Here is a 55553-nt window from a genome sequence, read left to right on the forward strand (position 1 = left end):
ACCCAGACGTATGGCCAGACCTTTACGGTGCCCGGTGGGCAGACCGCCGTCAGCAGCTTCAGCTTCAAGCTGGCGACCGTCCCGGCTACCGCAACCTTCCGAGGTGTTTTGATGCAATGGAACAGCGGCACCAACCGCGCGACCGGACCCGTCCTGTACCAGAGCGGTGATGTCACCACGACGGGTGCAACGGTTCAGGATGTGACGTTCACTATACCGGGATCCGCCCCAGTTACTGCAGGTCAAACCTATGTGATTTTTGCATCCACCGTGAATAGCGCCGGGAGCGGGTCCGGTGGCTGGAGCATGACCAACTCTGACGTCCTGCCCGGTGGACGCCTCGTTTACCAGAACGCAGGGTCACAATCAGACTGGACGGGGACGGGTTGGTTTGGTTTAAACGGCAATGACTTTGGCGTCACTGTAAACTTCGGTCCGGCGCCCGTGCCGACCCTGTCGGAATGGGCCATGATCCTGTTCGGGCTGATCCTGGCAGGCGGAGCCGCGCTCTACATCCAGCGGCGGCAGTTGATCGCGTAACCAACTTCGCTCCCGGTTTGGAACGGCCCCGCTGGCGACGGTGGGGCCGTTTGTATGTCTGATACCCACCCGTAGCGGACATCGGCCATGCCCGCTTGCGGCCTCCAAAAGTCAGCAGTTGACGACTTACTCCACCCTTACGCCTTGAGCCGCGACCGAACGTCGCCATATTGCGGCGACGGCGCTTCGGCCGCTGGGGAGACGCGCCGAATGCCGCCGGTCATCGACATCAAGGGCCTGAGCAAGACCTACGCCTCCGGGCTGCAGGCGCTGAAGCCCACGGACCTCCAGATCGGCAAGGGCGAGATCTTCGCCCTGCTGGGCCCGAACGGGGCCGGCAAGACGACGATGATCTCGATCATCTGCGGCATCGTCACCCCCTCGACCGGCACTGTCACGGCCGACGGCCACGACATCAAAAAGGATTACCGCCAGGCGCGGATGAAGATCGGCCTGGTGCCCCAGGAACTGACCACCGACGCCTTCGAGACGGTGCTGGCCACGGTGACCCTGAGCCGGGGTCTGTTCGGCAAGGCGCCGAACCCGGCCCATATCGAACAGGTCCTTAAGGACCTCAGCCTGTGGGACAAGAAGGACTCCAAGATCATGACCCTGTCTGGGGGCATGAAGCGCCGGGTCATGATCGCCAAGGCCCTGAGCCACGAGCCCGACATCCTGTTCCTGGACGAACCGACCGCCGGGGTGGACGTCGAGCTGCGTCGCGACATGTGGAACCTGGTGCGCCGCCTGCGCGAGAGCGGCGTCACCATCATCCTGACCACCCACTATATCGAGGAGGCCGAGGAGATGGCCGACCGGGTGGGCGTGATCCTCAAGGGCGAATTGATCCTGGTGCAGGACAAGACCGAGCTTATGAAGAAGCTGGGTAGGAAGACCCTGACCCTGAACCTGCAGGACCCGCTGGAGCTCCTGCCGCCCGAACTGGCGGAGTGGCATCTGACCCTGCGCGACGAGGGCAACGAGCTGGAGTTCGTGTTCGATTCCAACGCCGAGCAGACCGGCGTGCCCTCCCTGCTGCGCAAACTCTCGGACCTCGGCATCGCCTTCAAGGACCTGAACACCCGCCAGAGCTCGCTGGAGGACATCTTCGTCAGCCTGGTCCATCGCGACCCGGTCGCCGCCAGCACCGGAGCCGCCGCATGACCTTCAACGGATACGGCGTCTGGGCCATCTACAGGTTCGAGATGGCGCGGGCGCTCCGCACCCTGTGGCAGTCGATCGTCACGCCCGTTATCACGACCGCCCTATATTTCGTCGTCTTCGGCTCGGCCATCGGCAGCCGGATGACCGAGATCGACGGCGTCCCCTACGGCGCCTTCATCGTGCCCGGCCTGATCATGCTGAGCCTGTTCACCCAGTCGATCTTCAACGCCTCGTTCGGCATCTATTTCCCGAAATTCACCGGCACGATCTACGAGCTGCTCAGCGCGCCCGTGTCGCCGTTCGAGATCGTCCTGGCCTATGTCGGGGCGGCGGCGACCAAGTCGGCGGTGCTGGGCCTGATCATCCTGGCGACCGCATCGCTCTTCGTGCCGCTGCAGATCCTGCACCCGGTCTGGATGCTGGCCATCCTGATCCTGATCTCGACGACCTTCAGCCTGTTCGGCTTCATCATCGGCATCTGGGCCCAGAGCTTCGAGCAGCTGAACTTTATCCCGATGCTGGTGGTGACGCCCCTGACCTTCCTGGGCGGGTCCTTCTATTCGATCCACATGCTGCCGGAGCCTTGGCGGACGATCACTCACTTCAATCCGGTGGTCTATCTGATCTCCGGATTCCGCTGGAGCTTCTACGGGACCGGCGACGTGCCGATCGTCTGGAGCCTCGTGGCGACATGCGGATTCCTCGTCGCCTGCCTCGCGGTCGTCGGGTGGATCTTCAAGACCGGCTATCGGCTCAAAACCTGACGGAGATGACAGATGACGGCTGCGACCTGGAACGGGGTGGTGATCGCCCGCTCGGACGATACCGTGGTGGTCGAGGGCAACCACTATTTTCCGCGTGACGCCGTGGATCCGGCCGTGTTGAAGGCCTCGACGACCACCTCGATCTGCCCGTGGAAGGGGACGGCCTCCTATTACTCGCTGGTCGTGGACGGGAAGGAGAACAAGGACGCCGTCTGGTACTATCCCGAGCCAAAGTCCGCCGCCGTCGAGATCGCCGGTCGAATGGCTTTCTGGAAGGGCGTCGAGGTTCGCTGACGGTACGGTCGGCTAAACTTCTGGCATTGGACGCCCCCGTCGTTCGCCGCTAAGACGCCTGCCATGTCGTCCGAGACCCCTCCAGGCCCCGCCGAAAACCGTCCGCCCGAGCCGTTCGTGCGTGGCCGGATCGTGTGGTCGCGCCCGCCCCGGCCCGTGTTCCGCGTCGGTCCCCTGCCGCGGGTGGCCCCGGCCCCGGCGGCTCGTCCTGTCCGACGGTCGGGCGCAGGCATACTGACCGGCTCGATGATCCCCCCGGCCCGGGCTGCGTCCCCCGCCGCCGGGGTCCTCCCGGAAGCACCGGTCGAGCCGGTCGTTGAGGCCGTGGCTCCCCAGCCAGAGCCGGTCGCGCCTGAGCCTGTCGTCGAAGCCGTCGCTCCCGAACCCGAGCCGGTCCAGGCCGCGCCCGAGCCGACGCCCGCGCCGCACGAAATCGTCATCGAGCCGGAGCCCGCCGTCACCGTGCCGCCGCCGCTCTCGACCGAGGCGAAGCCGGCCGCCAGGCCGCGCGAACTGCCTTCGGTGGTCGTGACCCCGGCGATCTACGCAACCATGGGCGCGGCCATGCAGAAGGTGGCCAGGGGCGACCGCTGGCCGATCGTCGCGGGTGTCGCGGCCCTCGTGGTCATCGGCGGCTTCATCTGGCTGGCCACCCTGCCTGCCCCGCAGCCCGTCGCTCCGGGCCCGACGCCTCTGGTTGCCGATGCCGCGCCTCCCGTAGAGACGACGGTGGTCGCTGAGCCTGCACCCGGGATCGAGACTGCGGCGCCGGTCCGCGCGACCTCCGCCCCTGCTCCGGCTGCCGCCGCGCCCGTGACGGCCCCGCCGCGCCGCCCGACCCAGGCCGCGCCCGTCGTGGTGGCGCCGCCCGCGCCGGTCGAGACCGCGCCCCGGCCCGATATCCAGACCGCGCCCCTGGTCGTGGAGCCGCCGACCCCGGCCGCGCCCGCGCCGGCGGATCCGGACGCACCCGTCTCGACCGCGCCCCAGCCCTTGAATCAGGGCCGCTGAACCAGGGCCTCAGCGCTCCGCCGCGCGGTAGGGCAGGTAGCCCCGCTCGACCATGCGGCGCAGGCCTTCATAGGCCTCCGACAGCTCCTCATAGGCGGCGCGCATGCCCGACAGCTTCGCCGCCTCGGCCGGGCCGATGGCCTGGCCCGCCTCCGACAGCCTCAGCGCCTCGGCGATCCAGCGCGCCCGCGCCGTCGCGGCGGCCACCGCCAGCCGCTGGAAGGCCGCCGGCTCGGTATGGTTGGCGCCCAGCCCCAGGACCTGCGGGATCACCTCCCGGTTGGAGACGAAGGCGGCGTAGTCGATCTGTTCCAGATGCCCGCGCAGCCTGCGCTGCTCCTGCGGGTCGCTGTCGCTGGGCTCGAAATGATCACGGCGGATGCGGCTGCTGGACGTCATCATGCTGGACACTCTGGTCCTCCTCGGGCGGTATCCCTGGGGCCAGCCTGCGCCAGACCGGTTAACGCCGCGTCAGCAGGCGGGGCCGGTCCGGCGCGGTCCAGCCGGGAGGCAGGGGCTCGGCCCATCCCTCGGGCGCGTCGTCCGGGGCCGGGAAATAGCCCGTCGCCGAGCGGTAGCCGAGGATGTACCAGATCTCGATCAGATAGCCGTGCAGCCGGGTCTGGTCCGCCGCCGGCCGTTTCGACGCCGCCCCGATGGCGATCCCCAGCCGCCCGGCCACGTCCGAGGCCTCCAGCGGCCCGTCGTCCTCGGCCAGGATGTCGTCGATCACCCCATCGACCCAGGCCGACAGGGTGGCCCGGTTCTTCGGCCCCTTCGGCCCGGCATAGGTCCCGTCGGCGTGGAACTTGTCCTCGTCGCGCAGGGCCTGCAGCCGCGCCCGGATCTCGTCCCCCAGCATCGCCCGCTCCTCATAGAGCGGCTCCGCCTTCGGTTTCCACAACCGCCACACCACCCCGCCGACGGCGGCGGCGAGCAGGACGAGGGTCGCCAGGATGCGCGCATAGTGAGCCATCCCCCATCATAGCCAGCGCGCCGCCCTGTGCTAGGCTGCTCCCGCGTTTGGACCGGGGGGGACGATGACGCTGCCACAGGCCAATCTGTTCGACTATTTCTCGGCCTTCGTGTCGGTGGTCCTCGGCCTGGCCGTGGCCGACATCGCCCACAGCCTGCACAGGCTGCTGGTCGCCCGGAAGCGGGTGAACTGGAGCCCGTTGCCGCTGCTCTCGGCCCTCGTCGTCTTCACCCTGATCATCGCCTATTTTCTCAGGCTCTGGGACAAGGGCCTCGGCATCACCGAGATCAGCTTCTATCGGGTGGCGGTCGAAGCCGCCTATGTCCTCCTCCTGTTCCTCGTGGCGGCGGCGACCCTGCCGGACGAGATCCCGCCCGAGGGGCTCGATCTGCAGGTCTGGTACATGGAGAACCGGGCCTATCTGTTCTGGCTGGCGGCTGTGGTCCAGGTCTGGAACCTCGTCGACTTCGTCCTCCATTTCCCAGAGCACGCGGCCAAGGGCGAGGCCGTGCCGATGGGCGACTGGATGGCGGTGGGCCAGGCGATCGGCGCCATGATCCTGACCGTGGTCCTGGCGCGCAGCTCGCGCCGGTGGCTGCACGGGATCGCCTTCGTCGGCATCCTGAGCCTGGCCCATTTCGGCTTCCGGGACTTCGCCATCGGCTACGTCCCGGACTGAGCCTGAAAGACTGGCGCTCCCTCCCGGCGCCCCCATATGCAACATGAACCGTTGCGGAGCCCGTCATGACCAAGCCCCTTCACATCGACTTCGTCTCCGACGTCGTCTGCCCCTGGTGCGTCGTCGGCCTCGGCGGGCTGGAGACGGCCCTCGACACGCTCAAGGCCGAGGGCATCACCGCCGAGATCGCCTTCCAGCCGTTCGAGCTGAACCCCGGCATGGCGGCTGAGGGCGAGAACGTCGCCGAACACATCGCCGCCAAATACGGCTCCACCCCCGAACAGTCGGCCGCCAACCGCGCCATGATCACCGCCCGCGCGGCCGAGGCCTGGCCCGGATTCGAGATGAAGATGGGCGCCGACAGCCGCATCTGGAACACCTTCGACGCCCACCGCCTGCTGGCCTGGGCCGGCGAACAGGGGCCGGAGCATCAGAAGGCGCTCAAGGCGGCCCTGTTCCGCACCCATTTCACCGACGGGAACAACCTGACCGACGCCGGCGTCCTGACCCGGGCCGCCGGGGCCGCCGGTCTCGACCGCGCCGGGGCGGCCGAGGTGCTCGCCTCCGGCCGCTACGCCGCCGAGGTCCGCGCCGAACAGGCCCTGTGGCGCAGCCGCGGCATCAACTCGGTCCCCGCCGTGGTCGTCGAGGGCAGATACCTGATCTCCGGCGGCCAGCCCGCCGCCGTGTTCGAGGAGGCCCTGCGCAAGATCGCGGCGGAACAGGCGGCGGCCTAACCCTCTCCCCTTGCGGGAGGCGTCGATGCGGCTGAGAATCTTGAAAATGGGCATGTGTGGACCTCTCCGTGAACACGGATAGGGATCCATAGACCTCATAGAAATACAAGCAAAAGTAGTATTCATCTCACCCGAGCCGACGCGGCAGGTCCATGCTTTCGTGCAGGAGGTGGACGATCTCGACCCTGGCATCGTCGAAGCGGAAGGCCACGACGTGGCGGGGTTGGCCGACCCGGTCGGCGGGGGCGATGCGCTGGCGGCTGTGGCGAACGGGGTAGAGGCGGAGGTCGGCGGGGATGCCGCGAAGCGTGCTGACGCCGGGCCGGGTCGGATTCTCGGCGATGTCGCGATAGGCGCTCTGGATCAGGAGGCGGTAGCGATCCGCAGCGGCGGGTCCGAACTGGGCTTCGCTGTGGCGGAGAATTTCTTCGGCTTCCAGATCGGCCTCACGTGAGACGTCGAGCCGTCTCACCCCACGCGAACGCGCTTCATGACGCCGTCAAAATAGGCATCCAGATCGGTGATCTCGATACCCTCGCCGCGATCGAGGCCGTCGATGGCCTTTTTGAGCTTGGCGTTCAGGCGAGCGAGCCTGGTCTCATCGTCCATGTGGTCGGTCGCGCGTTCGCGCAGCAGGTCGACGGCGTCCGCAATCACCGCGTCCCGGTCGCGGTAGGCGCCGGAGGCGACCTGTTCCTCGATGAAGGCGTCGAGCACGGGCGGAAGGGTGAGGGCTGGGTTCGCCATGGGCGGAGGATAGCACACTCCTCCCCCGTTGGGGGAGGTGGCTCGGAGCGCAGCGGAGAGACGGAGGCGGCCGGGCGCGCGACGGGTGGCAGAATGGCTGGCACCGCATCCGTGTCGGGCCCCCTCCACCCCCGCGCAAGGGCGCGGCGGTCCCCGTCCCCCGATGGGGGAGGACTACCGCCCCTTCTTGAACCGCTCCTGCGCCTCCGCCTGCGCCTCCTTGCGCCACCGCTTCGGCGCTGACGCATCCACGTCCTGTCCATCCCCGGTCAGGATCTCGTTGGCGAACTCCAGGTCGAGGAGTTTCAGCTTCTTGATCTCGTCGCGGAGACGGCCGGCCTCCTCGAACTCCAGATTGCTGGCGGCCTCGCGCATCTTGCCTTCCATGTCCCGCAGCGTGGCCAAGAAATTGTTGCCGACGAAGGGGCGGCTCTCCTCCTTGACGCCTGTGGGGACCAGGACGCGGTCCTTCTCGTAGGGGCTGGCCAGGATCTCCTTGATGTCGCGCTTGACGCTCTCGGGCGTGATGCCGTGTTCGAGGTTGTAGGCCTCCTGGCGCTCGCGGCGGCGGTTGGTCTCGGCCATGGCGCGCTCCATCGAGCCGGTGACGCGGTCGGCATAGAGGATGACGCGGCCGTCGACGTTGCGGGCGGCGCGGCCGATGGTCTGGATCAGGGAGGTCTCGGAGCGCAGGAAGCCCTCCTTGTCCGCATCGAGGATGGCGACCAGGCCGCACTCGGGGATGTCGAGCCCCTCGCGCAGCAGGTTGATGCCGATCAGGACGTCGAAGGAGCCCAGGCGCAGGTCGCGGATGATCTCGATACGCTCCATCGTGTCGACGTCGGAGTGCATGTAGCGCACGCGCACGCCCTGTTCGTGCATGTACTCCGTCAGGTCCTCGGCCATCTTCTTGGTCAGGACGGTGACCAGGGAGCGGTAGCCGGCGCGGGCCACGGCCTTGACCTCGTCGATGACGTCGTCGACCTGGTTGCGGGTCTGGCCCGAGACGGGTCGAATTTCGACCGGGGGGTCGATCAGGCCGGTCGGGCGGATGACCTGTTCGACGAAGACGCCGCCGGTCTGTTCCATTTCCCACGGGCCGGGGGTGGCCGAGACGTGGACCGTCTGGGGCCGCATCGCCTCCCATTCGTCGAACTTCAGCGGGCGGTTGTCGATGCAGGAGGGCAGGCGGAAGCCGTACTCCGCCAGGGTCGACTTGCGGCGGTAGTCGCCCCGGAACATGCCGTTGATCTGGCCGATGGTGACGTGGCTCTCGTCGACGAACAGCAGGGCGTTGTCGGGGATGTATTCGAAGAAGGTCGGCGGGGGCTCGCCGGGGCTGCGGCCGGTCAGCCAGCGACTGTAGTTCTCGATGCCGGCGCAGGAGCCGGTGGCCTCCATCATCTCCAGGTCGAAGCGCACGCGTTGTTCGAGACGTTGCGCCTCCAGCAGTTTGCCGTTCTCGATCATCCAGTCGAGCGTCTCCTTGAGCTCGGCCTTGATGCCGCCGAGCGCCTGGTTCAGCGTCGGGCGCGGGGTGACGTAGTGGCTGGCGGCATAGACGGTGACCTCCTTCAGCTCGGCGGTCTTCTTGCCGGTCAGGGGGTCGAACTCGGCGATCGACTCGATCTCGTCGCCGAACAGGCTGACGCGCCAGGCCCGGTCGTCGAGGTGGACGGGGAAGATCTCGACCGTGTCGCCGCGTTTGCGGAACATGCCGCGGTCGAAGGCGACGTCGTTCCTCTTGTACTGCAGGGCGATCAGGTCGGCCCGCAGCTTTGACTCGTCGATCTGGTCCCCGACCTTCAGGTCGAAGGTCATGGCGGTATAGGTCTCGACCGAGCCGATGCCGTAGATGCAGGAGACCGAGGCGACCACGATCACATCGTCCCGCTCCAGGATCGACCGCGTCGCCGAGTGGCGCATCCGGTCGATCTGCTCGTTTATGGATGAGTCCTTCTCGATATAGGTGTCGGTCCGGGGAACGTAGGCTTCAGGCTGGTAGTAGTCGTAGTAGCTGACGAAATACTCGACCGCGTTGTCGGGGAAGAAGCTCTTGAATTCGCTGTAGAGCTGGGCGGCGAGGGTCTTGTTGGGGGCGAGGATCAGGGCCGGGCGCTGGGTCGCCTCGATCACCTTTGCCATGGTGAAGGTCTTGCCGGAGCCGGTGACGCCCAGCAGCACCTGGTCGCGGTCGCCCTGACCGGCCTGGGAGACCAGTTCGGCGATGGCGGCGGGCTGGTCGCCGGCGGGGGTGTAGCTGGTCTCCAGCCGGAAGCGATTGTTCTGGCGGCCCTTGAGCGACTTCGACGGGCGGTCGGGACGGTGCGGGACCCAGTCGCCGGGCGAGGTCGGCGCCTCCTCAGGCGTCAGGCGCGGGCCGGTGACCGGCGCGAACATCGGCATGTTTTTCATCGCTCTGGGCAGCGGTGCGGTGTCGTCGCGCAGGAAGGCCGACGGCGCCTCCGCCACGCCCTGGTTTGGGATGTGGACGGGCTTCTTGATAACGGGCGCCGAGCCCTTGGGGGTCGAAGAACGGTTCATGAACGGAACTTAGTGCGCGAGGGGAGATGTCGCCAGTCAACGCGCGGGCGGCCGATGCGGATGCTGACAGCAGGCTGTCAGCAGAACCGGGCGGCGAATCCTGTCAGTTTCGGGTCATGCCCGGAACGTCACGCCTCGCGGTCGCCCTTCTGCTCGTCGTCCTGTCCGGCTGTGGCCGTCTGATCCCGAACACCGTCCCGCCGTCGGGCTACACGCCCTACGCGCCGGCGCCGAACCCCGGGCCGTCGGTCTATGTCGCGCCTGAAGCCGGAGTGATCGATCAGCCGATCGACAGCGAGACGCTCGGGCGAGTGCAGCGGGCGACGCAGACCCTGGCGCAGTGCGAGGCGGAACTGGAGGCGGCGCGGGTGACGTTCAGTCCGACGCCGGACCGGGTGAACTCCGAAACCTGCGGCCTGACGGCGGCGGGGGTGCTGGGGCCGGACATGGGGACGACAGCCCGGATGGCGCCGTCCGATGTCACCATGACCTGCACCCTGGCGGCGGCGGTCAGCGTCTGGCGGCGTCAGTCAGTGGAACCGGCGGCGCGCGAACTACTCGGCTCGGACGTGGTCGAGATCGACCACATGGGGGTCTATGCCTGCCGGGGCGTGCGCACCGACGCGGGCAGCACCTCCCGGGCCAGCGCGCATTCTCGGGCGGCGGCGCTGGATTTCAGCGGCGTGCGGTTGAGAGACGGGCGGCGGATCACCGTGGCGGGCGACTGGGCCTCAGGCACGCCCGAATCGCGCTTCCTGCACCGTATCCGCGACGAGGGCTGCCGCATCTTCGGCACGGTCCTCAGCCCCGACTATAATGCGGTCCACCACGACCATCTGCACCTGGAGGCGGAGAGCGGGCGATTGTGTCGCTAGACGTCTGAGGCGGAAAAGCCCCGCTCGGCCGGGACCGGGCGGGGCTTCGTCGGTTGGACGGGTCGGGGCCTAGCGCCGAACGCGCGCCTGGACCTCGAGTTCGCCCAGACGGCGGTCCAGATAGGCCGTGTCGTCGCTGGACGGACCGGTGCGGGAGTAGGCGGCCTCCAGACGGGTCAGGTCCTCGAACTGGACCCGAATGGCGTCCTGCTGGCCGCGCGGCAGGGTGTAGAGGGCGCGTTCGATGGCGGTCAGGCGATCGCGCGGAGTCTGCTGCCAGCCGCCGCCGTTGCCGGAGTTTCCGCCCGGGACACGAGCGTCGATGGCGTCGAGGCGGGCCTCGATGTCCTGGCGCTCGCGGGCGCTGAGACCGTCGCGCTGGAAGCCGACCTCGACCGAAACAATGGCCGCGTAATCGCTGCGCAGGCGCGTGGCTTCGGTGCGGGTTAGCGCGCGGGCGCGCACGGCGGAGTCAACGCGAGCATCGAAGTCCGCCCGGCCGTCGGCGGCCGACTGATAGCCGCCGATGTCGTCGCCGTAGCCGCCGTCCTCGAGCGCCGAGGTCAGGGCGTTGTAGCGGGTGGTCAGGTCCTGACGCTCCTGGGTCGTGAAGCGCCCGTCCTGGCCGTAGCGGGCCTCCAGTTGAACAAGGGCGTCATAGTCGGTGCGAATTCGATCGGCGGACCAGGAAGACAGTGAGCCTGAGCGGACCTGGGCGTCGAGGCGGCTGTTGAAAGTGGTCTGCTGGGCGCCGAGCGCGCGACGCCCGCGGCTCCATTCGGCGTCGATCGAACCGGACGTCTGACCACCAAACAGGTTCTGCAGGATCTGGCCGAAGACTTCCTGGCCGGTCGGCTGCTGTGAGCCCGACTGGCCATAAGGCGTCTGGGCCTGGGCGAGAGGGGCCATCGAGAGAACGACGGCGCCTGCCGCCAGGGCTGTGAAGGTCTTGATCGAAGTCATGGGGGTGCTCTCCGGCGGTTTCGCCTGTCTACGGTCAGCAGAACGGCGGGCGGCGGTTAAGGTTGCAGTGCGGCTCACCTGCCGCGATACGACAGACGCCATGGCCGCCCGCGTGCTACGGGTCCGGGCATGACCGATCAGCCCGACCACACCTCAACGCCCTCGACCGACGGTCCGGTGGGAGAGACGCCGGCGCAGAAGGCCTTGCGGCTGAAGACCGCGAAGCTGGACGCCCGGCCGAAGCCGCCGCGCGGCGGGCGGTTCCAGCGCGACCAGGCGGCCGGGGTCACGCCGGGCGCCAACCGGCCGTGGACACACAAATAGGGGTTCTCCACTCGCGGTGACGTTGTCCGATTCCCGCGAGACTCGCTGAACGAAGCGCCTCATCTTCGCCGTGAACAAAAGGAGATCACCATGAGCGCCGCCTCGACCTTCCGCGGCCTGCACGCCTCGGGTCTGCTGATCCTGCCCAACGCCTGGGACGCGGCCTCGACCGCCCTGTCGATCGCGGCAGGGGCGAAGGCGGTGGCGACGACCAGCGCGGGCGTGGCCTGGGCGCTGGGCTGGCCTGACGGAGCGACGCCGCCGGAGGCTGAGTTGCTGGGCGCCCTCGCGCGGATGATCCGGGTGGCGGACGAGGTTCCGGTCAGCGCGGACGTCGAGGGCGGCTTCTCCGACGATCCAAAGGGGGCCGCAGTCTTCGTGCGGCGGACTTGGGAGGCGGGCGCGGTCGGGATCAACATCGAGGACGCGGACGGGACGGCGGAGGCGCTGGCGGACAAGATCGCGGCGGTGCGCGCAGCGGTGGGGCCGAACCTGTTCATCAACGCCCGCTGCGACCTTTGGCTTCGGGGTATCGGACCGGTCGAGGCGCGGCTGCAGGAAGCGGTCAGGCGGGCGGCGCTGTACCGCGCGGCCGGGGCCGACGGCCTGTTCATGCCGGGCGTGACTGATGCGGACACGATCACGGCCCTGGTGGATCTGGGCCTGCCGCTGAACCTGCTGGCGCGGCCGGCGCTCCCGGATGCGAAGGGGCTGGAGGCGCTGGGCGTGCGGCGGCTGAGCGCCGGGTCGAACCTCTCCGCAGCGGCCTATGCGACGGCGGACCGGCTGACGCGCGGTTTCCTGGCGGACGGGGACTCGAAGCCGCAGGCGGCGGAAGCGATGGACTATGGCGCGCTGAACGCCCTGATGCAGCCGTGAGGCTGATCGCGTCCGGGATCGCCTCGCCGATCGGCGTGCTGGCGCTCGCGGTTGACGAGGCCGGCCGGTTGAGGGGCGTGTCGTTCGGTGACGGGCTCGGGCGGGCGATGGGGCGGGATTATCCCGGCGTGGCGATGGACGCGGGCGAGGCGCCGGAAGCGATAGCGCGCCAGCTGGCCGATTACTTTGACGGTGACCTGCAGGCGTTGATGCGGATCGACTGGGCGCTGGACGGGTCGGTCGCGGGTGAAGGGTTCCAGGCCCGGGTCTGGCGGGCGCTGTGGGAGGTCCCGGTTGGCCAGACCCTCTCCTATGGCGAGATGGCGAGGAGGGCCGGGGAGCCGGGCGCGGCCCAGGCGGCGGGCGCGGCCCTGAACCGGAACCCGATCCCGCTGGTGCTGGCCTGCCATCGGGTCGTGGGCGCCGATGGAGCGATGGTCGGGTTCGGCGGCGGGCTGGAGCGCAAGACCTGGCTTTCGCGGCACGAGGGGGCGCTGCTGATCTGACCGCTTGACGCCGTGTAACCTATAGGTGATATGTAACCCTAGGGTGACATGAACCGGAGGCGGAGATGACGGCGATGGACGACAGGGAGATGCGGAAGGAAGCGCGGGCGCGGCGCAAGAAGTTCGCCAGTGCCCTGGCGACGATCATCCTGGGCGGCCTGATCGCGGGCGTTGGGGTCGCGATCGGCCTCTATCGCACCGGCGAGGAGGCGACCGTGTGGGGTGTAGCGGCGGGTGTCGGCGTGGGGCTGGCGATGGGCGGCCTCTTCATGGCCTGGATCATGCGGCCGGGCGCCAACGGATGGCGAACCGAAACTGAACCGTTGAAGCGTGACCGACTGCAGACCCAACGGGCCCGTCAATTGTGGGTCTTTCCCATGGTTGCGATCCTGATGCTGACCCTGGCCGCATGGTCGACCGAGGACATCCTGTCGGGCCGGGGCGAGTTGAGCGACTTTCTGATGATCGGGCTGCCCGTGCTCTACGCCTGGCTGATCCTGGCCGTGACCATGGGATGGGACGGCCAGTCGCGGAAGAACCGCCGCTTTCTCGAGGACGAACTGACCCAGGTGCTAAGGGCGCGGGCGATGATCGCCGGCTTCGTGGTCCTGATGGCGGGGGCGACCGTCGCGCTGGGGCTCGGCGCCTGGCGGCCGGAGGTCGGAGTCGCCGCCCTGCCGTTCGCGCTGACGGCAGGCGCCGTCGCCGCAGGCATCCGGTTCGCATGGCTGGACCGTGAGTTCGGCAAGGATGGGTGATGCCCGGCTGGGGTCTCGCCTCAAGGCGGTTCGGACCGCCGCCGGCCTGACCCAGGCCGAGCTGGCCGAGCGGGCCGGTGTGTCGCGCAAGACAGTCAATACGGTCGAGAACGGCGTGTTCGTTCCCTCGACCCTTTTGGCGCTCGAGCTGGCGCGGGCGCTCGATACGACGGTCGAAGGGCTGTTCTTCCTCGCTGATTGAGGTGTGGCCGAGCTTTCCGACCCCGCTCCGCAGCCTTCTCAGACATTGAGCGCCCGTCCTGGAGAAAGCGGGGTCGGTCGTCCGCTTGACTTCCTCACACAGTATGTCGCATACACTGTGTGTCGCACACTATGTGACGTAAGGGCCGGGCCGCGTGACGATCGACGCTGAACTTTTCGAGAGCATGCGGCTGGAGCTGCGGCGAGGGTCACTGGTGCTGGCGGTGCTCGCCTGCCTGCGGACCGAACGCTATGGCTACACCCTGCGTCAGGCCCTGGCCGCCGACGGGCTGGAGATGGAGGAATCGACCCTCTATCCGCTGCTTCGCCGACTGGAATCGCAGGGGCTGCTGCTGAGCGAATGGCGCGAGGAAGAGAAGCGCAAGAAGCGCTTCTACGTCCTGTCCCCGATGGGCGCCGCGATGCTGGAACGGCTCGCCGGCGAATGGCGGGGCATCAACGCCTCGCTCGACAAGATTCTCTGACATTTTAAGATTGAGGGGCAAGACCATGGACATGGTGGAACGCTATCTGGAGGCTGTCGCGGCGCAGCTGTCGGCGGAAGAACGCGACGACATCGTCGCCGAACTGCGCGACCTGATCCTGAGCCGCGTCGAGGCGCAGGAAGAGACGCTGGGCCGGTCGCTGACCGATGACGAGCGCGAGGCCATCCTGAAGGAGATCGGCCATCCGCTGGTGGTCGCCGCGCGCTATCGCAAAGGGCCGGATTCGCTGATCGGACCGGAGCTGTTTCCCTACTGGCTCTACGGGGTGAAGGCGGGTCTTCTGATCCTGCTGGTCGTCTCGGGCATCGGCCTGTTCATCCGGCTGATCAGCGGCACGGCGGACGCGGGGCAGGACATCGCCCAGTCGTTCCACGGCTTCTTCGGTTCCGGTCTGACCCTGATCGGGGCGCTGACGCTGGTCGGGGCGATCATGGAGCACTACGCTATCCGGCCGAAATGGCTCACCGACTGGCGGGTCAAGGACCTGTCGGCATTCGGCCTGTCCGACCCGTCCTGGTGGGGCGCGAGCGTGAAGAGCGCGAGTGACAGGATAGGCGCGGGATCGGGGTCGGGCCTGCGGCCGATGTGGCGCACCCGGGCGATGCGGGGTCGTCGCGATTTCCAGGCGGAGGCGGCTTTCTCCTTCCTCGCGGTCGGGCTGTTCGTCCTGTGGTGGGTCGGGCTGGTTCACTTCCCCGGCCTGAGCGTCATGCGGATCGACGGCGACCTGGTCTCGGTCTCGCCGGCGCCGATCTGGGCCGTGCTGTTCGTCCCGGTGCTGCTCTATGCCCTGGGCCAGATGGGGATCGACCTGTTCACCCTGATCCGGCCGCAGGCGGCGCGGATGCGGGCGGTGCTCGCCATCCTGGTCGCGGTCGCCGGCCTGTGGCTGACCTGGAACATCTTCGAGGCGGGTCACTGGTTCACCCTGAGCGTCGGCGCGGAACAGGCGCGGATCGCGGGGGACGGGGTGCTGCTGGACTTCGACCGGCTGCGCGAGCTGCGCGAGGGCGAACGGGACCTGACCGGGGTGGCGTCGACCCTGTCGCTGATCCTGACCTGGGCCCTTGCGATCAGCGCGGTCAGCCTTGTCTACACGATCGTCGCCAACGCCTGGCGCGCCGTGCGAGCGTAGGGACATGTCCGAAAACCGCGAGACTTCCCGCCGGAGAAGGCCCATCTCTGTGGCATGGAAACGACGGCGAACAGTCTGGATCAGGAGGCCTGCTATCGGGCCGTGCTGACGCGTGACGCCCGGTTCGACGGACGGTTCTTCGGCTGCGTCAAGACGACGGGCATCTACTGCCGCCCGGTCTGTCCTGCCCGGACGCCCAGGCGCGAGAACATGATCTTCGTGGTCACGGCGGCGGCGGCCGAGGAGGCGGGCTTTCGCGCCTGCCTGCGCTGTCGCCCCGAGACGGCGCCCGACATGGGGGCGTGGCGGGGCACGTCGAATACGGTCAGCCGGGCCCTGGCCCTGATCGAGGCGGGGGCGCTGGACGAGGCCGACGTCGACGCCCTGGCCGGACGGCTGGGGGTCGGCGAGCGCCAGCTGCGGCGGCTGTTCAAACAGCATCTGGGCGCGGCGCCGGTCAGCGTGGCCCAGACCCGGCGCGTGCTGCTGGCCAAGGCCCTGATCCACGAGACCGACCTGTCGATGGCGCAGGTGGCGCATGCGTCGGGCTTCGGCTCTGTACGGCGGTTCAACGAGACGTTCCAGGCCCTGTACCGCCGCCCGCCGTCGGCGCTGCGTCGCCGGGCCGAACGGCCGCCGAGCGAGGGGGTGAAACTGAGCCTGTCCTGGCGACCGCCCTATGACTGGGACGCGATGTTCGCGGCGCTGGCCGCGCGCGGGGATCGGGTCGACGGGCGGATCTGGTCGCGTGATCTGGTCAGGGATGTCGATGGCGCCGACGGCTTCGTCACGGCCACGCCGGGCAAGCCGGGACGGCTGGAGATCTGCCTCGAGGCCAGCGACCTGAAGGCGCTGCCAGGCGTGCTGGCGCGGGTGCGACGGGTGTTCGACCTGTCGGCCGATCCCGAGGCGATCGGGCTCCACCTGTCGGCGGACCGGGTGCTGAAGCCGCTGGTCGATTCGCGGCCCGGCCTGCGGCTGCCGGGCGACTGGATCGACGCCGGCGAGGATGCGCCCAGCGACAGACTGAACGAAGCGACGCTCGCGGACCGGGCGGAGCGGTGGCGGCCTTGGCGGGCCTATGGCGCGCTGCACCTGCGGATGGCGGGACTGACGGCGGCCGATCTGATGGAGAACGACGATGACAACTCACGACTCTGGCGCGCAGCCTGAGACCCTGACCCTCGACCGGATCGCGACGCCGGTCGGCGAGGTGCTGCTGGTCACAGATACGGACGGCGCTGTGCGGGCGCTGGACTTCGCCGACTATGAGCCGCGCATGATGCGGCTACTTGGCCGGCATGCGCCGGATGCTGACCTCGTCCCCGGCCGGGCGCCCGAGGCGGTGCGCGGCGCGGTCGAGGCCTATTTCGCCGGGGACGCGGGGGCCCTGGACGGGCTGAAGGTCAAGACCGGCGGCACCGATTTCCAGCGGTCTGTCTGGGCGGCGCTGCGGGCCATTCCGGCCGGCGAGACGCGCAGTTACGGTCAGCTGGCGGCGGCGATCGGATCGCCGAAGGCAGTGCGGGCGGCGGGGCTGGCGAACGGCCAGAACCCCATCGCGGTCATCGTGCCCTGCCACCGGGTAATCGGGGCGAATGGTACGCTGACGGGCTATGCCGGAGGTCTGGAGCGCAAGCGCTGGCTGCTGGCCAACGAAGGCGCGACCCTCTGAGAAGTCAGGCCGCGCTGACCTCTTCCGCCACGTCCGGTTCGACGGCGTTGAGCGCGGCGGCGATGGCGGCGAACAGGGTCTGGGTGGTGACGGGTTTGGCCAGGTGGCCGTCGGCGCCGGCGAGACGACCGGCTTCGACATGCTCGGACATGGCGTTGGCGGTCAGCATCAGGAGCGGCGTGCGGGCGAGGCCGCGCTCGGCCTCGAGGGCGCGGATGGCGGCGGTGGCGGTCAGGCCGTCCATGACGGGCATCTGCATGTCCATCAGGATCAGGTCGAAGCCGCCTCCGGCGCAGGCGTCGAGCGCCTGCTGGCCGTCCTCGACGGCGATCAGGGTCGCTCCGGTCGGGGCCAGCAGCACATCTATAACCTTGCGGTTGGCCGGATGATCGTCGGCCAGCAGGATGCGCAAGCCCTCCGGCGAGGCGTCGTCCATCGCGCCTGCGACCGCCTCCTCGACCACAGCGGCGGGCAGGGGCAGTTCGAACCAGAAACGCGAGCCCGCGCCCGGGGTCGACTCGCAGTCCAGTTCGCCGCCCATTAGCACGGCGAGGTCACGGGAGATGGCGAGGCCCAGGCCGGTGCCGCCGAAGCGCCGGGTGATCGAGCCGTCGGCCTGCTGAAAGCGGGTGAAGATTCGGGCCCTCTGCTCCGCGTCGAAGCCGACGCCGGTGTCGGTGACGGAGAAGCGGACACGATCGTCGCCGACCGGCTCGACGCGCAGGGTCACGGCGCCGGCGCTGGTGAATTTCAGGGCGTTGGACACGAGGTTGGCGAGGATCTGGCGCACGCGGACGACGTCACCGACGACCGTCCGCTCCAGCGTAGGGTCGAGCTCGACGACCAGGGTGACCGGGCTGCCCTCGACCCTGGAGCTCCACAGGGCGGCGATGTCCTTGACGGCATGGCCGAGGGCGAAGGGCGCGGTCTCGATCGTCACCTGACCGGCTTCGATCTTGGCGCTGTCGAGGATGTCGGAGAGCAGCCGTTCCAGGGTCACGCCGGACGAGCGGATGATCTCGACCATTTCGTGCTCGGCGTGCTCGAGGGGGCGGCGCGACAAGGCGTCGGCCATGGCCACGACGCCGTTCAGAGGTGTGCGGATCTCGTGGCTCATATTGGCCAGGAACTCGGACTTGGCCCGGTTGGCATCCTCGGCGCGGCGGCGGGCGAAGCGCAGATGGCGGGTCAGGCTCCACTGGCGGAACAGCAGGGCGGCGGCGCTGAGGAGGAAGACCACGCCGATGCCGACGATCCAGCGCTGGCTGTGAATGACGTCGGCCTGGAGCGCGGTGTTGGCGCGGGCGGTCTCCAGCTGATGGCGGCGCTCCCGCAACTGATTCCGCATCTCCGAAGTGACCTGGCCGATACCCTCGCTGAAGCGGCGCGTCTGCTGAAGGGATTCTTCTTCCGAATGGCGGCGAAGCAGCTCGAAGGCCTCGCGCGATCGCCCCTGGGCCTGTAGCAATTCGGCCTCGGCATGCAGAACCCGTGACAGGCCTTCTTCGCGAAACTCGCCCGCGGCCTGGCGACGATGAATCTCGGCGACGTCGCGCCGCGCCCCGTTCACGTCGCCGGTGCGGGCGCGAGCCATGGCGCGGAGCGGCAGGATGTGGGGGGCCAGGAACTCGGCCGCGCCCAAGCTTTCGCCATACGGCGCGAGGCAGCGCAGCAGCCGGGATGGATCATCGGCGCCCTGCGCCACCATAGCGCACAGGTTGGCGTCATAGACGGTCAGACCCTCCACCCCTGCGCGCGTCGCCAGGCGGTGGTGGACCGCAAACAGACGTTCGGCCAGGGGCTGGTTGCCGACCTGAACCTCCATGCGGGCCAGGTTGTAGACGGCGTCGAAGTCGGGCCGGGGATAGGCAGGATTGCTGTAGTCCAGCTCGAACCGACCGAAGGCGTTGGTGGCACCGCGGATGTCGTTCAGCTTCATCAGGCCGATGCCGGTCACCTCCCACAGACCCGCGCGCGCCGTGTCGGCGAAGGCGTCATTCTCGGGGATCAGGCTCATGGCTTCGTTGAGCAGGTTCAGCCCTTCGCCGAGGCGCCCCTGGTCCATCAGGGCCAGGGCGTGGATGCGGGTAGCGTGCGCGCGGACGAACCAGTCTGATTCCGCCCTGGCGATCTTTTCCATCTCGACGGCGGCGGCGTCCTCGCCCGTGTCGTAGCGGATGGTCAGGGCGTTGAGATAGGCGATCTTCGTATAGCGCGCGTCGCCCTGCAGGCCTGCGGCGGCGGCGAGCTGCAGGTTCCACCGCGTCGCGCCCTCGAAATCACCCTGGTTCAGGCTGGTCCAGACGACGTGGTAGAGCCGGTTCAGCCCCTCGCGACCGGGCGTGCGCAGGGCCGTCTGACCGAAGGCTTCGAGCTGGGCGAAGGTCGTGGCGCCGGCCCGGCGCTCGACAGCAGCGGCCAGGGCCAATGGATCGCGAGCGGCCGGGTTCTTGGCGAGGACCAGAGTCGGCGCGGCCACCAGCACGGCGAGACCGAGCAGCAGGGCTTTGAACAACAGGGGTAAGCAACGGAGGAGCACGCCTCAACGTGGCCCAAAGGTGTTTCGCAAGCTTTAGCGCCGGGGATAGGGTCTTCACGTACCGTCGAGGAACAGCCGGCTGGCCGGATTGTCGGTCTCGTCGACGTAGGGATAGCCGAGCGTCGCGAGCGCGACGTTCAACGCCGGCCGTTCGGCGGGCGGCACCGAGATGCCGGCCAGCACCCGGCCGACATCGTCGCCATGGTTGCGATAGTGGAACAGGGTCAGGGCCCAGGCCGGCTTCAGGCTGTTGAGGAAGCGCAGGAAGGCGCCGGGACGTTCGGGGAATTCGAACCTCAGGATACGCTCGTGCGGCAGGCCGGTGGCGCGGCCGCCGACCATGTGACGGACGTGCAACTTCGCCGCCTCGTTGTCGCTCATGTCCTCGACCGCATAGCCGTCGCCGCGCAAGGCGGCGATCAGGTCGTCCTTCTCGTGCGGACCCTGTTTGATGGCGACGCCGACGAAGATGTGGGCGCGGCCCTCGCCCGACCAGCGATAGTTGAACTCGGTCACCGACCGGCCATCGAGCGCCGACAGGAAGCGGCTGTAGACGGCGCGGTCGTCGTCCATGGCGACGGCCAGAAGCGCCTCCGTCCCCTCGCCGATCTCCGCCCGCTCTGCGATGTGGCGCAAGCGGTCGAAGTTGACGTTCGAGCCCGAGTTGATGGCGATCAGGGCGCCATCTTCGGCCGTCTCCGGATGGGCGGCTGCCCAGGCCTTGAGGCCCGCGAGGGCGAGCGCCCCGGACGGTTCGGCGACGGCGCGGCTGTCGTCGAAGATGTCCTTGATGGCGGCGCAGATGGCGTCGTTGTCGACGGTGACGATCTCGTCCAGCAGGTCACGGCACAGCCGGAACGTCTCGGTTCCCGCGCGGCGCACGGCGACGCCGTCGCAGAACAGACCGACCTGATCCAGGGTCACGACCTCGCCCGCCTCGATGGCGGCCTTCATGGAGGCGGCGTCGACCGGCTCGACGCCGATGACCTTCGTCTTCGGTCGCAGGAACTTCACAATGGCCGCGACGCCGGCGGCCAGGCCGCCGCCGCCGATGGGCACGAAGATGGCGGCGATGGGCTCGGAGTGCTGGCGGGTGATCTCCAGCCCGACCGTGCCCTGTCCGGCGATGACGTCGGGGTCGTCGAAGGGGTGGATGAAGACGGCGCCGGTCTCGGTCGCGCGGCGGCTTGCCTCGGCAAAGGCCTCGTCGAAGGCGTCGCCGTGGAGAATCACATTGCCGCCCAGCGCACGCACGGCGGCGACCTTGATGGGCGGGGTGGTGACCGGCATGACGATGGTCGAGACCGCGCCGCGCCGACTGGCCGCGAAGGCGACGCCCTGGGCATGGTTGCCGGCCGATGCGCAGATGACGCCGCGCGCCAGCTGGTCCGGGCTCAGTGTGGCGATCTTGTTGTAGGCACCGCGGATCTTGAACGAGAAGATCGGCTGCAAGTCCTCGCGCTTCTGCAGCACTGGCCGGCCCAGCCGCGCGGCGAGGCGCGGCAGCGGGTCGAGCGGCGTCTCGATCGCCACGTCATAGACTCTGGCGGTGAGGATGCGGCGGAGAGTTTCTTGCATGATGGATGGGCTTGGAGGCGACTTTGCGGAGGATATTTCTCCGTCATAGCCGGATCGCGGCAGATGTCGCCCCAAAACCGTCGCGACCCACTTCGCATCAGCGAACGATGGCGCGCGCGGCACAGACTGGAAGCCTGCGCGATTCCGTCACGCCGCACGGCTCGGGTCGCGATGACGGAGATCGTGTCAGCCTCTTGCATCCCGGGACGACAGGCCTATCTTAACCGCACTTATGCTAATGTTGAGCATAAGTCATTCGGGCGGTGTCGCCTAGGGAGATGACGTCGATGGCGCACGCAGCCCAGACCTTGGGGATGTCGCCGGAACTGGCCGCCGAGACTGCCCCTGTCTGGGAGAAGGTCAAGGCGTTCGTCACCCCGATGGAGTGGCCGGTCCAGGCCCAGCTGATCCACGAGATCAACCTGCTGAAGAAGGAGCGGGACGCCGTCATCCTGGCCCACAACTATATGACGCCCGACATCTTCCACGGCGTCGGCGACTATGTCGGCGACAGCCTGGGGCTGGCCAAGGAGGCCGCGCGGTCGAACGCGAAGGTGATCGTCCAGGCGGGCGTGCACTTCATGGCCGAGACCTCGAAAATCCTGAGCCCCGAGAAGACCGTGCTGATCCCGGATCTGAAGGCGGGCTGTTCGCTGGCCGAAGCGATCACCGGCGCCGACGTGCGCCTGATCAAGCAGAAATATCCGGGGCTCCCGGTCGTCACCTATGTGAACACCACGGCCGAAGTGAAGGCCGAGACCGACATCTGCTGCACCTCGGCCAACGCCGTTCAAGTGGTGGAATGGGCGGCCCGGGAATGGGGCGTCGATCGCGTCATCCTGATCCCCGACGAGTTCCTCGCCCGCAACGTCGCGGCCCAGACCAACATCGGCATCATCGCCTGGAAGGGCCGCTGCATCGTGCATGAGCGGTTCACCGTCGCCGACATCGCCGAGATGCGCGAGGCCTATCCGGGCGCCCAGATTCTCGCCCACCCCGAATGTCCTGAGGACGTGCTCGCGGCCGCCGACTTCGCCGGATCGACGGCGGCGATGACCGACTATGTGATGTCCAGAAAGCCGAAGCAGGTGGTGCTGATCACCGAATGCTCGATGGCCGCCAACATCAAGGGTGACGTGCCGGAAGTGAACTTTATCGGCCCGTGCAACATGTGCCCCTACATGAAGCGGATCACGCTGGAGAACATCCGCGACTGCCTGCGCGACATGAAGTTCGAGGTCACCGTGCCGGAAGAGATGATCGCGAAAGCCGCGCTCGCCGTGCAGCGAATGATCGACCTGCCTCCGCCCGCGATCCCGGCGCACTACGACATGGTCAAGGCGAAGCACCATGTCGCGGTGGAGCTGATATGACGGATGGCCCCTGGGGATCGCGCGACGGTTCCACGCCGAAGCCGGTCGAGCAACCAACGACCGCAGTTCCGCAGTCCAGCCCGGGCGCGCCGGTCATCGACAAGGGCCAGAGCCTGCCGTGGGCGATCGGTTCGACCCTGCTGCTCGGCGGGTTCATCTGGTTGATGAGCGGCAGCTGGGTCGTCGCGGTCGCGGCGATCTTCGGCCTGTTCGTGCACGAATACGGTCATGTTCTGGCGATGAACCGGCTCGGGATGGGGCCGGCAAGGATCTACATCATCCCCTTCCTCGGCGGGCTGGCGCGAGGTCAGCGCAATCCCGAGAGCGAATGGCACGGGGTGCTGGTGTCGCTGGCAGGACCGGCCTTCGGCCTGCTCGCCGTCCTGCCCGCCGTCGGCCTGTGGTTCGCGACCGGCGATCAGGAGTGGATGCTGGGCGCCTTCTTCATCGCCATGATCAATCTGGTGAACCTGGCGCCCGCGCCGCCGCTGGATGGCTCCAAGGCGCTGGGACCCGTGCTGGCCCGCATCGACCCGATGGTCGAGAAGGCCGCCCTGATCGCCATTGGGGCGCTGGCGGTCTGGTGGGGCGTCTCGACAGGGCGCTACATCCTCGCGGTCTTCCTGGCCATCGCGATCCTGGGATCGCTGCGTCGCGGAGCATGGCGGCCGGGTGAGAAGAAGCTGACCTGGCCCGAGGCCGGCAAGTCTCTGGTCCTGTTCCTTCTGACCGGCGGCCTGTGCGGGGCCGCCGCGATCGGCGTCCTGTTGCCCTTATCCGAGGGCTCGCCTCAGGGCGCGTTCGAGATCGCCGCCCGCTTCATCGGCTTCGACCGGTGAGCCGCATCCATTACGACGGCCCGCTGATCATCGGCGGAGGCCTGGCCGGGCTTTCGGCGGCCCTGTCGGCAGCGCCCGCGCCTGTCATCGTCATCAGCCCCGCGCCCCTGCTTCAGGCCGCGTCCAGCGCCTGGGCCCAGGGCGGCGTCGCGGCGGCCCTGTCAAAGACCGACAACCCGGCCCTGCACCTGAAGGACACTGAGGCGGCGGGCGCCGGCCTTGTCGACCACCATGCGGCCGAGGTCCTGACCGATGAAGGCAGGGCGACCGTCGAATGGCTGGCCTCTCTCGGCGCGCCGTTCGACCGGGATGCGGCCGGCGAGTTCTCCGTCAGCCTGGAAGCGGCCCATTCGATGGCCCGTGTCGCCCGCGTCGGGGGCGACGGCGCGGGGCGGGCGATCCTGTCGGCGCTGGTGGCCTCGGTGCGGGCCGCCTCTCACATCACCGTCTGGGAGGACGCAAGACTGCGCGCCCTGATCCAGGAGGGGACCGGTCGCGTGCGCGGCGCGGTGATCGAACATCCCAGCGGCCGTATCGTCGAAGTCCTGGCGCCCGCCGTGGTGCTGGCGACAGGCGGGGCGGGCGGCCTCTATGGTGCGACGACCACGCCGGTGGCGCTGAAGGGCGAGGGCATGGCCCTGGCCTGGGCGGCGGGGGCGGAAATCCTCGACCCGGAGTTCGTGCAGTTCCACCCCACGGCCATCGACGTCGGCCTCGACCCCATGCCGCTGGCGACCGAGGCCCTGCGGGGCGAGGGCGCCCGGCTGATCGACAAGGAGGGCGTCTTCCTGCTGGGCGATGCCGACGATGCCGACCTCAAGTCGCGCGACGTGGTGGCGCGGGCCGTGCATGCCGCGCGGGCGGCGGGACGCGGAGCCTTCCTCGATGCGCGCTCGGCGATCGGCGAGCATTTCCCCACTGAGTTTCCGGCTGTGTTTGCGGCCTGCATGCGGGCGGGTCTGGACCCCCGGGTGACCCCGATCCCTGTGGCGGCGGCGGCCCACTATCATATGGGCGGGATCGCTGCTGACCCCGATGGGCGGACGTCGCTCGAAGGCCTCTATGCCGTCGGCGAATGTGCGGCGACCGGGGTTCACGGCGCCAACCGGCTGGCGTCCAACTCCCTGCTGGAGGCTGCAGCCTTCGGGCGGCGGACGGGGCGCGAGGCGGCCAGACAGGCTGCAGTCAAGGGACCGGTGGTCGTCGGCACAGTCGTCAGTGACCTGCCCGAAGCGGCTCACGCCGAACTGCGCGCGGCGATGAGCGCGGACGCGGGCGTGGTGCGGGATGCGATCGGCCTGACGCGGCTGATCGCCCTGATCGACCGGCTGGAGGCGGCCCACGGCGCACCGCCGGCACTGGTCGCGGCGCGGCTGATCGCCGAGGCGGCCCTGGCCCGGCGCGAGAGCCGGGGCGGCCACTATCGTTCGGACTATCCCGAGACGGCGACGACCCCGGTGCATACCCGCCTCCGGCGCGACATCCTGCAGACGGTGGCGGCATGAGAGGGCTTCCGGACATAGTGATCATGCCCGTCATCCGCATGGCTCTGGCCGAGGATCTGGGTCGGGCGGGCGATGTGACGGCGGCGGCCTGCATTCCCGAAGGCGCCCGGATGCGGGCGCGGTTCGCCGCCCGAAAGCCGGGCGTGCTGGCCGGCATCGATTGCGTGCGGCTGACGGTGCTGGAGATGGATCCGAAGGCCTCGGTCGATCTGCGGATCAGGGACGGGGCGGTCTTTGAAGCGGGCGCGGTCCTGGCCGAGGTCGAGGCGGACGCGCGGGCCTTCCTGTCGGCCGAACGGACGGCGCTGAACCTGCTCGGGCTGATGTGCGGCGTCGCGACCCTGACCCGGACCTATGTCGAGGCGGTCGCCGGAACGGGCACCCGGATCGCGGATACACGGAAGACCACCCCGGGTCTGCGCGGCCTGGAGAAGCACGCGGTTCGCTGCGGCGGCGGTGTCAACCATCGCTTCGGACTGGATGACGCCATCCTGATCAAGGACAATCACGTCGTCGTCTGCGGCGGGGTGGTCGAGGCGGTGAAGGCCGCCCGCGCGCAGGCCGGTCATCTGATGAAGATCGAGCTGGAGGTCGATGGCCTGGCCCAGTTCGATCAGGCCCTGGCGCTGGTCGCGCAAGGGCAGGGACCGGACGTGATCATGCTCGATAACTTCGACCATGCGGAGCTGACGGAGGCAGTGAAGCGTCGCCGCGAGGGCGGACATCACGTGGTTCTGGAGGCCTCGGGCGGGGTCAATCTGACCACCGTGCGCGGCATCGCCGAGACCGGCGTCGACGTGATTTCCGTGGGCGCCCTGACCCATTCAGCGCCCGTGCTGGACATCGGCCTGGACGCTTTCTGAGGAACGGGCGGGTCGCCGAAGGGTTTTCTGCTTCAGATCAGAAGGAGAGTCCCATCGCCCCGGCCCCGAAGAGTCCCGAGGAACAATGCAACTTCGCCGACCACGGCGCGGCCTCTGTCGAGGACGCCGGATTGTCGGATCGTCGCGACTGCGAGACCACCGTGCCGTTGGCCGACCCGGGTGACGCCGACGTCAATCCGAGCCAGCAGGGTCGCTACGGAAACCTGAAGCAGAACCTGACCATTCACTGGCAGGTTCAGGAACGCCAGGAGGTCGATCAGACCTGAGGTGCGATGCCAACGGCGTCCATGGCGGTCGGCTGGGCCGAACCGGAGACGGGCGTCGCCAGAGGCACGGGCGCGAGGGCCAAGGCCGGCGTGGGAGCCTCGGTCGCAGCCGCCGTCGTATCGTTGCCGGACGTCATGTTTTCCTGGGCCAGCAAGGCGGTGTAGGCGATCGCCTGGCCCGCCTGACGGACCGTCTCGCCCGGATCGATGCCGGCATAGACCGCGCGCTGGACGTCCGCGCCGGTCGAGCCGCGAGCGGCGTAGCTGAAGGCGTTGGACGAGCCGGCCCGGCCGCCGAAACGATAGAAGATATGGCTGCCGACCTGGCCGACGCGCAGGAAGCTGTTGCGCCACGACGGCGAGACGCCCGTGGTATGGAAGAAGGTGGCGTTGCCGACGCCGGCATAGACGGCGCCGGACAGGGCGGCGGAGGCGACGGTGCGGGCCCGGTTCCAGGCGGCGCGGTTGACCGGCGCGCGCATCGACCCGTCGCAGGTGAAGCTGAACTGGCATCCGACACGACGACCGGAACCCTGGAACACCACGCCGCAGACGCTGCGCGGGAAGGAGGGGTGGCGGGCGCGGTTCAGGACAACCTGGACCACGGCGCGCATGCCGTCGGAGCCCTCGCCGCGCGCCTCGTAGTAGGCGGCCTGGGTCAGGCATTCGAGATCGCGCGAGGCGTCCAGCGCATTGTCGATACGGAACGGACGAGCGGCGGCGGAAATGTCGGTCAGGCTGGCGCGGCGCAGGTCGCTGCGGGTGCTGTCGGGACGAAGCTGCTCCAGACGCGCGGTCAGCAGTTCGGCCTGGCGGTCGCGCTGGGCGCCGCCGGCGACGGTATAGGGATCGTGGCGGCGGGCGATGGTCAGGGCGCTGGCGTCCAGGCCCCCGGCGGCGGCGGCGAGCGCTTCCTCGGTGAAGCCGGCGGCTGTGGCGCCTTCCAGACGTTCGGCCTGGGCGCGGACGGTCGTCGCACGCGCGACGGTCCCTCCCAGATAGGCGCAGCCGATTCCAAGACCCACAAGGGCGCCGAACACCGCTGCCGCCTGTACGGGCCGAATCCTGGCCGCACGGTCGGCGCGCGAAGTCGCACGCTGCTGCGAGGGATGGAACAAAGGCGTCGTCCTATTCAACAGGGCGGAAAAGTCGCCCCCGGGTCGTCTGCAGAACCGGGCGATATGGTGAATCGCGTTCCGGTTTGCGAATCGACGGTCGATGAACAGATGACCGCCGAAGGATGGGCCTTAAGCCACCCGTTTATGGCCTCAATGTGTTTGATTCGCAAGTTGTCGCTGCAGTGCAGCAATTGTGACGGGTCTGCAGGTTTCCTCAAGACTGGCGTAATCCTTGACCGGCACAGAGAAGGGGGTTTCGTCATGAATACCGTATCGGTTTGCAGCGGTCAGACTTGCTGGCGGGGATAATGTGGCCGGGCATGCTTTCGCGGCTCATTTCTATTGTATTCGCGATCTCGGGAAATGGGCGCTGACCTGTCGCTATGGTTGTTCAGGGAACGGCGTCGGCGGGGGGGCGTTCAAGCGTGACCTTAACCAAGATGCAGGACCCGTCCCATGCGCTCTTCCCTTGTGACCGCCGCAACCCTGGCCTTCCTCGCCCTCGGCGTGACCGCCCTTTCGGCCTGTGGCCACACCACTGAACAGCGCGCCGCCACCGGGGCCATCGCGGGGGCCGTTGTGGCCGGGCCGGTCGGCGCGGCCGTCGGCGGCGCGGCCGGCGCCGCTCGCCCGGATTGAGCGACTGGACTTGGCGTCGGGGCCCCCGACGCCTATCTGGGGGATCGCCCACGGGTGCGTCCCGGCGATGACGGTCGGCCGAAGAACGGCCCCGTTCGTCGATTAGGAGACGCGCGCGCTTGATTTACGGCTCCATTTCGGCTTTGCCGACGCCCGGACGCCGTGGCGATCCCCGCCCGCGCCCCTCCGGCGACGGGCCCACCCCTCGAAGGACGACCGACCGACCGCATGAGAGATCTGAAACAGACCGGCTTCAACGACCGCATCAGCACCCAGCAGGAGGCCAAGAAGGCTCTGCTGGCCAAGTTCAAGCCCAAGGCCGCCGCGCCCGACCCCGAGTTCGACAAGCTGGCTGAGAAGCGCGCGGCCGAGAAGGAGGCCCTGCGTCTCCAGCACGAGGCTGCAAAAGCCGAAGAGCGTCGCCTTAAGGCCGACCGTGACGCCGAGCGTATGGCTGCCGAACGTGAATCCGAGGAGGCCGTCGAGGCCGAGAAGCGCGCAAATCGCAAGGAGCGCAAGCAACTCACCAAGGAAGAGCAGAAGGCCGCCCGCGACGCCAAATACGCCGCCCGCAAGGCGCGGAAGTAGCCGCCAGGCGCTCGCGCTCTCATTGAGACTGTTCGGCCCGTCGCGATCTCGCGGCGGGCCGAAGTCGTTGTGGAGCCTCAGGTCTGGCGTGGCGCCTCGGTGGCGACCAGCAGGTCGCCCAGCGCCTCGCGCAGCTGTTCGCCGGAGTAGGGCTTCCTCAGGAACGGCCAGGGCGCGTCGGTCAGGGCCAGGTCGACGTCGTCTCCAGCATAGCCCGAGGTCAGCATGATCGACATAGCCGGCCAGCGCTCTGCGCAGGTCCGGGCCAGCTCCACGCCGGTCATGCCGCCCGGCATGACGATGTCGGTCAGCATGACGTCGAAGCGGCGGTGATCCAGAACGGCAATGGCCTCGGCCCCCGTTTCCGCCGTCTCAACCTCCAGCCCCATGCCGCGCAGCAGGTCCATGGCGATCGCGGCGACGCCCACGTCATCCTCGACCAGTAGAAGGGTCTGGCCCGGCTTCACCGCGCCCAGCACGCGGCGGGGAGCCTCCGGCGTCGCCTCCTCGACCGGCGCTGGCGGCAGGTAGACGCGGATTTCCGTCCCTTCGCCGACCGCGGAGGTGATCTTCACCCCGCCCCCGCTCTGGCGCGCGAAGCCATACACCTGGCTGAGGCCGAGGCCCGTGCCCTTGCCGACCGCCTTGGTGGTGAAGAAGGGCTCGAACACCCGAAGCATCGTCTCCGGGCTCATGCCCGCGCCTGTGTCGGAGACTGTGACGCAGACGTAGTCGCCGGGGGCGAGCTCGATCACCTCGCCCGCGTCGATCTGACAAGCCTGGGTCTGGACGGTGATCGTCGCACCGTCCGGCTGGCCCCGCTCGGCCACGGCATCGCGGGCGTTGACGATGAGGTTCAGCAGCGCAGCCTCGAACTGGGCCGGATCGACGATCACGCGGGCGCCCCCGCGACGGAGCTTCAGCTTGTAGCCAACCGCCTCCCCGACCGCGCGGCGCAGCAGGGGGTCGCTTTCGCGGATCAGGGCGTTGATGTCGATCGCCTCGGGCCGAAGGGCCTGGCGACGCGAGAAGGCCAGCAACTGATGCGTCAGCCGCTCGCCGCGGCGTGCGGCCGACAGGGCGGCCTCGCCCAGCTTCTGGCGGCGCGCGGAGTCGTCGGGGGACTTCAGGATCAGGTCCAGGGCGCCGATGACGACGGTCAGCAGGTTGTTGAAGTCGTGCGCCACGCCGCCCGTCAGGCGGCCGATCGCCTCCATGCGCTGGGCGTGCATCAGATCCGCCTCGGCCTTCGCTTTCTCGGCCAGGGCGTGGCCGACGCGCTCTTCCAGCAGTTCGTTGATCCGCTTGAGGTCGTGCTCGACCCGGCGCGCGTCGGTCACGTCGAAAGTTACGCCGACGAAGCCGATGACCTCGCCGCCCGGACCGAAGCGCGGACGCGAAAAGGACTTCAACCAGCGGTACTCCCCCGAGCTGTGGCGGTAGCGCGCTTCAAGCGCGAAGGGCAGTTCCGTGGCCTCTCCGGCAAGGGACTCGCGGACCAGCATATCCTGGTCGTCGGGGTGGATGTAGGTGCGCCAGTCGGCGGTGCGGACGCTTTCGTAGTCGCCCCCCATGTATTCGACGTAGGCCTGGTTGACGAAGGCGCGGCTCCGATCCTGCTTCGTCACCCAGATCAGGACCGGTGCGGTGTCGGCGATGTCGCGGAAACGGGCCTCGCTTTCCAGAACCTCGGCCTGGGCTCGGGTGCGTTCGACCTCCGACCAGGCCCGGTCGGCGACGTCCTCGATCAGACTGATCTCTGCCGCCGTCCAGAGGCGGGAGCCGGTCGTGTTCACATGCAGGAAGGCACAAAGCAGGCCGGATCGGACGACGGGGGCCGTGATGAAGGCGGCGACCTGGCGTGTCGCGAAGGCCTCAACGGCATGGGCGGTGCGCGTGTCTTCTGCGACATCGTGGACGACGATCGTCAACCCTTCGGCCAGCTGTCGGTTCACCTCACCGCCGAACTGGGCGATGTCGTGCCAGCCGGCAAGGCTGGGTACGCCCTCGGTCCAGTCCCGGTTCATTTCGAACTGCCCGTGCGAGGTTCGGAGCTCGCCGTAGCCCACGCGCGAGACGGACAGCATTCGCCCCAGGACGCTGTGGACGTGATCCATGATGGCCTCGGGATCGTTCAGGTCGCGCACGCCGTCGGACAACTCCAGCAGGAAGCGCTGGCGGCGTTCCTGCCGGGCAAGGGCGTCCAGGGCCTCTCGGGTCGTCGTGACGTCGAATGACAGGCCGACATAACCCTGGAACACCTCCTCGCCGTCGAAACGGGGGTTCACCGACACCCGCATCCACCGCCATGCGCCGTCGTGACGCAGGAACCGGCACTCGAAAGTGTAGGGCAGGAAGCGGGCGCGGGCTTCGGCCTGGGTGGCGTTGACATCGGCCACGTCGTTGGGGTGGATCGAGGCCTTCCAGGCATGGCCCATGAAGGTCTCGCCGGGTTTGCCGTAGAACTCGACCAGGGCCGCGTTGACGAACTCCACCTCGCCCGCGGCATTGGTCAGCCAGACGGGGGAGGGCGCGGTGTCGGCCATCAGGCGGAATCGGGTCTCGCTCTCGCGCAACGCGGCCTCCGCCGCCTTGGCGTCGGAAATGTCGACCGTCACGGCGATATAGCCTGACTGGGCGCCATCCTCGTCGCACAGGGCCCGCAGGCTGGTCAGGGCCCAGATAACCGTACCGTCGGGCTGAATGTATCGCTTCTCAAGCTGGCCGCCCTCGCCGCCTGCGAGGACGCTGGACAGCAGATCGAGCGTCGGCTGCACGTCGTCGGGATGGTTGGCCTGAGCCGTCGTCAGGCCGATAATCGACTCTTGGGTATGGCCCAGAAGCGCGGCGAACCGGGCGTTCGCGCTGACCACGCGACCATCCATGCCGACGCGGGCGATACCGGCTGCCGCCTGATCGACCATGGCGGTCAGTTCCGCCTCGTTGCGCCTCAGCGCGTCCCGGGACTTCTCGAGCGCGGAGACCGTCTCGCCGAGCCGGGCCAGGCTCTTGCGCAGGGAGGCGGCCACGAGGGTAGAGAAGAGGCCGACGATGATGAAATTGGTGGTGGCGGCCCGGGCTGCGGGGGTCGCGATGCCGAACCCCGCCGCTCCGGGACCGGCGATCGCCCAGCCGCCGATAAGGCATGCCGCCGTCGCGACAAGGCCGGCGACCCGGCCGCCGGTGAGGGCCGCCAGGGTCACCGCCGGCAACACGATGACGAACGCAGTGACCTCGCCGAAAAAGGCCTGACCCGCCCAGCTTACGAGCAGTCCGACCGCGGCGAATGCCAGACCGGTCAAGACGTTTCGCCACCACGGTTGCCTGGGTTCGCGCGCCAGCCGTGCCAGGACGATGTCCGGCTCCAGCATCCGACCGAACAAAGCGCTGAAACCCAATCCGACCCCCGGTTCGCGCTCGCGCGAAAAACGGCAACGCTTTCCGATTTTTTGCGTTCCGCTCCGCGAAGAAGCCTCATCCAAACGGGGCTTCAGATCTTGGTGCAGGACGCTGGAACGCTTACCTGCTCCACGATTAGCGACTGTCGCCAAAGGAGCAAGCATGACTGCAACGATCGACACGGGCCTGACGAAGGCCGCGCGCACCGATGTGGCGCAGGAACTGAGCAAGGTGCTGGCCGACAGCTTCGCCGTCTATCTGAAGACCCACGGCTACCACTGGAACGTGCGGGGTCCCGAGTTCTTCACCCTGCACACCCTGCTGGAGCAGCAGTACCGGGAGATCTGGGCCGCGCTGGACGAGATCGCTGAGCGGATCCGGGCGTTGGGCGAGTTCGCGCCCCAGGCCCAGTCGACCTTCGCCAACCTGACCTCCATCAAGGACGGCGACCCCGACAAGGACGCTCCAGCCATGCTGAAGGAGCTGATGAAAGACCATGAGATCCTGATCGCCACCTGCCGCGCAGCCCTTACGGTCGCCGACGATGACAGCGACGATGTCTCGGTGGACCTGCTGACCCAGCGGCTGGCCGCGCACGAGAAGTCCGCCTGGATGCTGCGTTCGACCTTGGGAGGGCGCTAGGCCCGGCTCACAGAACCGCAATCCGTGGCCTGAAAAGCGCCGTGTTGGGGGACCATACAGCCCGCTTCACGGCGTCCAGGCGCCGCAGCTTCAGAAACCCATGTCGCTTTCCGTCATCAAGTCCCTCGACTGGCACAGGGTGAAGACCTTGGGGCGTCGCTACGCCGCCGCGGCCCCCGCGGCGCTGGCGGCGCTTGGCGTGGCGATGGCGGCGAGTTCGACGGCGCGTCCCATCGGCGATCGCACGGCCGAGGCCGTGGCGCGGGTCACCGAAGGCGATCTGTCGGCGCGCGGCCTTGCGGCCCTCAGCGCGCGGATGGATCCGGCCCAGCTGGCCCTGGCGATCCGATTCGATCCCAATGAACAGCGCCCGGCCTTGCTGGGGCTGACGCCAGGCTGGGAAAGCCTGACGCTTGCCGGGCGGCCGACGCTGGAGCTGGGCGTCAACGGTCTTGACGCCCAGAAGCGCAACGCCGCCATGCCCGCCGCGATCGACGCCCTGCGTTCGGCGCGGCCGTTCGTGCTGCAGACCGCCACCCCTTCCGACCGGGCGCGCGCCCTGCGCTGCCTGACTCAGGGCGTCTATTACGAGGCGGCGCTGGAAAGTACCGAGGGCCAGGAGGCCGTGGCCCAGGTCATCCTGAACCGGGTGCGCGATCCCAACTATCCGAACACCGTCTGCGGCGTCGTCTTCGAGGGCGCCGAGCGGACTACGGGCTGCCAGTTCAGCTTCACCTGCGACGGCGCCCTGTCGCAGGCGCCGGTCGGCTGGGCCTGGAACCGCGCGCGGACCGTGGCCGAGCGTGCGCTGTCCGGCTATGTGGCGATCAAGGTCGGCACAGCGACCCACTACCATGCCGACTACGTCCACCCCTGGTGGTCGCCGACGCTGGCCAAGATCACCCAGATCGGCGCGCACATCTTCTATCGCTGGAAGGGACTGGCCGGAGAGACCGTCTCGTTCACACAGACCTATTCCGCGCACGAGCCCGTCATCGACGAGGCGCGCTTCTCGCGGCCCCGCCTGATCAGCGCCTCCGCAGCCACCGGCGAGGCCGGTCCCGACGATGCGACGGTCCTGGCTCAAGGCGGAATGAACCTGCGGACCGTCGAGATCGATGGCCAGACACGGGTCGTGGGCGTGGCCAGCCTGGGCGGACGTCGCCCGGCGACCGCGGCCGACATCGCCGCCATCAACGCCCGCCTTCAGGCCTTCGAGGCTCCCCCGATCGCGGCGCCGGCCGCCGCGCCCCCTCCGCCCGGGGTGATCACCATGGACGTCGAAGAGGTCGGTCGACCCGCCAACTGAAGTAGCGGCCTACCGGGCGTGCAACGTTGCGGCGCATCAGGCATTCAGACTTCCCACAGGATTATACAGCCGAGCCTGGAGACGCCTAGACCGCCGCAGCCCTGCCCTGGAACGAAGCCGAAAGGCTCATCGCGCTGCAGGCTTACGGGATTCTCGACACGGAGCCCGAGCGGGCGTTCGATGACATCGTCAGGCTGGCGTCACGGATCTGCGACACGCCCATCGCAGTGGTCAATCTGATCGACTAGGGCCGTCAATGGTTCAAGGCCGAGACAGGCCTGGGCGTACGCGAGACGCCGCTCGACACCTCCTTTTGCGCCCATGCGCTGCTGCAGGAGGACGGGATGGTCATTCCCGACGCGACCCGGGATGCCCGGTTCGAAGGCAATCCACTGGTGACGGGGGGGGGCTGGCTTGCGCTTCTACGCCGGGCGGCTCCTGAAGAGCGCCGACGGCCACGCACTCGGCACCCTCTGCGTCCTGGACGTCCAGACCCGGCCCGAGGGGCTGACGCCGCTGCAGGCCGAGACGCTGGACGTTCTGGCCCGTCAGGTCATGGCCCAGCTGGAATTACGTCGCGCAATCAGCGAGCGGGAGGAGGGCGTCATCGCCCTGGCGGAGAGCGAGTCCAAATTCCGGGCCATCGCCGAGTCCATGCCCCAGATGGTCTGGTCGGCCCAACCCGGCGGCTTCCACGACTACTACAACGCCCGCTGGTACGAGTTCACCGGCGTGCCGGCCGGCTCGACCGACGGCGAGGCCTGGAACGGCATGTTCCATCCGGACGACCAGAAGCGCGCTTGGGAGGCCTGGGGCCACTCGCTCGAGACGGGCGACCTTTACGAGATCGAATACCGGCTGCGGCGCGCCGACGGCGTCTATCGCTGGACGCTTGGACGAGCGACGCCGATCCGCAATGAGGCGGGCGAGATCACCCGTTGGTTCGGCACCTGCACCGACATCGAGGACCTCAAGAGATCGGAAGCGGGCAAGGACCTGCTCAGCCAGGAACTGAGCCACCGGATCAAGAACATCTTCGCCGTGGTCTCGTCCCTGATCGCCCTGTCGGCACGCGAGCATCCGGAGGCCAGGGCCTTCGCCGGCTCGGTGCGCGACCGGGTCAACGACCTGGCCCGCGCCCATGAGTTCGTCCGCCCGCACTCCGAGGTGTCCCAGCCGCTGATCGGCGACACGACACTCCACACGTTCCTGGGCGCCCTGTTCAAGCCCTACGTCGATGCCAGCGGGCGGTCCCGCGTGGCGATCGAGGGCGAGGACGCGACCTTCGACGATCAGGCCGCGACCTCGGTCGCTCTGCTGTTCCACGAACTTGCGACCAACGCCGCGAAATACGGCGCCCTGTCCGCGGCGGGAGGAACTGTACTGTTGCGTACGCGCAACGACGGAGACCGATTCATCCTGACCTGGACGGAGCGTGGCGGCCCTCCCATCCTCGAAAAGCCGGTACGGCAAGGGTTTGGCTCGGCCCTGGCGTCGCTTTCGGTCAAAGGGCAGCTGGGCGGAAAGTTGGAACGAAGGTGGGAGCCAGGGGGTTTGATCCTCGAGGCAGCCATCCCCGCAACGGCGCTATCCCGGCGCCGCGCCGCATTAGGAAAGAAGTGAACCGGACGGGCATCTCGGCGTTCCGAGAGCCTGACACCGACACAACAAGGCCATGACCGCGCGTATCCTGATCATTGAAGACGAAGCCTTGGTGGCAATGGAACTCCGGTTCGTGCTGGAGGACCTGGGTCACGACGTTGTCGCCACCGTCGCCGATGCGAACACCGCACGGTCGGTCGCGGCCGAGAACGACATCGATCTGGCCCTGGTCGATATCCACCTGTCCGACGGTCCGACCGGCATCGACCTTGGCCGCGAGCTCGGTCAGGAGCGGGGGGTGACCGTCCTCTTCATGACCGCCAATCCCGGAATGGTTCGCGAGGGCGTGGCCGGGACCATCGGCGTCCTGTCCAAGCCGACCGACGAGCGCGCGGTCCAGACGGCAGTCGACTATGCGCTGGGTCGTCGCACCGGTCGGCCGGTCGAATATGCGCCGCCGGAGCTTCAGTTGTTCGGCTGACGATGGTTGCGGGCCGAGGCTCGGCTGACCACCTGAAGGGCTCCCCGAAACGGAGCCCTTTTTCATGTCCGATCTCAAGAAACGCGCCCTCGGCAAGAGCGGTCTGGAGACCGCGCCCCTCGTGTTCGGAGGCAATGTCTTCGGCTGGACCATCGACAAGGCGAAGTCGTTCGAGATTCTCGACGCATTCGTCGGCGCCGGCTTCAACGCCATCGACACCGCCGATGTCTATTCGCGCTGGGTGCCCGGCAACTCCGGCGGCGAGAGTGAAACCATCATCGGCGAATGGCTGAAGGCGCGCAGGCGTCGCGACGATGTCCTGATCCTGACCAAGGTCGGATCGACCATGGGCCAGAACGGCGATGACACCCGTAGCGACCTGTCGCCCCGCTGGATCGAGCGCGCGGTCGAGGACAGTTTGCGGCGGCTCCAGACCGATGTGATCGACCTCTACCAGTCGCACTGGATGGACAAGACAACCCCGACTGAAGAAACCTTGCGCGCCTATGAGCGGCTGATCCAGACCGGCAAGGTGAGGGCTATCGGCGCCTCCAACCACGACGCTGTCAGGATGCGCGAGGCGCTGGATGTGGCCGCCGACAAAGGCCTGCCGCGCTACGAGACGGTGCAGCCCCACTACAACCTCTACAACCGCTCGACCTTCGAGGGTGAACAGCAGGACCTGGCCGTCGCCGAGGGTCTTGGCGTCATCACCTATTTCAGCCTCGAGAGCGGCTTCCTCAGCGGGAAATACGGGACGGTCGCCGACGCCGACGCCTCGAAGCGAGGCGGCGGCATGTTGAAGGATCACTTCAACGAACGCGGCGTCCGCATCCTGGCGGTGCTCGACGCCGTCGCCCGGCGCAACGAGGCGACCCCCGCCCAGGTCGCATTGGCCTGGCTGCTGAGCCGCCCGGGCGTCACCGCTCCCATCGTCAGCGCGACATCGCTGGATCAGCTGAACGACACGCTGAAGGCCGCCACGCTGACGCTGTCGGTGCAGGACCTCGCGGACCTGACGACGGCGAGCGACGCCTGACCCATTGGATCGGGGTCACCAGACCCCGATCTTCTCCGCCTCGTGGTGGCTGATCGGGTGGTTCGCCTTCGCGTGGTCTTCCTCGGCGAGGAAGCGCACCGCCTCCAGCGCCGCCATGCACCCCATGCCGGCGGCGGTCACGGCCTGGCGATAGACGTCGTCGGTGACGTCGCCGGCGGCGTAGCAGCCCTCGACATTGGTCGCCGTCGTGCCGGGCGTCACCACCAGATAGCCGCCCTGTTTGGTCTCCAGCTGGCCCTGGAACAGCTCCGACGACGGCGAGTGGCCGATGGCGATGAAGACGCCGTCGGCCTGGACTTCCTGCGTCGCGCCAGTCAGGGCGTGCTTCAGTCGCACCCCCGTGACGTTCGAGGCGATTCCGTCCGACTGTCCCAGGATTTCGTCGACCGCATGGTTCCAGATCACCTCGACCTTGGGATTGGCGAACAGCCGGTCCTGCAGGATCTTCTCGGCGCGGAACTCGTCCTTGCGATGGACCACCGTCACCTTGGCGGCGAAGTTGGTCAGGAACAGCGCCTCCTCGACGGCCGTATTGCCGCCGCCGACCACGATGACGTTCTTGCCGCGATAGAAGAAGCCGTCGCAGGTCGCGCAGGCGGAGACGCCGAAGCCCTGGTATTTCTGCTCGCTCTCCAGCCCCAGCCATTTCGCCTGGGCGCCGGTGGAGATGATGACCGTCTCGGCCAGCAGCTCGGTCCCTGAGTCCAGCTTCAGCCGGAACGGCCGCTGCGACAGGTCGCAGGAGACGACGATGTCCTCGATGACCTCCGTGCCGACGTGCAGGGCCTGGGCCTTCATCTGCTCCATCAGCCAGGGACCCTGGATGGCCTCGGCGAAACCGGGATAGTTTTCGACGTCGGTGGTGATGGTCAGCTGGCCGCCCGGCTGGATGCCGGCGATGACGGCCGGGTTCAGGTTGGCGCGGGCCGCATAGATGGCGGCTGTCCAGCCGGCGGGGCCGGAGCCGATGACGGCGACGCGGATCGTTCTCGGAGTGCTCATGAGTGCTATCTAGTCTCTGATTCCGCCCCATGCGATGTCCCGGGCGACGGAAAACCGTGGAGAGACGACAGATGGACGTTCAGCCGCAACGAAGCTTCATCGGGGTGGGGCTCGCCATCGGCGTGGGCGTCGGCGCCGCCATCGGGGTCGCGATGGGCAATCTGGCGATCGGCATCGGCGCCGGGGTCGCCCTGGGCCTCATCTTCGGAGGCGCGCTGGACGCGCGGGACAAGGCGAAGCGCAAGGGCGACGGCGACGGAGGGGTGACCTACGCCGACGGCGGCAGCGGCGGCCGGTCGAAGGATGCCGATGGGGCGGACGACGGGTCGGACGGCGGCGGGGACGGCGGCGGCGGGGGCGACTGACGTCTAGAGCCCCATCGCCCTCAGTACTTCCCGCGCGGCCCGATCGGTCTCGGCCAGCGGCGCATAGGACCATGTCTCCAACGATCCGTCGAACGGCCGCGCCGCGCCCCTGGCTTCCAGGTCGGCATGCAGGCGCGCGAACTTGCCCGGGGGCTTGAGCGCCACCATCGCCAGGACGTGAACCGGCTTGCCCGTCGAGGCGGCCTCGGCGGCCATGTTGGCGCTGTCCTCGGTGACCAGGATGTGGTCGGCGGCGTGCAGGAAGGCGAACATCGGGTTCGCGCCCTCACTATCCCAGATCCAGCCCGGCAGGTCGCTCAGCCGCCCGGTCATGACCGCCTTCGCCGCCTCGGGCGTTCTGCGGGAGAAGGTCAGCATCAACGATCCGCCCGAGGCTCTTACGGCCGCCGCGATCCGGTCCGCCAGCGTCGCGGCATGGTCCGGCGTCAGGTCGAAGGCCTTGGACCTGCCCCCGATCAGGATGGCGACCCGCGGGCGGGGCAGGACGTCCAGCCGCCCGGCGACGGCGGGGGCGGCCTCGGCCAGGGTCTCGGGCGTGATGCGGTGGGGCGAGCCGGTGATCGACACGACCCTCGCCCCGGTCAGGCTGTCGTGCGCCGGCGCCACGACCAGATCGAACAGCGCCGGGTCGAGGCGCGGATCCTGGGTCTGGACGACGAAGGTCTTGCCGCCGCTCAAGCGCCGCACGGCCAGCGACAGGGGCAGGGTCGCCCGGCCTGTCGCGATCCACAGGTCCGGCCAGGGCTCGCCTTCGGCCGGGAAGGGCGCGTCGGACGCCAGCATCCACGGCGCCTTCAGCGCGACCGGCAGCCAGTCGAAGGCGGATCGCCAGCGCACCTGTTTCACGTCGATGTGTGCCGGAGTCAGACGCGCGACCGCCTCGGCGAGGCCGAGCGCCTGATTTTCCATGCCGGCGCGGCCGTCCGAGACGACCGCGATACGAAGGGGCTTTGGCCCTACTTCCACTCGACCTTGAGGATTTCGTAGGCCTTCACGCCGCCGGGGGTGTTCACCTCGACGGTGTCGCCGACGGCCTTGGAGATCATGGCGCGGGCGATGGGCGAGGAGATAGAAATCTTGCCCGCCTTCACGTCAGCCTCGTGCTCGCCGACGATCTGGTAGCGGCCTTCTTCCTCGGTGTCCTCGTCGACCACGGTGACCGTGGCGCCGAACTTGACCTGGTCGCCCGACAGCTTGGTCACGTCGATGACCTGGGCCCGGCTGATCTTGTCCTCGATGTCCGCGATCGAGCCTTCGATCCAGCCCTGGCGTTCCTTGGCCGCGTGATACTCGGCGTTCTCCGAGAGATCGCCGTGTTCGCGGGCCTCCGAAATCGCCGCGATAACGCTGGGACGTTCCACCGACTTCAATTGCTTAAGCTGATCGTCGAGGGAGCGGTAACCCTCGGCCGTCATCGGCACTTTTTCCATGTGGTCGTGATTTTCTGACTTGTCGCCCGGTAAACCGGAGAGGGGACTTAAGAGAAACTCTGGCGAATACGCTGGTCGCTGGGCGCGCGCGACAGGCTGAAGAAGCTAGGGCGCCTCGGGCGGAAACTCAAGGTCCAGCCGGGAAGCGGTCGGCCGGATCAGCTCGCCGATGGTGGCAGGGCGCGGTGACGATCCTGCGACAGACGCCGATCCAGCAGGGTTTTCGCCACCCCGTAGGCGATCCAGGCGACCAGGGCGGCGCCGATGACCGCGAACAGAAGCGAGGCCATCAGGGCGCCCGCCGCCATGAAGGCGAGGAGAAAGGCGATGGCCGCGCCGAGGCCGGCCGCGATCTGGAGGGTTTTCAAACGCATGACCGCATAACGCGCCCGTCTGTTCCGGGTTGCGGGTCCCGCAACGGGTTCAGGCGTAGGCGTAGGGCCCGCCGCGCTCCAGCGCCCTCTGATAGGCTGGCCGGGCATGGATGGTCTGCAGGAAGACCTTCAGCTTCGGCTTGTCCGGACCGTAAGGCGCGCGGCTGGCCCCGGCCTCCAGCGGGAAGCTCATCATGATGTCGGCGGCCGAGAAGGCCTCGCCGGCGAACCAGGGCGATTTCGACAACTCGCCCTCCCAATAGGCGGTGTGGGCCGCGATCTGCGGGTCGATGAAGCTGGACTGCGCCTTGTTCGAGATTGCCTTGACGAGCGGCCGGACGAGGCCCGGCGACCGGGTCGGCAGGGCCCCGAACACCAGTTTGAGCAGCAGGGGCGTCATCGCCGACCCCTCGGCGTAGTGCAGCCAGTAGGTGAGCCGCCGCCCGTTCGCCGTCCCCGCCGTCGGCCGCAGCCCGTGCCCCGGATAGGTCGCCAGCAGATATTCGATGATCGCCCCCGTCTCGGCGACGATGACATCCCCGTCCTGGATCAGCGGCGACTTGCCCAGCGGATGGATGGCGCGCAGCTCGGGCGGGGCCAGCATGGTGTCGGCGTTCCGCTCGTAGCGCTTCACCTCATAGTCCAGCCCCATCTCCTCCAGCAGCCACAGCACGCGCTGTGAACGGGAGTTGTTCAGGTGGTGGACGACAATCATGGCGCGGCTCCGCAGGTTCGGATCACCTTAGCGATGTTGACGCCGGGGAGGGCAAGGGCCGTCAGCGCGTGCGCCCACTCCACCGCCGACGCGGACGTCCCTGCGCCCGAGCCTGGCCAGCGCCCCGTTTTGGGTTCGGCGCCACGCCCGTGCGCCGACTCTGCCACAGTTCATAGGCCAGGGTGGCCAGCGCCAGCTTTCCGGCATGCCGACCGGCGAACCCGCGTCCGCTCTTCGACAGCAGAAGGCCGCCGATGACGGTGGCGATACGGGACAGGGCCATTGAAATACTCCTCGGGTTCGAGGACGGAACGGCCGGATACCGCCGCGGTTCACTCGCGTTGAGACGAACGATAGCGTGTGCTATCATCCAAGCATGGCCCAGCTCCTTGTCAGAAACGTCAGTGACGACACGGTCGAGGCGCTCAAGCGCCGCGCTATCGCCAATCAGCGCAGCGTCGAAGCCGAACACCGAGCCCTTCTGGAACTCGCTCTCGAAGTTGAACGCCAAAAGCAGGTCGAGCGATTCCGCGCCGAGACGGACGCGATCCGGGCGGCGCAGAAGGGGCGGGTGTTCAAACCGTCAGAGGTCGTCGTCCGCGAAATGCGCGACGAAAATTGATCGTCGTCGATACCTCGGTCGCCCTGAAATGGGTGTTGGACGAGCCAGACAGCGATCACGCCCGCGAGGCGATGGACCGCTTGCTTGTCGCGCCCGATGTCTGGCGCGTGGAGGCCGCCAACGGTTTGCGTCGGGCGGTCAGGACCGGCGAGCTCCCGCCGCAAGAAGCGCCGCGTCTTCTAAAGGTTCTGGATCGCGCGCCGGTCCGCGATCTGCCGACGCCGCCGCTGGTTCCGGCCGGCCTTGAGCTGGCGCTTTCCCTCGGGCATCCGATGTATGACTGCCTGTTTCTGGCGCTTGCGATCGAACAGGACTGCAAAATGCTCACGGCCGATGACGCCTTCTTGAACGTCGTGCGCACGGCGACGCCGAACCTTGCAGGAGGTCTTCTTCGATTGGCGGACTTCGCGCGATGACCACCCCCGAACCTCGCCTGACTTCGCTCGCTCATGGCGGCGGTTGCGGCTGCAAGATCTCGCCCGCCGTGCTGCGCGACATCCTGTCGAAGACGCCGCAGGCCGCCGCCTTCGCCAACCTGATGGTCGGGACCGAGACCTCCGACGACGCGGCCGTCTGGCGGCTGAACGATCAGCAGGCGCTGGTGGCGACGACCGACTTCTTCATGCCGGTGGTCGACGACCCGTTCGATTTCGGGCGGATCGCGGCGACCAACGCCCTGTCGGATGTCTATGCCATGGGCGGGCGGCCCATCTTCGCCCTGGCCCTGGTCGGGATGCCGGTGAATGTCCTGTCAACCGAGACCATCGGCCGGATCGTGGCGGGCGGCGCCAGCGTCTGCGCCGAGGCGGGCATCCCCGTCGCCGGCGGCCATTCGATCGACAGCGTGGAGCCGATCTACGGGCTGGTGGCGCTGGGCCTTGTCCATCCCGACCGGGTCCTGACCAATCGCGGGGCGCGGGCAGGGGACGTCCTGATCCTGACCAAGGGTCTCGGCGTCGGCGTGCTGTCGGCCGCGCTCAAGCAGGAGCGGCTGGACGCGGCCGGGTATGCAGCGCTCATCGCCTCGACTACGAGGCTGAACACTGTCGGCGCCGATCTGGCCGAGACCGACGGCGTCCACGCCATGACCGACGTGACCGGCTTCGGCCTGCTGGGCCATGCGCTGGAGATGGCGCGCGGCTCGGGGCTGGGCATCGAGCTGGATGCGGGCGCCGCGCCCCTTCTGGATGGTGTCGAGGCGCTCGCCCGAGACGGCGTCCGCACCGGCGCCTCGGGCCGCAACTGGGCGTCCTACGCCGAGGCGATCGCCCTGCCGTCCGGGTTCGACGACTGGCGCCGCGACCTGCTCACCGACCCCCAGACCTCGGGCGGGCTTCTCGTCGCCGTCGCGGCCGAGGCAGCCGAGGCGACGCTGGCGACGATCCGCGCGGCCGGCTTCGACCAGGCCGCCGTCGTCGGCCGCGTCGTCGAGGGCGCCGGGGTGCGGGTCGTTTGATCCGTCGCACCACCGATCTGTCGCGCGAGGCCCGGGCCGGCTTCGACGCCATCATCGACGTGCGCAGCCCCGCCGAGTTCGCTGAGGACCACATCCCCGGCGCCATCAACCTGCCGGTCCTCGACGACGCCGAACGGGCCGAGGTCGGGACCATCTATGTCCAGCAGTCCAAATTTCTCGCCCGCCGGATCGGCGCGGCGAAGGTCGCCCGCAACATCGCCGCCCATCTCGACGGGGCGCTGAAGGATCGCGACGGGAGCTTCCGCCCCCTGGTCCACTGCTGGCGCGGGGGCCAGAGGTCGGGGGCCATGGTCGCGGTGATGGACCAGATCGGCTGGCCGGTGACCGTGCTTGACGGCGGCTACATGACCTGGCGGCGCACGGTCCAGGCGGTCCTGTATGGCGAGGCCGCATGGTCCGTCATCCTGCTCGACGGCGGCACCGGCTCCGGCAAGACTGCGCTGCTGCCACGCCTCGCCGAACGCGGCGTGCAGGCGATCGACCTGGAGGGTCTGGCCGAGCATCGCGGCTCCCTGTTCGGCGCGACCGGCCGTCCCCAGCCGTCGCAGAAGCTGTTCGAGAGCCGTCTGTTCGAGGCGCTGGGGACCCTCGACCCGACGCGCCCGGTGGTCGTCGAGGCCGAGTCCAGCCGCATCGGCGCCCGCACAATCCCGCCCGCCCTCTGGTCAGCCATGGGCCGCGCCCCGGTGATCGAACTGACCGCGCCCGTCGAGGCGCGCGCCAGATTCTCCGCACGGATCTATGCCGATATCGCCGCCGACGTCACGGCGCTGGACACGGCCCTCGGCCGCCTCCCGCCCCATCATTCGAAGGAGACGATCGCGGGCTGGAAGGCGATGGCGCGGGAGGGCCGCACGGTCGAACTCGCCGCCGCCCTGGTCGAGGAGCACTACGACCCCGCCTACCGTCGCATGTCCGCGCGGCGCGACCGGCCGGTGATCGGGCGGGTGGAGATGACCGAGGTGGCGGACGCCGACCTCGACCGCGCGGCGGATCTCATTTCGGACACCCTCTCCCAGCGGGAGAGGGCTTGAGCGCACGGCGGCGATAGCCGTCGTTCTCGCGTGAAAGGGTGAGGGGCTGGCGCTAACCGGTGAGGGCTGCCCCTCACCCTTTCCGCTGGCGCATCGCTAACGCTCTGCGAGCCTCAAGCCCTCTCCCGCCTGGAGAGGGAAAACATCTGCACAATCCGCTCCGCCGCCACGCTCGCCCCATCCTCCTGCGACGCCAGGATCCCCAGCCGCCTCGCCGTCTCCACCCCCGTCGGATCCGCCAGCAAAGGGTCCAGCACTTCCGCCACCCGCTCGGCCCGGCAGGCGCGGCGGCTCAAGGTCACCCCGCACCCGAGGCGCACCACCCGCGCGGCATTGTCGAACTGGTCGCCGAGGAATGGCACGACCAGCTGCGGTCGCCCTGCGCGCAGGGCCTGCTGCGTCGTCCCCACGCCGCCTTGGTGCACGACGGCGGCAGCGCGCGGGAACAGCTTCGAATAAGGCGCATAGGCTACGGCGATCGCGTCCGGCCCGTCCGCGACGCCGACATCACCTTTCGGCCCCACCAGCAGCACAGACCGTCGCCCCAGAATCCGGGCCGCCTTCAGGCTCTCGACATAGAAGCTTCCGGGGATGATCACCGCCGCGCTCCCGAGGGTGAAGACAATGGGCTCCGGCCCGGCGGCGAGGAAGGTCTCCAGCGCCGGCGACAGGGGCGTCGGCCCGCCGGTCTCGCTGTCGTAGGCGGCATGGCCGGTCACGGTGAACGCAGGCGGCGCGTCGGCCTGCGGCATGCCCAGCAGCGGTGAATAAAGCCCAAGCGCCAGCGGCCGGTTCTTCAGTCCGTCGAGCAACAGACTGGCCCGCTGCGGCTCCAGACCCATCCTCTGCCGAACCCGATCCGCCGGCCCGGTCCAGGCCGCCCCCCTGGCCCGCGCGCCCGCGAGGGTCAGCCGGTTCAGCACCAGCCGCCACCCGCCCGACGCCGGCCCCAGCCACGGCGCGTTCGGCAGGGCGGGCGGGTCAAAGGCCGAGAAGACGATGGCCGGCTGCAACGCGACCGGAACGAAGGGCACGCCGAGACCATCCGCCGCCATGGCCGCCCCGGTGGCGAAGGTCGATCCGACAATCGCGACCGCGCCTTGAGCCACCGCCAGCAACTGCCGGGCCCCGCACTCCAGATTCGGCAGCAGCATCTTCTCGAACAGGAAGCCGCTGGATCGCGTCACCGCCTCGGTGATCTCCACCTCCGTCATCCCCATCATGACCTCGAGCTCGGCGATGCTCGGGCCGATGGCGTGGAATGTCAGGCCCTCGGCCCGAATCTTGTCGCCATGCTGTGGCGAGGAAGCGATCTCCGCCTCGAACCCCCGCGCCCTCAACGCCAGCGCCAAGGCGATGAACGGATGCAGGTCGCCGAGCGATCCGGCGGTGGCGAGGACGATGCGGGGAGGCATGACGAACCCTAGCACGCCCCGTTGAAGGTTCGCGCTGGCGTCCCGTGACGCCGGTGCTAGCCTCGCCGTCATGACCCGATCCCGTACGGCTGCCCTCTTCACCTCCCTCAGCCTCTGGGTGATGGTCGCTCTGGTCGGAGGCCTGGCGGCGGGCGCCGCGGCCCAGGCCTGGGGCATCCCCGGCGGAACCGGGACGGTGGCGGTGATCGACGCCCTGGGCCAGCTGTGGCTCAACGCCCTGCGCATGACGATCATCCCCCTGGTCTTCAGCCTGCTGGTGACCGGCATCGCCTCCATCGCCGACGCGGCGGCGACCGGCCGGCTGGCGCTCAAGGCGGTGATCGTCTTCGCCCTGCTGCTGCTCGGGGCCACGGTCTATGCCTTCGCCTCGTCGCTCGGACTGCATGCCCTGTGGCCCATCGGCGCGGACGGGGCCGCCGCCCTCCTCGCCGGCGCCCCGCCCGAGGCCGCGCGCGAGGTCGCCGAGAACGTCGGCGGCGGCGGTTTCGGCGCCTTCCTGACCAGTCTCGCCCCCGCCAACCCGATCCGGGCCGCGGCCGACGACGCCATCCTGGCCATCGTGGTCTTCGCCATCGCCTTCGGCTTCGCCACCACCCGGCTCGACGCCCGTCTGCGCCAGCCCGTCGCCCTGTTCTTCGAGGCGGTCGCCCAGACCATGATCGTGATCGTCCAGTGGGTGCTGGCCGTGGCGCCGCTGGGCGTCTTCGCCCTGGCCCTGGGCGTGGGCCTGCGCGCCGGCCTCGGCGCCGCCGGTGTGCTGGGCCACTATATCGCCCTGGTCTGTCTTAGCCTGATCGGCCTGATCCTTCTGACCTATGTCGTGGCCACGGTCGCCGGCCGGATCGGTCTCGGCCGCTTTGCGCAAGGCGCCGCGCCGGCCCAGGTGGTGGCCTTCTCGACCCAATCGTCGCTCGCCTGCCTGCCGATCATGGTCGAGCGCGCCATCGACCGTCTCGGCGTCTCGACGGCTACGGCGGGTCTGGTCCTGCCGCTGGCGGTGGCGGTGTTCCGCATCACCAGCCCGGTCGCCAACCTGGCCGTCGTCATCTACGTCGCCAAGCTCACGGGGACGGAGATCACCACCGCCTCCATGCTGGCCGGAGCGCTCGCCGCCCTGGCCGTCAGCATCGGCACGGTCGGCCTGCCCGGACAGGTCAGCTTCTTCGCCTCAATCGCCCCGATCTGCCTGGCCATGGGGGTGCCGCTGGAGGTCCTGCCCCTGCTGCTGGCGGTCGAGGTCGTGCCCGACATCTTCCGCACCGTCGGCAATGTGACCGCCGATCTGGCGGCGGCCCGGATCGTCGAGGGAGGGGATGCGGCGCCCGATCTCGAAGCCACGGCAGGAATTCAAGCGTCGCCCAACTGAAGGTTCTTCGAAATGGAACGCCCTTCAACACAAGCTGTCAGCCGCCTCGTGGGGATCGACGACCGAGTGTCGGGGATCGCCGCCTTGGCCCAGGAACAGGCCGCGGCGGTATCCTGAGAAGGCAGGGCCCGTCCCGGGGCCCGCGAAGGTTCGGAACGGGCCGTGCCGGCGCCCGGGCGCGCGCTTGATCGACCTCACACCTCGACGTCACCGACCGGCGTTCGCCTCGACGGACACTCGACCAACGGCCAATAGGCCCCGTTCTTGGGCGGCTCGGTCTATCGGAACAGGCCGAGCAGGATCGAGGTCGAGGAGTTGGCGATCGACAGAGCCTGCACACCCAGCTGTTGCTTGATTTCCAGCGACTGCAGTCGCGCGCTTTCCTTGGCGAGATCCGCATCGACCAGGTTGCCCACGCCGTTTTCCAGAGCGTCGGAGAGCTTGCCGACGAAGGCGTTATGCGTGTCCAGCGACTTGGCGCCGGTGCCGAGGCGAGCCAGGGCGGACGACACATTGTCGATGGAGGCGTTGACGGCGGCCAGAGCGGTGGTGGCCAGGGTCGAGGTGCCGATGGTGGCCGTAGCCGCCACGGTCACGTTGGCGCCGCCCATCGACAGGTTTTCACCCGCCACCTTGATGGTGGAGCCGGCCGTGTTCGACAGGGCTTTGAAGCCGTTGGTCGTGGTCGAGTTGTCCAGCAGGTTCACGCCGCTGAACTTGGCGTTTGAGATCACCGTGGTGATCTGGTCGCGGATGGACTTGAAGTCTTCGTTCAAGGCCTTGCGCGAGGCGGTGGACAGCGACTTGTCAGTCGCCGACAGGGCCTTTTCTTTCAGTTGGATCAGCAGGTCGGAGACCGACTCACCGGCAGCAATGGCGACATCGACGGCCGAAGAACCGCGATCCAGGCTGGTCTTGACCGCGTTCAGGGCCGAGATTTCACCGCGCTGGCCCTGGGCGATAGCCCAAACAGCGCCGTTGTCCTTTGCATTGTTGACCTTCTTGCCGGTGTTGATGCGGTTCTGGACCGTATCGAGCTGAGACCTGGTGGTCTGCAAATTCTGCAGCGCCACCAAGGCTCCGCTGTTCGTGTTCACGCTATTCAGCGCCATGACGACTCCCCCATTCCTAGGTTTCAGTCACCGTTTTGGCGGCTGAGAGCGTTTTGCTCCACATAACAATGGCTGATGAATCCTAATATTTTCTCCATTACTTAACCGTGAAAGCACAGCGGCCTGATAATCCGCCACATCTAATGACATGGGTGAGACACCGACGTCGGTCTAAAGGACACTGAGTGATGTTGAATTTTCGACGGTAATTGTTAACTGCAGAACAACTACCAAGCGACTATTCATGCAAATTAAGGATCGCTTGATGGGTCTATGCAGACGGTCCAGCCGTGATCGTTCGCAACCAAAGCAAGCAACGAGCCGAAAGACGCCGCCGCAAACATCAAGGCGGTGCTCTGCGGAAAAACACCAAGGTAATTTTCGCACGCCAACCTTGAACCGTCTCAGACGCTCTTCCTGCCGTAGCCTCCCGCCCACCTCAGTTTCTGTAGCGCCGCCGCGGCGCGGAGCAGGGTGGTTGCTTCCGCCGTCTTGCCCAGGCTCAGCAGTTCTGCCGCCCGGCGCACCGCCTCGGCCAGGGCTTCATGGGGGCCTTGGGCGGCGCTTCGCTCCATTCGGCGGGTCTCCCGAGATCCCCGTCCGGCTCATCCGCCCCACCGCGGATCGGCTTCAGGTCGATCTGCCGGGCATAGGTCTTTCGCGTCCAGCCTTTGGCCATGGCACGACGCCGCAGGTTGGCCAGGCCGACGTCAAAGCGTCGCGCCACCGACGGCGCCGACTCATCGGCGACATAGGCCGCCCTGACCCGGACCCAGGTCTCGGGCCCCCGATATTTGCGCAGCCGGTGGTGCTCCATCCGGCCAGACTGGCAGCCGCCTGCGTCAGAAGCGGACGCAGGCGTCGGTCGATGTCTTCTGTGTCGCTGATGTCGCGGAGATTGTCTCTTAAAAGTCCCGCGATTGTCCTCGCTACCGCGCCCGGTTGTCCTCGTTAGTCTACCGGATTGTCGTGGTTATCCCACCGGATTGTCCTCGAAATGGCTGATCGACCTGTCGAGTCCACGGCGCTTTTGCGGGCTCCGGACTGGTCGAAATCGTCGCCAACGGGTCGACCACGGCAAAGCCCGCGCCCTCACCCCTTCAGCAGCATATCCAGCCCGACCACAGCGCTCAGCCCCACAGTGCAAACCAGATAGGTCAGCAGGTTCGTCTTCCACCCGATCCGCAGCCTGCGGCTGGCCAACACCGTCAGGCCCACCAGAACCCCGCAAACGAGCACAGGCAGGGTCCACGGACCCATGCCCAGCTCAAGACTGATCTTCGCCTCGTCGTTGGGATTGAACAGGCTGATCCCGGCCGCCGTCACCCGCATCAGGGCGGCGAAGAACAGGAAGGCGTAGGCGGCCAGACTGTCCCGGCGAAGGATCAGCACAAAGGCGATCACACCCTGGATCAGGGTCACGATCGGACCCGCCGCGGCGAAGATCAGGAAATCCTGCATCGGCACCGGCCCGGTCGGGCTGACGCTGTTCAGGTTGAACGTCATCTGGTGGCCGAGAAGCGTCCCGGCCAGCCAGTGTGCGCCCTCGTGGAGCAGGTAGGTGGCCAGAACGGCCCCCACCAGCAGCAGATAGAAGCCGGCGCCGACGCGACGTGTGTTTCTCATGGATGGATCCCCTTTTCAGGGGAAGAACCATGCCGCCAACGTGCCGTCGAGTTACGATTTTCTCATATTTACGAATAGCTTAGTGCGCATAATCCTGAATCGGCCGCACATCCAGCTCGCCCGCCTTGATCGCGCCGATGGCCTGGGCCGCCGCGAGGGCCCCCGCCGTCGTGGTGTAATAGGGCATCTTCATCATCAGGGCGGTGCGGCGCAGGCTGAAGCTGTCCTGCAGGGCCTGTTTGCCGTCCGTGGTGTTGAAGACCAGCTGGACCCCGCCGTTCTTCATCGCATCGACGATGTTGGGACGGCCCTCCAGCACCTTCTTGACGAAGGTCACCGGCAGGCCCTGTTCGGCCAGGTAGGCGTGGGTGCCGCCCGTCGCCATGATCGAGAAGCCCTCGGCCAGGAGGGTCTTCACCGCCTCGACGATGAAGGGTTTGTCGGCGTCCTTGACGCTGACAAAGGCGCAGCCCGCGACCGGCAGGGTGGTGCCGCCGCCGATCTGGGACTTGGCGAAGGCGCGGGCGAAGGCGGGGGCCATGTCGGCCTCGCCGTCGCGCTTCCAGTCCAGACCCATGACCTCGCCGGTCGAGCGCATCTCGGGGCCCAGCACGGTGTCGACCCCGGCGAACCGGGCGAAGGGGAAGACCGCTTCCTTGACCGCGATATGGTCATACGGGACGTCGGTCAGGCCGAAGGATTTCAGCGGCACGCCGGCCATGACCTTGGCGGCGATGGCGGCGATGGGCTGGCCGATGGTCTTGGCCACGAAGGGGGCCGTGCGGCTGGCGCGCGGATTGACCTCGAGCACGAAGATGCGCGGCTCGGCGCTGTGCGGTTCCTCGATGGCGAACTGGACGTTCATCAGGCCGCGCACCTTCAGCGCCCGGGCCATGGCCTCGGTCTGGCGCTTCAGCTCGGCGACGATCTCCGCCGACAGCGAGAAGGGCGGCATGGAGCAGGCGCTGTCGCCGGAGTGGACCCCGGCTTCCTCGATATGTTCCAGCACGCCCGCGACGAAGACGGCCTCGTCGTCGCACAGGGCATCCACGTCCACCTCGGTGGCGCGGTTCAGATAGTGGTCGATCAGCACCGGGTCGTCGCCCGAGACCCGCATGGCCTCGCCGACATAGCGGTCCAGCTGTTCGCGGTCATGGACGATGACCATGCCGCGTCCGCCCAGCACATAGGAGGGGCGCAGGACGACCGGATAGCCGACCTCTTCCGCCTTTTGTGCGGCCTCTTCGGCGCTGCGGGCCAGGCCGTTGGGCGGCTGCATCAGGCCGATGTCGTGCAGCATGACCTGGAACCGCTCGCGGTCCTCGGCCAGGTCGATGGAGTCCAGCGAGGTGCCGAGGATCGGAATGCCGTCCTCGTGCAGGGCGTGGGCCAGCTTCAGCGGCGTCTGGCCGCCGAACTGGACGACGACGCCGATCAGGTTTCCGGCTGAACGCTCGACGTCGATCAGCTCCAGCACGTCCTCGGCCGTCAGTGGCTCGAAATACAGCCGGTCGGAGGTGTCATAGTCGGTCGAGACGGTCTCGGGGTTGCAGTTGACCATGATCGACTCGACGCCGATGTCGGCGAAGGCAAAGGCCGCGTGGCAGCAGCAATAATCAAACTCGATCCCCTGCCCGATCCGGTTGGGACCGCCGCCCAGGATGATGGCCTTCTTCCTGTCCGTGGGGTTGGACTCGCACTGCGGAACCTGGCCGAGGGCCCCGGTCTCATAGGTCGAATACATGTAGGCCGTGGCCGAGGCGAACTCGGCGGCGCAGGTGTCGATCCGCTTGAACACCGGGCGGACGTTCAGGCCGCGGCGGGCAGCGCGGACGGCCTTTTCCGTCGTGCCCGTCAGCTGGGCGAGGCGGGCGTCGGAGAAGCCCTTGGCCTTGAGTTTGCGGAAGCCGGTGGCTTCGATCGGGAGGCCCCGCACCCGGATGTGACCTTCCGTCCGCACGATGTCCGCGATCTGACGCAGGAACCAGGGTTCATACGAGCAGGCGGCATTGACCTCCTCGACCGTCAGGCCGTGGCGGAAGGCCTGGGCGATCACCAGGATGCGGTCCGGCGTCGGCTGGCCGAGCACGCGGATCACGGCGGCGCGAGCCGAGGCCTCGTCCTCGATGTCGACGACGCCGTCGATCTCGATCTCGTTGAAGCCGGTCAGGCCGGTTTCCAGCCCTCGCAGGGCCTTCTGCATCGATTCCTGGAAGGTCCGGCCGATGGCCATGACCTCGCCCACCGACTTCATCGAGGTCGAAAGAGTGGCCTCGGCGCCGGGGTATTTCTCGAAGGCGAAGCGCGGGATCTTGGTGACCACATAGTCGATGCTCGGTTCGAACGAGGCCGGCGTGACCATGGTGATGTCATTGGTCAGCTCATCCAGCGTATAGCCGACCGCCAGACGTGCGGCGACCTTGGCGATGGGGAAGCCGGTGGCCTTGGAGGCGAGGGCCGAAGACCGCGACACGCGCGGGTTCATCTCGATCACCACCATGCGGCCATCGGCGGGATTGATGGCCCACTGGACGTTGGAACCGCCCGTCTCGACGCCGATCTCGCGCAGGACGTTGATCGAGCCCGTGCGCATCCGCTGGTACTCCTTGTCCGTCAGCGTGAGGGCCGGGGCGACGGTGATGGAGTCGCCGGTGTGGACGCCCATCGGGTCGATGTTCTCGATGGAGCAGATGATGATGCAGTTGTCCGCCTTGTCGCGGACGACCTCCATCTCATACTCCTTCCAGCCCAGCACGCTTTCCTCGACCAGCACCTCGGTGGTGGGCGACAGGTCGAGGCCGCGCTCGACGATCTCGTAATATTCCTCGACGTTGTAGGCGATGCCGCCGCCGGTGCCGGCGAGGGTGAAAGACGGGCGGACGATGGCGGGCAGGCCGACGAAGGCGAGGGCGTCGTCGGCCTCGCTGATGTGGTGGATCGCCTTGGAGCGGGGCGATTCGAGGCCCAGCTTGTCCATGGCGTTGCGGAATTTCTGGCGGTCCTCGGCCTTGTCGATGACGTCGGCCTTGGCCCCGATCATCTCGACACCGTATTTCGTCAGCGCACCCGAGGCGTCCAGCGCCAGGGCCGTGTTCAACGCCGTCTGGCCGCCCATGGTCGGCAGCAGGGCGTCGGGGCGCTCTTTCGCGATGATCCGCTCGACGAACTCCGGCGTGATCGGCTCGATATAGGTCGCGTCCGCCATGTCCGGATCGGTCATGATCGTCGCCGGGTTCGAGTTGACCAGGATGACCCGGTATCCCTCGGCCTTCAGCGCCTTGCACGCCTGCACCCCCGAGTAGTCAAACTCGCACGCCTGCCCGATCACAATCGGGCCTGCTCCAATAATCAATATGGATTTCAAGTCTGTACGTTTTGGCATGGCGCTCTGGTCTTAGTTCGTCACGACCGCGCATTCCCAGCCATCGTAGTCGAGCTGGAAGGCTGCGGCCCAGGATTGCATCATCGACGAGACGGGTGCGAAGCTGGCTTCGTCCACCGCCGTGGTCGTTTCGAGAACGGTCGAGTCGCCCTGCCCCCGGGTCAGGAAGCCGGCGCGACGGGCGACCTCGTTCAGGTCGTCGTGGTCGCCTCCGCCGTTGAAGTAGAACAAAGTGTGGCGAGGGGTGATTCCGGTATCGCCATGAGTCATCAAGGACGCGCGGATCATCGCATCCCGTTCGTCATGGCTGATCATATCGTCGCGCAGGGTCGTCTCTCGCTCGCTCGCTCGCGTGCGAACGGCCGGCGGCGCTGTTCGGCGGGCCGGTTTCGTTCGGGTTGTCGGTTAAGCGGCCCGTTTAGAGACGGCGGCCCCGCGGGGCAAGCGGGCTCTGACGTGCCGTTGATGCAACAGCTCCCCGCCTCACTCCGACACGCCGCAGGGAAGGCGCGACGAAAATATGGCAACGGAGTTGCCAAATTGCGCCCTCCCGATGCAAGATCAGGCACCTCCGCCAATAATACTGACGGATCCTGATTTTTACGGAGTGACTGTCATGCTCTTCCGCAACCGACTGCGGCAATCCTCGGCCATCGCGTCCGGTCTGTTCGCCGCGCTGGTCATGGCCGGGCCTGTCTTCGCCCAGAACGCGCCACCTCCGCCTCAGGATCCCGACGATGAAGACGCCACGACGGTCGAAGAGGTCGTCGTCACCGGGTCGCGCATTCCGACCAATGAATTCACGAGCGCATCGCCGGTCCAGATCCTGACCACCGACCGGGCCCGCCAGCGCGGTCTCAGCGACACGACGCAGCTGCTGCAGTCCTCGACGCTCGCGGCCGGCTCGGCTCAGGTGAACTCCACGATCTCCAGCGCCTTCGTCACGGACGGCGGGCCGGGCTCGGCGACCATCTCGCTGCGCGGTCTGGGAGCGAATCGTACCCTGGTGCTGCTGAACGGCCGTCGCGCCGGTCCGGCGGGCACGCGCGGCGCAGTCTCGGCCTTCGACCTGAACGTCATCCCGCAATCGGCGATCGACCGGGTCGATATCCTGAAGGACGGCGCCTCGTCCATCTACGGCTCGGACGCCGTGGCGGGGGTCGTGAACCTGATCACCGAGCGCGGCCGCGACGGCGGCGTGATGAATGTGTTCGGCACGGTTCCGATCGAGGGCGGCGGCGAGCAATACAACGCCTCGGCCGCTTGGGGCGCGAATTTCGATCGCGGCTACCTGAACCTGTCGGCCGACTACTACCGCCAGGAAAAACTGGCCGCCGGTGAGCGGGACTACCTGGTCTGCCGCAACCAGTATGTGTTCCAGCCCGGCACCGGCACCCGCGCCGACCGCATCGATCCGCGCACCGGCCAGCCGCAGTGCACGGACCTGACCTGGGGTCAGATCTACGTCTACGGCCCGGACTTCTCGGGCCGCGCGGGCCGGTTCCAGTTCGACTATGACGGCAACCTTGGCCAGCATATCCCGCGCCGGCCGACCAACCCGGCTGTTTCGGCACAGTATCCCACGGCGCCGACCGGCTTCTATCTGGTCAACTACGACATCCCGTCGCGGGCGGTGACGAACAACCTCAGCGAATACGCGCTGGAGGAATCGATCATCCCCGAAACGACCCGCTACACGGTCTTCGCCGAGGGCGCCTATGAGATCGGCGGCGGCGTCGAGGCCTATGCCGAGATCCTGCTGAACCGCCGCGAGAGCCGCACAGACAGCTATCGCCAGTTCTGGAACTACACCTATACGGCCGACTTCCTCAACCTTGTCTACGGCGGCGGCGGCGGCGACCCCGTCACGGGCTTCCGTGGCGCGAATATCCTCAGCGCCACGCCGATCACCGACCACTTCGACCAATCGCAGACTGTCGACTACGCCCGGGCCGTTGCCGGCGTTCGAGGCGACCTTGGCGGCTGGAAGTGGGACGTGTTCGCCCAGTACAGCCGCTCGGACGGCGAATACACAACCGACGTCATCCTGCAGGACGCGGTGGACTCGACCAGCTTCAAGACGCGCTCCTGCGTCGGCACCAACCTGCCGGTCAGCGGTCGTCCCTGTATCGACGTCGACTTCACCCGGCCGGACTTCCTGGCCGGTCGTCTGACGCCGGCGGAGCGGGCCTTCCTGTTCGACACCGACACCGGCAAGACGATCTACGAGCAGATGTATCTGGAAGGCACGATCGGGGGCACCCTGTACGAGTTGCCGGCCGGTCCGTTGGGCGCCGCCTTCGGCTTCCACGTGCGTCGCGACGAAATCGAGGACACGCCCGGCCCGATCACCCTGGCCGACAACAGCTGGGGCCTGTCCGGCGGCGGCATCACAGCGGGCACGGAAGACACCAACGAAGTCTACGGCGAGCTCTCGGTCCCGCTGCTGGCTGACGTGCCGTTCGCCCAGCGCCTGACGATGTCTCTGTCG

At 68.0% G+C, this 55553-nt stretch carries 58 protein-coding genes (2 of these 58 cut by a window edge); 36 read left to right on the top strand and 22 right to left on the bottom strand.

The genetic code is table 11. The annotated features are described in order from the left end of the window. The 5 genes from ACP7A5_RS05040 to ACP7A5_RS05060 form a co-directional block, all read left to right on the top strand. Positions 1–540, top strand: the 3' portion of a protein-coding gene (locus ACP7A5_RS05040; protein WP_426040883.1) for an IPTL-CTERM sorting domain-containing protein. The gene continues 129 nt to the left of window position 1, outside the view; 540 of the gene's 669 nt are visible here — the last part of the coding sequence; the start codon falls outside the window, past its left edge; the stop codon is at positions 538–540. A 210-nt stretch (positions 541–750) separates the two neighbouring features. Further along, positions 751–1704 (top strand): ABC transporter ATP-binding protein, encoded by a 954-nt coding sequence (locus ACP7A5_RS05045; RefSeq protein WP_426040884.1) that lies wholly within the window; start codon positions 751–753, stop codon positions 1702–1704. Then, positions 1701–2468 (top strand): ABC transporter permease, encoded by a 768-nt coding sequence (locus tag ACP7A5_RS05050; protein WP_426036267.1) that lies wholly within the window; start codon positions 1701–1703, stop codon positions 2466–2468. The genes ACP7A5_RS05045 and ACP7A5_RS05050 overlap by 4 nt, the downstream gene beginning before the upstream one ends. A 12-nt stretch (positions 2469–2480) precedes the next feature. Further along, on the top strand, positions 2481–2762 hold the full coding sequence (locus tag ACP7A5_RS05055; protein ID WP_426040885.1) for a DUF427 domain-containing protein: 282 nt from the start codon (positions 2481–2483) through the stop codon (positions 2760–2762). A gap of 63 nt (positions 2763–2825) precedes the next feature. Continuing rightward, positions 2826–3773 carry a hypothetical protein gene (locus ACP7A5_RS05060; RefSeq protein WP_426040886.1) on the top strand — a complete coding sequence of 316 codons (948 nt, stop codon included), beginning with the start codon at positions 2826–2828 and terminating at the stop codon, positions 3771–3773. A 9-nt stretch (positions 3774–3782) separates the two neighbouring features. Here the strand turns inward: ACP7A5_RS05060 and ACP7A5_RS05065 are convergent, their stop codons facing one another. Together ACP7A5_RS05065 and ACP7A5_RS05070 are read right to left on the bottom strand one after the other, a co-directional pair. Continuing rightward, positions 3783–4184: a hypothetical protein gene (locus ACP7A5_RS05065; protein ID WP_426036273.1), complete on the bottom strand. Its 402-nt coding sequence runs from the start codon at positions 4182–4184 to the stop codon at positions 3783–3785. Between the two features lie 49 nt (positions 4185–4233). Further along, a complete protein-coding gene (locus ACP7A5_RS05070; protein WP_426040887.1) occupies positions 4234–4749 on the bottom strand; it encodes a hypothetical protein in 516 nt (171 codons plus the stop codon). A gap of 64 nt (positions 4750–4813) precedes the next feature. Between ACP7A5_RS05070 and ACP7A5_RS05075 the strand changes: the two genes are divergently transcribed. Both ACP7A5_RS05075 and ACP7A5_RS05080 read left to right on the top strand, forming a co-directional pair. After that, positions 4814–5428, top strand: a complete 615-nt coding sequence (locus tag ACP7A5_RS05075) for a hypothetical protein (RefSeq protein ID WP_426040888.1) — start codon at positions 4814–4816, stop codon at positions 5426–5428. 65 nt (positions 5429–5493) lie between these two features. Then, positions 5494–6165 (top strand): DsbA family oxidoreductase, encoded by a 672-nt coding sequence (locus ACP7A5_RS05080; protein ID WP_426040889.1) that lies wholly within the window; start codon positions 5494–5496, stop codon positions 6163–6165. Between the two features lie 127 nt (positions 6166–6292). On the opposite strand, the gene ACP7A5_RS05085 is transcribed toward ACP7A5_RS05080, so the two are convergent. From ACP7A5_RS05085 to uvrB, 3 genes are all read right to left on the bottom strand, one after another. Beyond that, complete coding sequence (locus ACP7A5_RS05085) at positions 6293–6637, bottom strand: type II toxin-antitoxin system RelE/ParE family toxin (protein WP_426036283.1); 345 nt, start codon at positions 6635–6637, stop codon at positions 6293–6295. Further along, positions 6634–6912, bottom strand: coding sequence for a ribbon-helix-helix domain-containing protein (locus ACP7A5_RS05090; RefSeq protein ID WP_426040890.1), 279 nt, complete (start codon positions 6910–6912; stop codon positions 6634–6636). The genes ACP7A5_RS05085 and ACP7A5_RS05090 overlap by 4 nt, the downstream gene beginning before the upstream one ends. A 174-nt stretch (positions 6913–7086) precedes the next feature. Then, entirely contained in the window at positions 7087–9456 is a 2370-nt protein-coding gene (gene uvrB, locus ACP7A5_RS05095; RefSeq protein ID WP_426040891.1) for an excinuclease ABC subunit UvrB, read from the bottom strand. 26 nt (positions 9457–9482) lie between these two features. On the opposite strand from uvrB, the gene ACP7A5_RS05100 reads away from it, so the two are divergent. After that, complete coding sequence (locus ACP7A5_RS05100; protein ID WP_426040892.1) at positions 9483–10331, top strand: extensin family protein; 849 nt, start codon at positions 9483–9485, stop codon at positions 10329–10331. Between the two features lie 69 nt (positions 10332–10400). Here the strand turns inward: ACP7A5_RS05100 and ACP7A5_RS05105 are convergent, their stop codons facing one another. Beyond that, positions 10401–11294, bottom strand: a complete 894-nt coding sequence (locus tag ACP7A5_RS05105; protein WP_426040893.1) for a hypothetical protein — start codon at positions 11292–11294, stop codon at positions 10401–10403. A 129-nt stretch (positions 11295–11423) separates the two neighbouring features. Here ACP7A5_RS05105 and ACP7A5_RS05110 point away from each other — a divergent pair, with 129 nt between their 5' ends. From ACP7A5_RS05110 to ACP7A5_RS05150, 9 genes are all read left to right on the top strand, one after another. After that, on the top strand, positions 11424–11618 hold the full coding sequence (locus ACP7A5_RS05110) for a hypothetical protein (protein WP_426040894.1): 195 nt from the start codon (positions 11424–11426) through the stop codon (positions 11616–11618). Positions 11619–11708: 90 nt separating this feature from the next. Next, positions 11709–12497 carry an isocitrate lyase/PEP mutase family protein gene (locus ACP7A5_RS05115; RefSeq protein WP_426040895.1) on the top strand — a complete coding sequence of 263 codons (789 nt, stop codon included), beginning with the start codon at positions 11709–11711 and terminating at the stop codon, positions 12495–12497. Next, positions 12494–13003, top strand: a complete 510-nt coding sequence (locus ACP7A5_RS05120; RefSeq protein ID WP_426040896.1) for a methylated-DNA--[protein]-cysteine S-methyltransferase — start codon at positions 12494–12496, stop codon at positions 13001–13003. The genes ACP7A5_RS05115 and ACP7A5_RS05120 overlap by 4 nt, the downstream gene beginning before the upstream one ends. Before the next feature lie 65 nt (positions 13004–13068). Then, positions 13069–13761 carry a hypothetical protein gene (locus ACP7A5_RS05125; protein WP_426040897.1) on the top strand — a complete coding sequence of 231 codons (693 nt, stop codon included), beginning with the start codon at positions 13069–13071 and terminating at the stop codon, positions 13759–13761. Then, entirely contained in the window at positions 13754–13963 is a 210-nt protein-coding gene (locus ACP7A5_RS05130; RefSeq protein ID WP_426040898.1) for a helix-turn-helix transcriptional regulator, read from the top strand. Before ACP7A5_RS05125 ends, ACP7A5_RS05130 begins: the two co-directional genes overlap by 8 nt. Before the next feature lie 184 nt (positions 13964–14147). Beyond that, complete coding sequence (locus ACP7A5_RS05135) at positions 14148–14447, top strand: PadR family transcriptional regulator (RefSeq protein WP_426040949.1); 300 nt, start codon at positions 14148–14150, stop codon at positions 14445–14447. A gap of 25 nt (positions 14448–14472) precedes the next feature. After that, positions 14473–15603: a hypothetical protein gene (locus tag ACP7A5_RS05140; RefSeq protein WP_426040899.1), complete on the top strand. Its 1131-nt coding sequence runs from the start codon at positions 14473–14475 to the stop codon at positions 15601–15603. Between the two features lie 54 nt (positions 15604–15657). Next, positions 15658–16776 carry a bifunctional transcriptional activator/DNA repair enzyme AdaA gene (locus tag ACP7A5_RS05145; RefSeq protein WP_426040900.1) on the top strand — a complete coding sequence of 373 codons (1119 nt, stop codon included), beginning with the start codon at positions 15658–15660 and terminating at the stop codon, positions 16774–16776. Beyond that, positions 16745–17278 carry a methylated-DNA--[protein]-cysteine S-methyltransferase gene (locus tag ACP7A5_RS05150; RefSeq protein WP_426040901.1) on the top strand — a complete coding sequence of 178 codons (534 nt, stop codon included), beginning with the start codon at positions 16745–16747 and terminating at the stop codon, positions 17276–17278. The genes ACP7A5_RS05145 and ACP7A5_RS05150 overlap by 32 nt, the downstream gene beginning before the upstream one ends. 4 nt (positions 17279–17282) lie before the next feature. Here ACP7A5_RS05150 and ACP7A5_RS05155 read toward each other — a convergent pair whose 3' ends face one another. Next, on the bottom strand, positions 17283–19793 hold the full coding sequence (locus tag ACP7A5_RS05155) for an ATP-binding protein (RefSeq protein WP_426040902.1): 2511 nt from the start codon (positions 19791–19793) through the stop codon (positions 17283–17285). A 78-nt stretch (positions 19794–19871) separates the two neighbouring features. Next, the gene (gene ilvA, locus ACP7A5_RS05160) at positions 19872–21395 is read right to left on the bottom strand and encodes a threonine ammonia-lyase, biosynthetic (protein ID WP_426040903.1); all 1524 of its coding nucleotides are present in this window, start codon (positions 21393–21395) and stop codon (positions 19872–19874) included. Between the two features lie 278 nt (positions 21396–21673). Here ilvA and nadA point away from each other — a divergent pair, with 278 nt between their 5' ends. From nadA to ACP7A5_RS05185, 5 genes are all read left to right on the top strand, one after another. Beyond that, on the top strand, positions 21674–22768 hold the full coding sequence (gene nadA / locus ACP7A5_RS05165) for a quinolinate synthase NadA (RefSeq protein ID WP_426040904.1): 1095 nt from the start codon (positions 21674–21676) through the stop codon (positions 22766–22768). Then, on the top strand, positions 22765–23607 hold the full coding sequence (locus ACP7A5_RS05170; protein WP_426040905.1) for a metalloprotease: 843 nt from the start codon (positions 22765–22767) through the stop codon (positions 23605–23607). Before nadA ends, ACP7A5_RS05170 begins: the two co-directional genes overlap by 4 nt. Next, positions 23604–25112 carry an L-aspartate oxidase gene (locus ACP7A5_RS05175; RefSeq protein WP_426040906.1) on the top strand — a complete coding sequence of 503 codons (1509 nt, stop codon included), beginning with the start codon at positions 23604–23606 and terminating at the stop codon, positions 25110–25112. Before ACP7A5_RS05170 ends, ACP7A5_RS05175 begins: the two co-directional genes overlap by 4 nt. Before the next feature lie 23 nt (positions 25113–25135). Then, the gene (gene nadC / locus ACP7A5_RS05180; RefSeq protein WP_426040907.1) at positions 25136–25975 is read left to right on the top strand and encodes a carboxylating nicotinate-nucleotide diphosphorylase; all 840 of its coding nucleotides are present in this window, start codon (positions 25136–25138) and stop codon (positions 25973–25975) included. Positions 25976–26106: 131 nt separating this feature from the next. Further along, the gene (locus ACP7A5_RS05185; protein WP_426040908.1) at positions 26107–26262 is read left to right on the top strand and encodes a hypothetical protein; all 156 of its coding nucleotides are present in this window, start codon (positions 26107–26109) and stop codon (positions 26260–26262) included. Here ACP7A5_RS05185 and ACP7A5_RS05190 read toward each other — a convergent pair. Further along, the gene (locus ACP7A5_RS05190) at positions 26253–27302 is read right to left on the bottom strand and encodes a cell wall hydrolase (protein ID WP_426040909.1); all 1050 of its coding nucleotides are present in this window, start codon (positions 27300–27302) and stop codon (positions 26253–26255) included. The two genes, ACP7A5_RS05185 and ACP7A5_RS05190, sit on opposite strands and share 10 nt — an antisense overlap. A 534-nt stretch (positions 27303–27836) precedes the next feature. On the opposite strand from ACP7A5_RS05190, the gene ACP7A5_RS05195 reads away from it, so the two are divergent. Both ACP7A5_RS05195 and ACP7A5_RS05200 read left to right on the top strand, forming a co-directional pair. Next, entirely contained in the window at positions 27837–28019 is a 183-nt protein-coding gene (locus tag ACP7A5_RS05195) for a hypothetical protein (RefSeq protein ID WP_426036327.1), read from the top strand. A gap of 228 nt (positions 28020–28247) precedes the next feature. Continuing rightward, positions 28248–28607, top strand: coding sequence for a DUF6481 family protein (locus ACP7A5_RS05200; RefSeq protein ID WP_426036329.1), 360 nt, complete (start codon positions 28248–28250; stop codon positions 28605–28607). A gap of 77 nt (positions 28608–28684) precedes the next feature. On the opposite strand, the gene ACP7A5_RS05205 is transcribed toward ACP7A5_RS05200, so the two are convergent. Beyond that, the gene (locus tag ACP7A5_RS05205; protein WP_426040910.1) at positions 28685–32005 is read right to left on the bottom strand and encodes a PAS domain S-box protein; all 3321 of its coding nucleotides are present in this window, start codon (positions 32003–32005) and stop codon (positions 28685–28687) included. Positions 32006–32168: 163 nt separating this feature from the next. Here ACP7A5_RS05205 and ACP7A5_RS05210 point away from each other — a divergent pair, with 163 nt between their 5' ends. From ACP7A5_RS05210 to ACP7A5_RS05230, 5 genes are all read left to right on the top strand, one after another. Next, complete coding sequence (locus tag ACP7A5_RS05210; protein WP_426040911.1) at positions 32169–32648, top strand: Dps family protein; 480 nt, start codon at positions 32169–32171, stop codon at positions 32646–32648. Between the two features lie 100 nt (positions 32649–32748). Continuing rightward, positions 32749–33957, top strand: coding sequence for a cell wall hydrolase (locus tag ACP7A5_RS05215; RefSeq protein WP_426040912.1), 1209 nt, complete (start codon positions 32749–32751; stop codon positions 33955–33957). Positions 33958–34371: 414 nt separating this feature from the next. Continuing rightward, the gene (locus ACP7A5_RS05220) at positions 34372–35580 is read left to right on the top strand and encodes a sensor histidine kinase (RefSeq protein ID WP_426040913.1); all 1209 of its coding nucleotides are present in this window, start codon (positions 34372–34374) and stop codon (positions 35578–35580) included. Positions 35581–35632: 52 nt separating this feature from the next. Continuing rightward, on the top strand, positions 35633–36040 hold the full coding sequence (locus tag ACP7A5_RS05225) for a response regulator (RefSeq protein WP_426040914.1): 408 nt from the start codon (positions 35633–35635) through the stop codon (positions 36038–36040). A 64-nt stretch (positions 36041–36104) separates the two neighbouring features. Beyond that, positions 36105–37079 carry an aldo/keto reductase gene (locus ACP7A5_RS05230; RefSeq protein ID WP_426040915.1) on the top strand — a complete coding sequence of 325 codons (975 nt, stop codon included), beginning with the start codon at positions 36105–36107 and terminating at the stop codon, positions 37077–37079. Positions 37080–37094: 15 nt separating this feature from the next. On the opposite strand, the gene trxB is transcribed toward ACP7A5_RS05230, so the two are convergent. Further along, positions 37095–38102: a thioredoxin-disulfide reductase gene (gene trxB, locus ACP7A5_RS05235; RefSeq protein ID WP_425988189.1), complete on the bottom strand. Its 1008-nt coding sequence runs from the start codon at positions 38100–38102 to the stop codon at positions 37095–37097. A 71-nt stretch (positions 38103–38173) separates the two neighbouring features. Here trxB and ACP7A5_RS05240 point away from each other — a divergent pair, with 71 nt between their 5' ends. Beyond that, positions 38174–38467 (top strand): hypothetical protein, encoded by a 294-nt coding sequence (locus ACP7A5_RS05240; protein WP_426040916.1) that lies wholly within the window; start codon positions 38174–38176, stop codon positions 38465–38467. A 3-nt stretch (positions 38468–38470) separates the two neighbouring features. Here the strand turns inward: ACP7A5_RS05240 and ACP7A5_RS05245 are convergent, their stop codons facing one another. From ACP7A5_RS05245 to ACP7A5_RS05265, 5 genes are all read right to left on the bottom strand, one after another. Next, complete coding sequence (locus tag ACP7A5_RS05245) at positions 38471–39397, bottom strand: mitochondrial fission ELM1 family protein (protein ID WP_426040917.1); 927 nt, start codon at positions 39395–39397, stop codon at positions 38471–38473. Positions 39398–39444: 47 nt separating this feature from the next. Then, positions 39445–39918 (bottom strand): transcription elongation factor GreA, encoded by a 474-nt coding sequence (greA, locus tag ACP7A5_RS05250; protein WP_303696479.1) that lies wholly within the window; start codon positions 39916–39918, stop codon positions 39445–39447. A 158-nt stretch (positions 39919–40076) separates the two neighbouring features. Beyond that, entirely contained in the window at positions 40077–40292 is a 216-nt protein-coding gene (locus ACP7A5_RS05255; protein ID WP_426040918.1) for a hypothetical protein, read from the bottom strand. 49 nt (positions 40293–40341) lie between these two features. Continuing rightward, entirely contained in the window at positions 40342–41007 is a 666-nt protein-coding gene (locus tag ACP7A5_RS05260) for a glutathione S-transferase family protein (protein ID WP_426040919.1), read from the bottom strand. A 61-nt stretch (positions 41008–41068) separates the two neighbouring features. Next, the gene (locus ACP7A5_RS05265; protein ID WP_426040920.1) at positions 41069–41290 is read right to left on the bottom strand and encodes a cysteine protease; all 222 of its coding nucleotides are present in this window, start codon (positions 41288–41290) and stop codon (positions 41069–41071) included. Positions 41291–41383: 93 nt separating this feature from the next. Between ACP7A5_RS05265 and ACP7A5_RS05270 the strand changes: the two genes are divergently transcribed. The 4 genes from ACP7A5_RS05270 to mnmH are packed head-to-tail and all read left to right on the top strand — an operon-like array spanning position 41384 to position 44140. After that, on the top strand, positions 41384–41629 hold the full coding sequence (locus ACP7A5_RS05270) for a FitA-like ribbon-helix-helix domain-containing protein (RefSeq protein ID WP_426040921.1): 246 nt from the start codon (positions 41384–41386) through the stop codon (positions 41627–41629). Further along, positions 41626–42045 carry a type II toxin-antitoxin system VapC family toxin gene (locus tag ACP7A5_RS05275; RefSeq protein ID WP_426040922.1) on the top strand — a complete coding sequence of 140 codons (420 nt, stop codon included), beginning with the start codon at positions 41626–41628 and terminating at the stop codon, positions 42043–42045. Before ACP7A5_RS05270 ends, ACP7A5_RS05275 begins: the two co-directional genes overlap by 4 nt. Beyond that, positions 42042–43085 carry a selenide, water dikinase SelD gene (selD, locus tag ACP7A5_RS05280; RefSeq protein ID WP_426040923.1) on the top strand — a complete coding sequence of 348 codons (1044 nt, stop codon included), beginning with the start codon at positions 42042–42044 and terminating at the stop codon, positions 43083–43085. Before ACP7A5_RS05275 ends, selD begins: the two co-directional genes overlap by 4 nt. Further along, positions 43082–44140 (top strand): tRNA 2-selenouridine(34) synthase MnmH, encoded by a 1059-nt coding sequence (gene mnmH / locus ACP7A5_RS05285; protein WP_426040924.1) that lies wholly within the window; start codon positions 43082–43084, stop codon positions 44138–44140. Before selD ends, mnmH begins: the two co-directional genes overlap by 4 nt. Before the next feature lie 113 nt (positions 44141–44253). Here mnmH and ACP7A5_RS05290 read toward each other — a convergent pair whose 3' ends face one another. Continuing rightward, a complete protein-coding gene (locus tag ACP7A5_RS05290; protein WP_426040925.1) occupies positions 44254–45555 on the bottom strand; it encodes a glycosyltransferase in 1302 nt (433 codons plus the stop codon). Between the two features lie 70 nt (positions 45556–45625). Here ACP7A5_RS05290 and ACP7A5_RS05295 point away from each other — a divergent pair, with 70 nt between their 5' ends. Next, a complete protein-coding gene (locus ACP7A5_RS05295; RefSeq protein WP_426040926.1) occupies positions 45626–46942 on the top strand; it encodes a dicarboxylate/amino acid:cation symporter in 1317 nt (438 codons plus the stop codon). Positions 46943–47220: 278 nt separating this feature from the next. Here the strand turns inward: ACP7A5_RS05295 and ACP7A5_RS05300 are convergent, their stop codons facing one another. The 5 genes from ACP7A5_RS05300 to ACP7A5_RS05320 form a co-directional block, all read right to left on the bottom strand. After that, on the bottom strand, positions 47221–48054 hold the full coding sequence (locus ACP7A5_RS05300) for a flagellin (protein WP_426040927.1): 834 nt from the start codon (positions 48052–48054) through the stop codon (positions 47221–47223). A 404-nt stretch (positions 48055–48458) separates the two neighbouring features. After that, positions 48459–48629 carry a hypothetical protein gene (locus ACP7A5_RS05305; RefSeq protein WP_426040928.1) on the bottom strand — a complete coding sequence of 57 codons (171 nt, stop codon included), beginning with the start codon at positions 48627–48629 and terminating at the stop codon, positions 48459–48461. A gap of 517 nt (positions 48630–49146) precedes the next feature. Beyond that, the gene (locus tag ACP7A5_RS05310; RefSeq protein ID WP_426040929.1) at positions 49147–49680 is read right to left on the bottom strand and encodes a hypothetical protein; all 534 of its coding nucleotides are present in this window, start codon (positions 49678–49680) and stop codon (positions 49147–49149) included. Positions 49681–49759: 79 nt separating this feature from the next. Continuing rightward, a complete protein-coding gene (carB, locus tag ACP7A5_RS05315; RefSeq protein WP_426040930.1) occupies positions 49760–53062 on the bottom strand; it encodes a carbamoyl-phosphate synthase large subunit in 3303 nt (1100 codons plus the stop codon). Positions 53063–53074: 12 nt separating this feature from the next. Continuing rightward, on the bottom strand, positions 53075–53377 hold the full coding sequence (locus ACP7A5_RS05320; RefSeq protein WP_426040931.1) for a hypothetical protein: 303 nt from the start codon (positions 53375–53377) through the stop codon (positions 53075–53077). A gap of 301 nt (positions 53378–53678) precedes the next feature. On the opposite strand from ACP7A5_RS05320, the gene ACP7A5_RS05325 reads away from it, so the two are divergent. Continuing rightward, on the top strand, positions 53679–55553 hold the 5' portion of the coding sequence (locus ACP7A5_RS05325) for a TonB-dependent receptor domain-containing protein (RefSeq protein ID WP_426040932.1). Its footprint extends 1128 nt past the window's final position; 1875 of the gene's 3003 nt are visible here — the first part of the coding sequence; the start codon lies at positions 53679–53681; its stop codon lies off the right edge, out of view.

The organism is Brevundimonas sp. TWP2-3-4b1, from assembly GCF_049897665.1.
GTDB lineage: Bacteria > Pseudomonadota > Alphaproteobacteria > Caulobacterales > Caulobacteraceae > Brevundimonas > Brevundimonas subvibrioides_B.

Coding starts and splice junctions, on each gene's coding strand:
- ACP7A5_RS05045 (WP_426040884.1), top strand. CDS start 751: ATGCCGCCGGTCATCGACATCAAGGGCCTGAGCAAGACCTACGCCTCC.
- ACP7A5_RS05050 (WP_426036267.1), top strand. CDS start 1,701: ATGACCTTCAACGGATACGGCGTCTGGGCCATCTACAGGTTCGAGATG.
- ACP7A5_RS05055 (WP_426040885.1), top strand. CDS start 2,481: ATGACGGCTGCGACCTGGAACGGGGTGGTGATCGCCCGCTCGGACGAT.
- ACP7A5_RS05060 (WP_426040886.1), top strand. CDS start 2,826: ATGTCGTCCGAGACCCCTCCAGGCCCCGCCGAAAACCGTCCGCCCGAG.
- ACP7A5_RS05070 (WP_426040887.1), bottom strand. CDS start 4,749: ATGGCTCACTATGCGCGCATCCTGGCGACCCTCGTCCTGCTCGCCGCC.
- ACP7A5_RS05075 (WP_426040888.1), top strand. CDS start 4,814: ATGACGCTGCCACAGGCCAATCTGTTCGACTATTTCTCGGCCTTCGTG.
- ACP7A5_RS05080 (WP_426040889.1), top strand. CDS start 5,494: ATGACCAAGCCCCTTCACATCGACTTCGTCTCCGACGTCGTCTGCCCC.
- ACP7A5_RS05090 (WP_426040890.1), bottom strand. CDS start 6,912: ATGGCGAACCCAGCCCTCACCCTTCCGCCCGTGCTCGACGCCTTCATC.
- uvrB (WP_426040891.1), bottom strand. CDS start 9,456: ATGAACCGTTCTTCGACCCCCAAGGGCTCGGCGCCCGTTATCAAGAAG.
- ACP7A5_RS05100 (WP_426040892.1), top strand. CDS start 9,483: ATGTCGCCAGTCAACGCGCGGGCGGCCGATGCGGATGCTGACAGCAGG.
- ACP7A5_RS05105 (WP_426040893.1), bottom strand. CDS start 11,294: ATGACTTCGATCAAGACCTTCACAGCCCTGGCGGCAGGCGCCGTCGTT.
- ACP7A5_RS05110 (WP_426040894.1), top strand. CDS start 11,424: ATGACCGATCAGCCCGACCACACCTCAACGCCCTCGACCGACGGTCCG.
- ACP7A5_RS05115 (WP_426040895.1), top strand. CDS start 11,709: ATGAGCGCCGCCTCGACCTTCCGCGGCCTGCACGCCTCGGGTCTGCTG.
- ACP7A5_RS05125 (WP_426040897.1), top strand. CDS start 13,069: ATGACGGCGATGGACGACAGGGAGATGCGGAAGGAAGCGCGGGCGCGG.
- ACP7A5_RS05130 (WP_426040898.1), top strand. CDS start 13,754: ATGGGTGATGCCCGGCTGGGGTCTCGCCTCAAGGCGGTTCGGACCGCC.
- ACP7A5_RS05135 (WP_426040949.1), top strand. CDS start 14,148: ATGCGGCTGGAGCTGCGGCGAGGGTCACTGGTGCTGGCGGTGCTCGCC.
- ACP7A5_RS05140 (WP_426040899.1), top strand. CDS start 14,473: ATGGACATGGTGGAACGCTATCTGGAGGCTGTCGCGGCGCAGCTGTCG.
- ACP7A5_RS05145 (WP_426040900.1), top strand. CDS start 15,658: ATGGAAACGACGGCGAACAGTCTGGATCAGGAGGCCTGCTATCGGGCC.
- ACP7A5_RS05150 (WP_426040901.1), top strand. CDS start 16,745: ATGACAACTCACGACTCTGGCGCGCAGCCTGAGACCCTGACCCTCGAC.
- ilvA (WP_426040903.1), bottom strand. CDS start 21,395: ATGCAAGAAACTCTCCGCCGCATCCTCACCGCCAGAGTCTATGACGTG.
- nadA (WP_426040904.1), top strand. CDS start 21,674: ATGACGTCGATGGCGCACGCAGCCCAGACCTTGGGGATGTCGCCGGAA.
- ACP7A5_RS05170 (WP_426040905.1), top strand. CDS start 22,765: ATGACGGATGGCCCCTGGGGATCGCGCGACGGTTCCACGCCGAAGCCG.
- nadC (WP_426040907.1), top strand. CDS start 25,136: ATGCCCGTCATCCGCATGGCTCTGGCCGAGGATCTGGGTCGGGCGGGC.
- ACP7A5_RS05195 (WP_426036327.1), top strand. CDS start 27,837: ATGCGCTCTTCCCTTGTGACCGCCGCAACCCTGGCCTTCCTCGCCCTC.
- ACP7A5_RS05200 (WP_426036329.1), top strand. CDS start 28,248: ATGAGAGATCTGAAACAGACCGGCTTCAACGACCGCATCAGCACCCAG.
- ACP7A5_RS05210 (WP_426040911.1), top strand. CDS start 32,169: ATGACTGCAACGATCGACACGGGCCTGACGAAGGCCGCGCGCACCGAT.
- ACP7A5_RS05215 (WP_426040912.1), top strand. CDS start 32,749: ATGTCGCTTTCCGTCATCAAGTCCCTCGACTGGCACAGGGTGAAGACC.
- ACP7A5_RS05225 (WP_426040914.1), top strand. CDS start 35,633: ATGACCGCGCGTATCCTGATCATTGAAGACGAAGCCTTGGTGGCAATG.
- ACP7A5_RS05230 (WP_426040915.1), top strand. CDS start 36,105: ATGTCCGATCTCAAGAAACGCGCCCTCGGCAAGAGCGGTCTGGAGACC.
- trxB (WP_425988189.1), bottom strand. CDS start 38,102: ATGAGCACTCCGAGAACGATCCGCGTCGCCGTCATCGGCTCCGGCCCC.
- ACP7A5_RS05240 (WP_426040916.1), top strand. CDS start 38,174: ATGGACGTTCAGCCGCAACGAAGCTTCATCGGGGTGGGGCTCGCCATC.
- ACP7A5_RS05245 (WP_426040917.1), bottom strand. CDS start 39,397: ATGGAAAATCAGGCGCTCGGCCTCGCCGAGGCGGTCGCGCGTCTGACT.
- greA (WP_303696479.1), bottom strand. CDS start 39,918: ATGGAAAAAGTGCCGATGACGGCCGAGGGTTACCGCTCCCTCGACGAT.
- ACP7A5_RS05255 (WP_426040918.1), bottom strand. CDS start 40,292: ATGCGTTTGAAAACCCTCCAGATCGCGGCCGGCCTCGGCGCGGCCATC.
- ACP7A5_RS05260 (WP_426040919.1), bottom strand. CDS start 41,007: ATGATTGTCGTCCACCACCTGAACAACTCCCGTTCACAGCGCGTGCTG.
- ACP7A5_RS05265 (WP_426040920.1), bottom strand. CDS start 41,290: ATGGCCCTGTCCCGTATCGCCACCGTCATCGGCGGCCTTCTGCTGTCG.
- ACP7A5_RS05270 (WP_426040921.1), top strand. CDS start 41,384: ATGGCCCAGCTCCTTGTCAGAAACGTCAGTGACGACACGGTCGAGGCG.
- selD (WP_426040923.1), top strand. CDS start 42,042: ATGACCACCCCCGAACCTCGCCTGACTTCGCTCGCTCATGGCGGCGGT.
- ACP7A5_RS05290 (WP_426040925.1), bottom strand. CDS start 45,555: ATGCCTCCCCGCATCGTCCTCGCCACCGCCGGATCGCTCGGCGACCTG.
- ACP7A5_RS05295 (WP_426040926.1), top strand. CDS start 45,626: ATGACCCGATCCCGTACGGCTGCCCTCTTCACCTCCCTCAGCCTCTGG.
- ACP7A5_RS05300 (WP_426040927.1), bottom strand. CDS start 48,054: ATGGCGCTGAATAGCGTGAACACGAACAGCGGAGCCTTGGTGGCGCTG.
- ACP7A5_RS05305 (WP_426040928.1), bottom strand. CDS start 48,629: ATGGAGCGAAGCGCCGCCCAAGGCCCCCATGAAGCCCTGGCCGAGGCG.
- ACP7A5_RS05310 (WP_426040929.1), bottom strand. CDS start 49,680: ATGAGAAACACACGTCGCGTCGGCGCCGGCTTCTATCTGCTGCTGGTG.
- carB (WP_426040930.1), bottom strand. CDS start 53,062: ATGCCAAAACGTACAGACTTGAAATCCATATTGATTATTGGAGCAGGC.
- ACP7A5_RS05320 (WP_426040931.1), bottom strand. CDS start 53,377: ATGATCAGCCATGACGAACGGGATGCGATGATCCGCGCGTCCTTGATG.